The organism is Pedobacter panaciterrae (genome assembly GCF_013204795.1).
GTDB lineage: Bacteria > Bacteroidota > Bacteroidia > Sphingobacteriales > Sphingobacteriaceae > Pedobacter > Pedobacter panaciterrae.
In genome coordinates, this window is the sequence record NZ_JABMKW010000016.1 from 230,687 (window position 1) to 288,357 (window position 57,671).

46 protein-coding genes and 1 tRNA gene (2 of these 47 running past the window's edge) are annotated in these 57,671 nt (G+C 37.9%); 12 read left to right on the top strand and 35 right to left on the bottom strand.

Features of this window, described 5'->3' with window-relative positions:
* From HQN86_RS08920 to HQN86_RS08950, 7 genes are all read right to left on the bottom strand, one after another.
* On the bottom strand, positions 1–2,864 hold the 5' portion of the coding sequence (locus HQN86_RS08920; RefSeq protein WP_172660656.1) for an efflux RND transporter permease subunit. 172 nt of this gene lie to the left of the window's left edge; only the first 2,864 of its 3,036 coding nucleotides appear in the window; the start codon lies at positions 2,862–2,864; the stop codon falls past the left edge of the window.
* Positions 2,861–3,829: an efflux RND transporter periplasmic adaptor subunit gene (locus HQN86_RS08925; protein WP_172660657.1), complete on the bottom strand. Its 969-nt coding sequence runs from the start codon at positions 3,827–3,829 to the stop codon at positions 2,861–2,863. The genes HQN86_RS08920 and HQN86_RS08925 overlap by 4 nt, the downstream gene beginning before the upstream one ends.
* Positions 3,817–5,079 carry a TolC family protein gene (locus tag HQN86_RS08930; protein ID WP_172660658.1) on the bottom strand — a complete coding sequence of 421 codons (1,263 nt, stop codon included), beginning with the start codon at positions 5,077–5,079 and terminating at the stop codon, positions 3,817–3,819. Before HQN86_RS08930 ends, HQN86_RS08925 begins: the two co-directional genes overlap by 13 nt.
* Positions 5,080–5,168: 89 nt before the next feature.
* On the bottom strand, positions 5,169–6,929 hold the full coding sequence (locus HQN86_RS08935; RefSeq protein ID WP_172660659.1) for an ABC transporter ATP-binding protein: 1,761 nt from the start codon (positions 6,927–6,929) through the stop codon (positions 5,169–5,171).
* Positions 6,919–8,670, bottom strand: coding sequence for an ABC transporter ATP-binding protein (locus tag HQN86_RS08940; protein WP_172660660.1), 1,752 nt, complete (start codon positions 8,668–8,670; stop codon positions 6,919–6,921). Before HQN86_RS08940 ends, HQN86_RS08935 begins: the two co-directional genes overlap by 11 nt.
* 51 nt (positions 8,671–8,721) lie before the next feature.
* Entirely contained in the window at positions 8,722–9,432 is a 711-nt protein-coding gene (locus tag HQN86_RS08945; RefSeq protein ID WP_246269522.1) for a 3-keto-disaccharide hydrolase, read from the bottom strand.
* A 19-nt stretch (positions 9,433–9,451) separates the two neighbouring features.
* A complete protein-coding gene (locus tag HQN86_RS08950) occupies positions 9,452–10,759 on the bottom strand; it encodes a Gfo/Idh/MocA family protein (RefSeq protein ID WP_172660661.1) in 1,308 nt (435 codons plus the stop codon).
* A gap of 194 nt (positions 10,760–10,953) precedes the next feature.
* Between HQN86_RS08950 and HQN86_RS08955 the strand changes: the two genes are divergently transcribed.
* Together HQN86_RS08955 and HQN86_RS08960 are read left to right on the top strand one after the other, a co-directional pair.
* Complete coding sequence (locus tag HQN86_RS08955) at positions 10,954–11,295, top strand: YciI family protein (protein ID WP_172660662.1); 342 nt, start codon at positions 10,954–10,956, stop codon at positions 11,293–11,295.
* Between the two features lie 92 nt (positions 11,296–11,387).
* Entirely contained in the window at positions 11,388–12,626 is a 1,239-nt protein-coding gene (locus HQN86_RS08960) for an RNA polymerase sigma factor (RefSeq protein WP_172660663.1), read from the top strand.
* Between the two features lie 37 nt (positions 12,627–12,663).
* Here HQN86_RS08960 and HQN86_RS08965 read toward each other — a convergent pair whose 3' ends face one another.
* Complete coding sequence (locus HQN86_RS08965) at positions 12,664–13,881, bottom strand: FG-GAP repeat domain-containing protein (protein ID WP_172660664.1); 1,218 nt, start codon at positions 13,879–13,881, stop codon at positions 12,664–12,666.
* A 152-nt stretch (positions 13,882–14,033) separates the two neighbouring features.
* Between HQN86_RS08965 and HQN86_RS08970 the strand changes: the two genes are divergently transcribed.
* The 3 genes from HQN86_RS08970 to HQN86_RS08980 all read left to right on the top strand — a co-directional run bounded on the left by HQN86_RS08970 (position 14,034) and on the right by HQN86_RS08980 (position 18,151).
* The gene (locus tag HQN86_RS08970; RefSeq protein ID WP_172660665.1) at positions 14,034–16,427 is read left to right on the top strand and encodes a TonB-dependent receptor; all 2,394 of its coding nucleotides are present in this window, start codon (positions 14,034–14,036) and stop codon (positions 16,425–16,427) included.
* Between the two features lie 2 nt (positions 16,428–16,429).
* Entirely contained in the window at positions 16,430–17,572 is a 1,143-nt protein-coding gene (locus tag HQN86_RS08975; RefSeq protein WP_172660666.1) for a PepSY-associated TM helix domain-containing protein, read from the top strand.
* A gap of 69 nt (positions 17,573–17,641) precedes the next feature.
* Positions 17,642–18,151, top strand: a complete 510-nt coding sequence (locus HQN86_RS08980; protein WP_288880706.1) for a cupin domain-containing protein — start codon at positions 17,642–17,644, stop codon at positions 18,149–18,151.
* 52 nt (positions 18,152–18,203) lie between these two features.
* On the opposite strand, the gene HQN86_RS08985 is transcribed toward HQN86_RS08980, so the two are convergent.
* The 9 genes from HQN86_RS08985 to HQN86_RS09025 all read right to left on the bottom strand — a co-directional run bounded on the left by HQN86_RS08985 (position 18,204) and on the right by HQN86_RS09025 (position 27,854).
* A complete protein-coding gene (locus HQN86_RS08985; protein ID WP_172660667.1) occupies positions 18,204–20,834 on the bottom strand; it encodes a peptidase associated/transthyretin-like domain-containing protein in 2,631 nt (876 codons plus the stop codon).
* A 5-nt stretch (positions 20,835–20,839) separates the two neighbouring features.
* Positions 20,840–21,616: a GLPGLI family protein gene (locus tag HQN86_RS08990; RefSeq protein ID WP_172660668.1), complete on the bottom strand. Its 777-nt coding sequence runs from the start codon at positions 21,614–21,616 to the stop codon at positions 20,840–20,842.
* A 149-nt stretch (positions 21,617–21,765) separates the two neighbouring features.
* Positions 21,766–22,032 (bottom strand): hypothetical protein, encoded by a 267-nt coding sequence (locus HQN86_RS08995; RefSeq protein ID WP_172660669.1) that lies wholly within the window; start codon positions 22,030–22,032, stop codon positions 21,766–21,768.
* A gap of 499 nt (positions 22,033–22,531) precedes the next feature.
* Complete coding sequence (locus HQN86_RS09000) at positions 22,532–23,476, bottom strand: nitrilase family protein (protein ID WP_172660670.1); 945 nt, start codon at positions 23,474–23,476, stop codon at positions 22,532–22,534.
* 99 nt (positions 23,477–23,575) lie between these two features.
* A complete protein-coding gene (locus tag HQN86_RS09005) occupies positions 23,576–24,382 on the bottom strand; it encodes an AraC family transcriptional regulator (RefSeq protein WP_172660671.1) in 807 nt (268 codons plus the stop codon).
* A gap of 488 nt (positions 24,383–24,870) precedes the next feature.
* Positions 24,871–25,785: a helix-turn-helix domain-containing protein gene (locus HQN86_RS09010; RefSeq protein WP_172660672.1), complete on the bottom strand. Its 915-nt coding sequence runs from the start codon at positions 25,783–25,785 to the stop codon at positions 24,871–24,873.
* A 19-nt stretch (positions 25,786–25,804) separates the two neighbouring features.
* Complete coding sequence (locus tag HQN86_RS09015; protein ID WP_172660673.1) at positions 25,805–26,542, bottom strand: SDR family oxidoreductase; 738 nt, start codon at positions 26,540–26,542, stop codon at positions 25,805–25,807.
* Positions 26,543–26,554: 12 nt separating this feature from the next.
* Positions 26,555–27,532 (bottom strand): aldo/keto reductase, encoded by a 978-nt coding sequence (locus tag HQN86_RS09020; RefSeq protein WP_172660674.1) that lies wholly within the window; start codon positions 27,530–27,532, stop codon positions 26,555–26,557.
* Between the two features lie 118 nt (positions 27,533–27,650).
* Positions 27,651–27,854: an aldo/keto reductase gene (locus HQN86_RS09025; protein ID WP_172660675.1), complete on the bottom strand. Its 204-nt coding sequence runs from the start codon at positions 27,852–27,854 to the stop codon at positions 27,651–27,653.
* 138 nt (positions 27,855–27,992) lie between these two features.
* Between HQN86_RS09025 and HQN86_RS09030 the strand changes: the two genes are divergently transcribed.
* From HQN86_RS09030 to HQN86_RS09040, 3 genes are all read left to right on the top strand, one after another.
* A complete protein-coding gene (locus HQN86_RS09030; RefSeq protein ID WP_172660676.1) occupies positions 27,993–29,129 on the top strand; it encodes a hypothetical protein in 1,137 nt (378 codons plus the stop codon).
* Positions 29,130–29,931: 802 nt separating this feature from the next.
* On the top strand, positions 29,932–31,278 hold the full coding sequence (locus HQN86_RS09035; protein ID WP_172660677.1) for an MORN repeat-containing protein: 1,347 nt from the start codon (positions 29,932–29,934) through the stop codon (positions 31,276–31,278).
* 112 nt (positions 31,279–31,390) lie between these two features.
* Positions 31,391–31,834, top strand: a complete 444-nt coding sequence (locus HQN86_RS09040) for a hypothetical protein (protein ID WP_172660678.1) — start codon at positions 31,391–31,393, stop codon at positions 31,832–31,834.
* A gap of 969 nt (positions 31,835–32,803) precedes the next feature.
* Here the strand turns inward: HQN86_RS09040 and HQN86_RS09045 are convergent.
* From HQN86_RS09045 to HQN86_RS09085, 9 genes are all read right to left on the bottom strand, one after another.
* Positions 32,804–32,883: transfer RNA gene (locus HQN86_RS09045), tRNA-Leu, on the bottom strand.
* A 45-nt stretch (positions 32,884–32,928) separates the two neighbouring features.
* Positions 32,929–33,228 carry a DUF3817 domain-containing protein gene (locus HQN86_RS09050; RefSeq protein WP_048904329.1) on the bottom strand — a complete coding sequence of 100 codons (300 nt, stop codon included), beginning with the start codon at positions 33,226–33,228 and terminating at the stop codon, positions 32,929–32,931.
* Positions 33,229–33,313: 85 nt separating this feature from the next.
* Positions 33,314–33,847, bottom strand: a complete 534-nt coding sequence (locus HQN86_RS09055) for an iron-sulfur cluster co-chaperone HscB C-terminal domain-containing protein (protein WP_172660679.1) — start codon at positions 33,845–33,847, stop codon at positions 33,314–33,316.
* A 6-nt stretch (positions 33,848–33,853) separates the two neighbouring features.
* Positions 33,854–35,179 (bottom strand): RIP metalloprotease RseP, encoded by a 1,326-nt coding sequence (gene rseP / locus HQN86_RS09060; protein WP_172660680.1) that lies wholly within the window; start codon positions 35,177–35,179, stop codon positions 33,854–33,856.
* Between the two features lie 39 nt (positions 35,180–35,218).
* Positions 35,219–36,370 (bottom strand): 1-deoxy-D-xylulose-5-phosphate reductoisomerase, encoded by a 1,152-nt coding sequence (locus HQN86_RS09065; RefSeq protein ID WP_172660681.1) that lies wholly within the window; start codon positions 36,368–36,370, stop codon positions 35,219–35,221.
* Positions 36,367–37,866 carry a GH3 auxin-responsive promoter family protein gene (locus HQN86_RS09070; RefSeq protein WP_172660682.1) on the bottom strand — a complete coding sequence of 500 codons (1,500 nt, stop codon included), beginning with the start codon at positions 37,864–37,866 and terminating at the stop codon, positions 36,367–36,369. The genes HQN86_RS09065 and HQN86_RS09070 overlap by 4 nt, the downstream gene beginning before the upstream one ends.
* Before the next feature lie 9 nt (positions 37,867–37,875).
* Complete coding sequence (locus HQN86_RS09075; protein WP_172660683.1) at positions 37,876–38,664, bottom strand: hypothetical protein; 789 nt, start codon at positions 38,662–38,664, stop codon at positions 37,876–37,878.
* The gene (locus tag HQN86_RS09080) at positions 38,661–39,629 is read right to left on the bottom strand and encodes a glycosyltransferase (RefSeq protein WP_048904323.1); all 969 of its coding nucleotides are present in this window, start codon (positions 39,627–39,629) and stop codon (positions 38,661–38,663) included. Before HQN86_RS09080 ends, HQN86_RS09075 begins: the two co-directional genes overlap by 4 nt.
* 3 nt (positions 39,630–39,632) lie before the next feature.
* Positions 39,633–40,586, bottom strand: a complete 954-nt coding sequence (locus HQN86_RS09085; RefSeq protein ID WP_172660684.1) for a glycosyltransferase family 2 protein — start codon at positions 40,584–40,586, stop codon at positions 39,633–39,635.
* A 244-nt stretch (positions 40,587–40,830) separates the two neighbouring features.
* Here HQN86_RS09085 and HQN86_RS09090 point away from each other — a divergent pair, with 244 nt between their 5' ends.
* Entirely contained in the window at positions 40,831–41,601 is a 771-nt protein-coding gene (locus HQN86_RS09090) for a 3-keto-disaccharide hydrolase (protein ID WP_084498238.1), read from the top strand.
* A 78-nt stretch (positions 41,602–41,679) separates the two neighbouring features.
* On the opposite strand, the gene HQN86_RS09095 is transcribed toward HQN86_RS09090, so the two are convergent.
* From HQN86_RS09095 to HQN86_RS09135, 9 genes are all read right to left on the bottom strand, one after another.
* Entirely contained in the window at positions 41,680–42,252 is a 573-nt protein-coding gene (locus HQN86_RS09095; protein ID WP_172660685.1) for a DUF4199 domain-containing protein, read from the bottom strand.
* 29 nt (positions 42,253–42,281) lie between these two features.
* Positions 42,282–42,956: a hypothetical protein gene (locus tag HQN86_RS09100; RefSeq protein ID WP_172660686.1), complete on the bottom strand. Its 675-nt coding sequence runs from the start codon at positions 42,954–42,956 to the stop codon at positions 42,282–42,284.
* On the bottom strand, positions 42,949–44,211 hold the full coding sequence (locus HQN86_RS09105) for a dihydroorotase (RefSeq protein ID WP_172660687.1): 1,263 nt from the start codon (positions 44,209–44,211) through the stop codon (positions 42,949–42,951). The genes HQN86_RS09100 and HQN86_RS09105 overlap by 8 nt, the downstream gene beginning before the upstream one ends.
* Complete coding sequence (locus tag HQN86_RS09110) at positions 44,208–46,253, bottom strand: BatA domain-containing protein (RefSeq protein WP_172660688.1); 2,046 nt, start codon at positions 46,251–46,253, stop codon at positions 44,208–44,210. Before HQN86_RS09110 ends, HQN86_RS09105 begins: the two co-directional genes overlap by 4 nt.
* Before the next feature lie 21 nt (positions 46,254–46,274).
* The gene (locus HQN86_RS09115; protein ID WP_246269524.1) at positions 46,275–47,852 is read right to left on the bottom strand and encodes a L,D-transpeptidase family protein; all 1,578 of its coding nucleotides are present in this window, start codon (positions 47,850–47,852) and stop codon (positions 46,275–46,277) included.
* An 82-nt stretch (positions 47,853–47,934) separates the two neighbouring features.
* On the bottom strand, positions 47,935–50,559 hold the full coding sequence (locus tag HQN86_RS09120) for an outer membrane beta-barrel protein (protein WP_172660689.1): 2,625 nt from the start codon (positions 50,557–50,559) through the stop codon (positions 47,935–47,937).
* A 106-nt stretch (positions 50,560–50,665) separates the two neighbouring features.
* A complete protein-coding gene (locus HQN86_RS09125; RefSeq protein WP_172660690.1) occupies positions 50,666–52,153 on the bottom strand; it encodes a carboxypeptidase-like regulatory domain-containing protein in 1,488 nt (495 codons plus the stop codon).
* Positions 52,154–53,302, bottom strand: coding sequence for a FecR family protein (locus HQN86_RS09130; RefSeq protein WP_172660691.1), 1,149 nt, complete (start codon positions 53,300–53,302; stop codon positions 52,154–52,156).
* Between the two features lie 107 nt (positions 53,303–53,409).
* A complete protein-coding gene (locus HQN86_RS09135) occupies positions 53,410–53,988 on the bottom strand; it encodes an RNA polymerase sigma factor (RefSeq protein ID WP_172660692.1) in 579 nt (192 codons plus the stop codon).
* Positions 53,989–54,434: 446 nt separating this feature from the next.
* Here HQN86_RS09135 and hisG point away from each other — a divergent pair, with 446 nt between their 5' ends.
* The 3 genes from hisG to hisC form a co-directional block, all read left to right on the top strand.
* Positions 54,435–55,286, top strand: coding sequence for an ATP phosphoribosyltransferase (hisG, locus tag HQN86_RS09140; protein ID WP_172660693.1), 852 nt, complete (start codon positions 54,435–54,437; stop codon positions 55,284–55,286).
* Between the two features lie 68 nt (positions 55,287–55,354).
* On the top strand, positions 55,355–56,647 hold the full coding sequence (gene hisD, locus HQN86_RS09145; protein ID WP_172660694.1) for a histidinol dehydrogenase: 1,293 nt from the start codon (positions 55,355–55,357) through the stop codon (positions 56,645–56,647).
* Positions 56,648–56,673: 26 nt separating this feature from the next.
* Positions 56,674–57,671 carry the 5' portion of a histidinol-phosphate transaminase gene (hisC, locus tag HQN86_RS09150; RefSeq protein WP_172660695.1) on the top strand. 43 nt of this gene lie beyond the right edge of the window, so only the first 998 of its 1,041 coding nucleotides appear in the window; it begins with the start codon at positions 56,674–56,676; its stop codon lies off the right edge, out of view.

Genomic DNA, 57,671 nt, shown 5'->3' on the forward strand with positions numbered 1-57,671 from the left:
CCGAGAGCCGTCATTAATTTTGGACGTAATCGCGTTGAAATGGCATAAACAATGGCATCCTGAACTTTATTTTCCCTACAGGACTCTTTAAACTGCAGGAAGGTAAAAATTGCATTTTCGCCTATTATACCTATGATCATAATCAGGCCTGTATAGCTCCCCACGTTTAGGGCCGTATGAGTTAAAAACAATGCCAAATAACTACCTGAAATACCCAAGACAGCTATAAATAATATAACAGTAGCAATTTTAAAATCTTTAAACAGAAATAAAATAACGGCAAATACAAGCAAGCTTGAGGAAACCAGGATCACAAGGAGTTCTTTAAAAGATTGCTGTTGCTCTGCATAAGCGCCACCATATTCGATATGATAACCGGCAGGCAAATGAATACTGTTTGAAACCTGCTGCCGGATATCCTGAATTGTGGTTCCAAGATCCCTGTTTTCAAGACGGGCCGTTACTACACCCATTGCCTGCAGATTCTCCCGTTCAACCTCTGCTTCTCCGGCATTTATATCGATAATTGCCAGATTAGTGATTGGTACCAACTTACCATCGGGCAAGAATATCTGCATTGATTTAATTCCTTCTACATTATATTTTCTGCTGTTTGGATAAATAAGCCTGATGGTTGAGAGTTGTTCTTTTTCGAGAACAGCGCCAGCAGGATTTCCTTCTAAAGCCATTTGCAATTGATACTGAAAATCGGCTACACTGATACCGTATTGCGCAAGCTGGCTATAAATGGGCCTCACATCAATAGAGGGCCCGGCTATGATAACGCCATCAAATACATCCGCAGCACCCTTAACCTCAGAGACAATAGCAGCAACAGCTTTAGAAAGGGTCGTAAGCTTTGAGTGATTGTCTCCAAAGATTTTAATTTCTACGGGCTGGGTTGAACTCATAAGATCGCCAAGCATGTCGCCAATTACCTGTCCGAAATCTATTTCGAGAGAGGGTTGGCTAGCAGTTATCTTATTACGGATTTCGCTTATCACCTCTTGAGTTGTTCTGCTGCGTTCTTTTTTAAGCTGAATAAGGTAGTCTCCATTATTAGGCTCCGTTATAAAGAAGCCCATTTGAGTACCTGTTCTTCTGGAATAAGTTTCTACATCAGGAATTTTTATAATGATCTGCTCTACTTCTTTCAACATCCTGTCGGTTTCCTGAAGAGAGGTTCCCGGCGGAGATTTGTAATCGAGTACAATACTACCTTCATCCATCTCAGGTAGAAATCCTGTTTGGAGTTTTGGCAGTATGAATATAATAACTAGAATAAGTACCACTATTGCCGCAAAACTGAACATCGGTTTTTTGATAAACCACATTACCCATGCCTGATTTTTCACAGTATGGACTTGGGTTTGTTTTCTTCCCGAAGGTTTTACCTGTTTACCTAAAAGCAGGTATACTACAGGCAAACAGATCCAGGTAACAAAAAAAGAACAAATCAAAGCAATGATCATGGTGTTGGTCATCACTTTGAAATAGGCACCAGCTACTCCTGTCATCAGTAAGAAAGGAATAAAAATAACTATAGTACTAAGTGATGAGCCCAGCATCGCCTGAAAAAGATATCGGATTGCTTTATGAACCAGATCATCGCTTTCCAGCTCCGGATATTCCTCATGAGTTCGATGAATTTGCTCCACTACTACAATTGCATCATCTATAATTAAACCTATTGCGGCAGCAATAGCCCCAAGAGTCATTATATTTAGGGTATAACCAATGCTATATAATACAATTACCGTTAGACAAAGCGTTAGCGGAATGGTAATAAGAATAGTACTGCTGGCTCTTAATGACCTCAAAAAGATGATTGCAACAATAATTGCAAGGCCTAAGCCTATCCAAAGGCTATCGGCTACACTTTTCACAGAATCGTTAACAAAATCGGCCTGTATGTAATAAGGCTTGATGCCTACTCCAGGAGGTAAAATGCTTTGTAAAAGCTTAATTTTTTTCTCCATCTCCTGAGTAAGGGTAATCAGATTGGCCTCGGGCTGTTTAATAACCGCAATCAATACAGCATCATGACCATTTGCATTGATTTTGGTATACTCTACCCCTTCTTGTATGCTTACCCTGGCGATATCTTTAATTTGGATAGCTCTATGTCCGTTATTGCTAACAACAACATCTTCCAAATCCGACATGGTTGTTACAGCTGCATCTGTAATGGTTAAGTACAATAGTTTATAATCTGAAAGATATCCGTTTGAGCGGATGAAATTGGTTTGACTTAAAGCAGTATTTACCTGCTGAGGAGTGAGGTTGAGCGAACTCATTTTATTTTTATCCAGTTCAACCCAGTACTCCTTAGCCTTTCCGCCGCTCACACGCACTTCCGCCACTCCCTCAACCTGAGAAAGGAAAGGTTTGATGGTATAAATGGCTATTTGACGAAGTTCAATTGGATACTTACTATGACTTTCGAGTGTATAACCCATTACCGGTAATATGGAAGGGTTCATTTTTTCAACCGATATGTTGATATCAGGAGGCAGTGCGTTCCTGATCTGATTGATTCTGGATTCTATGCGTTGCTGGCTCAAGTCAATATCCGTATTCCAGTTCATAAACGCAGATATTTCGCAGCTCCCTCTACTTGTAGTACTTCTTACCAACTTTAGTCCGGGTACTTGCTTAACTGCGTTTTCAAGCGGTCTGGTAACTGTTACCATCATTCTGTCAACAGGCTGAAGGCCCGCATCAGCAATTATCTTTATTTTAGGAAATGTGATCTCCGGAAAAAGTGAAGTCTTTAGGTTCTCATAAGCAATAACACCACCAAACATAATTATGGTCAGAATTATTATAATTGGGTTTTTATGAGTCAGAAAGAAATTCTTCATTTGTGGTTGATCATAATTTTAGCCGTATCGGGTAAACCGTAATTACCAGTAAGAATGAACCTGTCATTAGGTTTAAATAAGGGGGATTTTATTTCAACATAACTTCCTGTTTCCAGCCCCTTCTGAATATTTACTTTTACCGCCGTAGTGTCATTCATTAGCTTCATTACCCAAAATTCATCCTGGGTTTCGTTAGTAAGAATGGATTCTTTGGGCAAAGCAATTGGATTTAGCGATTCTGATCGGACTAATTTCACCTTAGCTATAAGCCCTTCTGGAATTACCTGTTGCGTTTTTACCTGAATGATGACCCTTTGGGTTTGCGATGCAGAATCGACCAAAGGCAGGGAACGGCCCATTTTGCCAGCTAACTTTTGTCCGTCAGGTAATGTTACTTGTAATGCTTTTTGATTTTTAATGATTCCCGTTAGTTCATAAGGCAAATCCATAAGAAAAACAAAACTATTTAGGTTAGTGATTACTGCCAACTGCTCCCCTTCCTGTACATAATCGCCTTTTTGGTGACTTACCTCTCCTACAAAACCAGCTGTATTTGCCGTAATTCGGGTTAGGCCGGTAAACTTAAAACTAGGATCAAGGCTATTAATGGCATTCCCTATGCTTCTGGCCTCTTTGGTAATCACCGTAAATAATGGTTGCCCTCCTTTTACATAGTCACCTTTTTTTACATTTACAGTTTGCAAATAGCCATTTGAGCTCGCCTTTATAATCCCTTTCTGTTGAAAGGTTGCCGTTGCATTTAATTCAATATAATCGCTTAATGGTGCATGGCTTATCTGGGTAACACTTACCGGAGTTTTTGGATCGGGTGTTTTATCCAACTCACGATTATCCAATGTAGCGCTTGAGTTGCATGCACTCAGAATTAAGCAAATTGAAGCTAAACCCAATGTCACTGTATAATATGGCTTACTACTCATCTTTTTGTTTACTAATTGTTCCAATAGTTTAGTTGATTAATTAGCTGAAGCCTGGATATATTAACCTGCCGAAGCATATATTGGGTATTGAGGTAATTATTTATGGCTATTACATAATCTGCGATAGTGATGTCGCCTGTTTGCAGCAATTTGCTGTCTACATTTATCAAGCCCTCAGTGAATTTAATTTGCCTGGTAATTTTAGCCTGCAGCTCCTGGGTGCCTTGTAGTTGTTGAACAAGCTGATTAACCTGCTGCTGATACTGCCGGGTAAAAAATTGCAGATAATCTTGCCTCGTGTTTTCCTGTATTTGAAGCTGTGTATGCTTCATTTTACGCTGACCACCATCATAAACCGGCACAGAAACACTAAAACCTACACTTGTTCCAAAATTTTTATATGGCTGTAGGATGAAGGATGAATTGTAGCCCCCATTTATATAAACACTTGCCTGCGGTTTGTAATTCAGATCAATCTGCTTTTTATCATTCAATAATTTTAAGCTATCTATTTTATAGCCTTTGATAAAAATACTATTACTTAATCCGGTAAGCTGTGTGGCTGTTAGTACGGGTTCTTGCAATACGGTAACACTAGTATCTATAATGCCACTCAAATAATTTAAACGCGCAAAATCATTCTTTAACTGTATGCTGGTTTGGCTCAGCTGCAATTCCTGCTGCTGCAAGGTAACCAGAAACGCAAGGTAATCTGCTTGTTTGTATACACTCTTTTGGGCAAGTACTTTTAACACCTTTTCTTCTTTTTGCAGGAGCTGATAAACTTCAAGATAAAAATCTCTTTGTTGCTGATCCGTATAGGTTGTTATGTATTGTTCGGTGATAGATTTTTTAATGTCTTGCCGGGAGATTTCTGAAGCCGCATTTATTGAATCAGAATGTAATATAATTCCTTCTAACTGAATATCTCGTCTACTTTTACCGATAATATTCTGGTTTGCAGTGATCAGCGCATCGAATGTTTTGCCATTACTAAGCGCATTATCATAACCATAACCGTTAATAACAGGCGCATAACTTCCTGTAGAACTGGCAGTAACCTGAGGCCTGTATCCGGCTCTTAGTATGGCACTGTCCATTTTATCAGAAAGCAGCTGATTCTTAAAATCTCTGAGCAAAGGACTAATGGTCAATGCTTTTTGAATGTAATCATCTACCTTTTTATGCTGTGCCTGACATAAAAATATCCCTCCGCTGTAACTTAAGAGTGTTAATAGCAAGATCGAAGATATTTCCCTTACGCCTTTTATCATTTACAACCAGATTTTTCACTGTATGAATATGATATAAAAGTAAAATCAGACTTTGAAGAAAATCTGTAGAGCTACCAGCAATATCCAGACTAGCTTTTTCTTTTGTGATGGATAAGCTTATCCATAGCCTCCTGAAATGACCCTGCCCTGGTAACCTCCCCACTATTTACAAAAAAGATTTCGTCGGCATTCTCGATGGTATTTAAACGGTGGGCAATAATTACCAGAGTAGTCTCTTGTGGCAATTTGTCTAATATCTCGCCAAGTAGTTTTTCTGTTATGGTATCAATATTTGCTGTCGCCTCATCAAGAATTAGCAGATCCGGCTTTCTTAGCACAGCGCGCATAAAAGCGATCAATTGTTTTTGTCCCAGACTTAAGCTATCACCCGAAGAGAGAATCTTTGTTTCTGCTCCATCATCAAAAACTGAAAGTAATCCTTCCAATCCAGTGGCCTTAATTATTGCTAAGAAACTTTCCTGATCATATTCATGATACTGTTCATTGCCGTATAAGATATTTTCTCTAACCGTTCCTGTAAATAAGAACGGTTCCTGAAGTATAAATCCAATTTTCTTACTCCGTTCTTCAGGAGTATAAGATTTGATGTCTTTGCCGTCTAAAAGAATCATTCCACTAACCGGATCGTACAAACGTGCCATAATGGATGCAGTTGTGGTTTTACCTCCACCTGTAGGACCTACCAGCGCATATGTCTTTCCTTTTTCGAGCTTAAAATTCACATTGTGAAGTATCTCATTACTTGTGGTATATCCAAAATGAACGTTTCTGAATTCAAGTAACGAATCTGAGGCTGTTCCAATACTACCCTTAACCATATCCAGATTACTTTCCAGAGATAACATACGGGAGATCCTATCCCAACCCGCAAGTGCGACCTGGAAACTTGTCCACAAAGCAGCCAATTGCCTTAATGGGTTATAAAAGTTAGTAGAATAAGCCAAATAACTTACGAGCAAGCCTATACTAAACTCCGATTCAGAGATCAGATAAATCCCATAGCTCAGCACAATTAATTGCGCTAAAGCGGAAAACAACCCGAATACAGGTAAGAACATGTTGTTTGCCATTCCTGTGCCCATAGCAGTTTTATAATTATGCTGGTTGGCTACATCAAACTTTTTTCTAAAATAATCTCTTCTGTTAAAAGCAATTATCACCTTAAAGTTGTTCAGGCTTTCCTGTATTTCGGCGCTTAGCCCACCAGAGCTTTTTAAACTTAACGCATTCCTTTTTCTTACCCAGGGAGAAACACTTCTTGTAAAAATCAGGATAACTAAGGCTGGTACCAGGGTAGCTAGCCCAAGTTTTATATTGATAGATAATAAGAATACCCCGGAACCGATCATAGTAATGATACTACTAATGAACTGCATTAGGGCCTGAGAAAAGAATTGGCTCAATTTATCCGTATCATTATTAACCCTTGATATCAGATCACCTGCTTTGTTCTCATTAAAGAAGGCTACCGGTAATTGCTGGATTTTATTAAAGATTACGTTTCTTAATTTGAAGATGGCGCGCTGGGCTACACCTCCCATCCATTGCGTTTGCAAATAACTGCTTACAAAAGCGATAGAATACATGCCTAGTAAAATCCCTGCAAATACCAAAACACCATGATATTTTCCGGTTTGCACGTAATGATCTATTGTATACCCTATTAAAAACGGGCCAAGAAGGTTAAGTGATGCACTAACAAGAATTGCCGATAAGGAAAGAAAAATACGCTTTCTCTCTTCCGCAACCAGATTCAACAGGTTTTTAAGTCCTGTCCAGGATGAACTTTTCTTCTCCTGCTCTGCTATACTGTTCAGATTATAATTCATAGTTGCTTGTGCTTTTTTGTGAATTAAATATCTGTACGTATTCAGGGCTCGTATTCATAAGCTCTTTGTGGGTTCCTGCGGCCAGTATTTCGCCCTGCATAAGCAAAATGATCTGTTCATAATGCTCAACCGCAGCTATTTTCTGAGTTACCGATATAAGCGTTAAATTAGGGTAATTGCGCTGAATATTTTCAAGTATGCGGGTTTCAGTCTGATTATCTACCCTTGCTGTAAAGTCATCAAGCAACAATACATTTGGATTTATTGCCAATGCACGTGCCAGCATAATCCGTTGCTTTTGTCCTCCTGAAAGACTTAATCCCCTTTCGGAAACGCTGGTATTTAACCCTTCCGGCAATGATTCCATAAAATCTTTTAGTTCTGCGGTTTCAATTGCCCTTTGTAAAGATTCGTCTGTTACCGTTTCACTAAAAGTTATATTTTCGCGGATGCTCATATTGAACAGGATACTATCCTGAAAAACAAAGCCTAACTTTTGGTAAAAAGATTCACTTTTATATTCATCTATTTGATGTCCGTTGAATGTTAATACACCGCTATCTGGCTTAATTAAACCACTAAGCAAATAGAGCAGTTGTGTTTTACCTGCTGCTGTCGGTCCAATTACCGCAGTCCTTGATCCTGGTCGTACAGAGAAATCGATATGCTTTAATACAGGCTTTTCACCGTAATTAACATTTACATCCTTCATTTCTATAGCTCCGGTTAAATTAGCTGCCAGCTGACCTGTTTCAATAGTATCTGGTCTTTCCAGCATTTCGCTGATCCTGCCGTATGAAGCAGTAGCCTGAGCAATTACATTACTCATAAAACCTATGATAAGAATCGGGAAAATTAGCAGTGCCAGATAACTGTTAAAAGCAGCAAAATCACCCAAGCTCATTCTGCCGTTAATTACATAATGTCCACCCAGAACCAGAATCATTAAACCCGCCATATTTGCTGTAAATACAATTATGGGGATTAGCCAGGCAAATAACCTCAGAATTGAAAGTCCAATATCTTTGGCCTTATTACTCGCCTCAAAAAACTTATCATATTCCAGTTGCTGCGAATTAATTACGCGAATTAACATAGCCCCAAGGATACTTTCATTAATTACTTTATTTAACCAGTCTATTACTTCCCTGCTTTTTTTGAATAGCACCCGTACTTTACCCAATACAATAAAAAACGTACCTCCAATAATTGGAATGATGGCCATGACAATTAAGCCGAGTTTCCAGTTGATGCTAAGCAGTAAGATACTTGCACCAATAATGATGAACAAGGAGGATACGATAGAAACAATGGCCTGCGATACAAACAATTTTATAGAATCTACATCGGAAGTAAGATTAGTAAGTAAACGGGATGGGTTCGTGGTTTGTATGTAGGCAAAGCTTTGTCTGGATATTTTATCGGCTAACCGGGTTCTTAAGTCTCTTGCTACCTTTTCTGAGGCATAGGTTTGCATTAAACTTTGCAGGAAACTGAATAGAAAGATAATGAGCACTACAACTATAAACTCAGTAGCAATGGTTTTATATGAAAATTTGCCTGCACTGTATGCATCTATACCGCTACCAATAAGTTTTGGTATCCAAAGGTTGAGACCATTGCTGAGCAATGCAAACAAGATGAGCAGCATAATCAGGCCTGAATACGGTTTAAGCAAACTAAAAATGCTTTGACCCTGCTTCGTTTTCTGTTTTGGACCCTGAGTATCTGAATTTTTCATTTTCAACTTACGAAATTGGGATTTTTTTTCAATACTATAACCCAATATCAATTATAATTCAGTTATTTTTAAGTTACGAAAATGGATCTCAGCACCCTCAGATTCTAAACACAGATATCCCTTCTTTACGGTTGATTTACTTATCCCGTTTACAAACTTGCCATTTACCGATAATTTGATGGTTCCATCCACACAAACAACTGTATAACTATTCCATTCGCCTTTTCCTTTGCAACGATTCTCTACAGATTTACTGCGTTCACCCCTTGGATTATCCGGAACTGTTTGTACACCCCCAACCCCAAAAAGTTCGCCATGAACATATGCAATAGGTGGCTTTTCGCCATTGGTAATATTCTGGTTTACCCAGTCAAGCTCAAGCATCTGCACTTCTACGCCACCAGGCAGGCGATTTTCCACTCCCGGTTTTGCATCACTCCATACAAATACTCCCGAATTTCCGCCAGCTTCCATGTGCTTCCATTCTACCTGAAGTATAAAATTCTCATATAGCTTTTCTGAGCGCATAACGCCAATGGGCTTGCCTTTGCAAATGAGCAGATCTTTATCTATCCTCCAGGTATCAGGATCCGTATTTACATTTATCCAGTTAATCGACTGCCCCTTAGCTTTATCACCACTGGTTGTTTGCTCAAATTTAAACTCAGTCCCAAATTTAATAGATTTTGGTTGTGCGTATAATGATGGTTTGCAAAGTAAAAGAAACAGAAAGGCCATACCTATCCCAGCTAATATTTTCATATCTATCGTTTTAGGTTGGTTAAATTACTTTGGTGATACCAGGTAAAGCTACCGGATGGTCTTCCCATTTAAGATCCCAATGATAATCCTCTATTTTTGGGCCTAGCGTTTCGGTTGATTTCATGACCTGTTCTAATGTCAGCGTTTGGCCGCTATATGCAACCATACGTCCCCAAATCGCCAACAGAGTGCTGTTTGCCATTTCTTCTCCCTGGTTTATTGGGTTTCCACTTCTTATACCAGCAAAAAGTTCATTATGTTGGGTTTGGTACATATTGTTTTTCTCCCCGTTATAAATCCATTTGTTTTTCCCGGTTATTTCGTATTTGCTGCCAACATTAATAACTGCATTTCCATCTGAGCCTAAAACGTCTACGCTGTTGCGATGCGATGTTCCCTCCTGCTGTCTGCAAAAATGGTAACCCTTAACTCCGCTAGCATACTCATACTCGATTGCAAAATGGTCATATATATTACCAAAGATTTCATCCACACGAACTTGTCTGCCACCTGTCCCTGTCGCACTAACCGGCATTTTTCCACCCATTGCCCACGACATCAGGTCAAGGCTATGAACAGCTTGTTCTGTTATAAAATCGCCCGAAAGCCAGCTGTGGTAATGCCAGTTCCGCATTTTATAGGTGAGATCAGTCCAATCCGGCTGACGAGGGTTTGACCAATTTCCTGCCCCATTCCTGAATGTAGAAACAGTTCTGATGTCGCCAACATCTCCATTTAAAATCCTTCCGAAAGTAGCCCTGCTTGGCAGGTCGTAACGGAAACAAAAACCAGACACCAGTGAAAGGTTTTTCTCTCGGGCTTTTTTTGCCGCATCTAAAACCTTACGTATCCCGGGCACATCAACCGCAACGGGCTTTTCACAAAAAACATGTTTATCTGCGTTTATTGCAGCGGTTAAATGGTCAGGTCTAAATGCTGGAGGTGTTGTAAGTAAAACTACATCTACTCCAGAATCTATTAGCTTTTGATAAGCATCAAACCCAATAAATTTATTCTTTTTGTTTACTTTAACCCTATCACCTCCAATTTCTACAAGGGCCGCATACGCGCCTTCCAATCTATCCTCAAAAACATCAGCCAATGCTGTAATTATAACATCCGGATCTGCCTGCAATGCTTGCGCTGCAGCACCTGTACCGCGACCACCGCAGCCTATTAGACCTACTTTAAGCTTAGACTTTGCTGAAGAAAACAATGGAGAAGCAAAGCCTGATTGATAAGCTAGGGCACTTCCTACAAGTACCAGACCCGATTTCTTTAGAAATGATCTTCGATCTGTTAAATTTGGAATTGTAATTTTAGTCATAATATTAGGTTCATTTGTTTGGTTGTGTTCTTCCTGGCAGGAGTAGTTTCATTTTGTACTAAATTTATGTTAAGTTATCTAAAGATGGAATTATTCACAAAAAGATTACCTAAAAAATAAAGAAATTGCATGATGATGTCCAATTTCAGAAATTACAATCGTCATCTGTTTTTAACCATTAAAACTTAAGCAAAATGAAAGAGTTCTTATTTGTATTTAGAAATGATTATCAGGCTGTACCTAAAGGTTCTCCTGAAGAAATGCAGGCCGAGACTAAAAAATGGATGGATTGGATAGGCGGTATTGCTGCACAAAACAAACTGGTTGACCGAGGTAACCGCCTGGGATCCGAAGGTAATACTGTAAAACCAGGAAATGTAATTACCGACGGCCCATTTATGGAGATTAAAGAAGCAATTGGAGGCTATACTCTTGTCAGAGCAGAATCACTGGAAGAAGCTACAGAAATGGCAAAAGGCTGCCCTATCTTTAAAAATGGCGGAAGTGTAGAGGTTAGAGCAATTAACCCTATGTAAGCTATAATCCTACGATTAGTTTAAAAAAATGAAAAGCCTTTGTAATTTGCAAAGGCTTTTCATTTTCGCGCATCTAACCTATCAGTTTTATTATGGAACAAACAGAAGAATTAATACCGCATTTATTTAGAACAGAATACAGGAAATTAACTGCTGTACTAACTAAAATATTTGGTCTGGAACATATAGAAATTGCAGAGGATATTTCAAGCGATACTTTTTTGATGGCTTCTGAAACCTGGGGGATTAAAGGTTTGCCAGAAAACCCCGTTGCCTGGCTCTATACTGTAGCAAAAAACAAGGCTAAAGATTATTTGAAAAGGAATACGCTGTTTGATCAGAAGATTACGCCGCACCTCCAAAACAATAGCTCCGAAATTCAGGAATTTGAAATTGATCTGTCGGAACAAAACATTACAGATTGCCAGTTACAAATGATGTTTGCCGTTTGCCACCCTACTATTTCTTCTGAAGCACAGATAAGTTTATCCCTCCGCGTGCTCTGTGGTTTTGGAATTGATGAAATAGCAAATGCCTTTTTAACCAACAAAGAGGTTATTAACAAGCGACTGTTTCGGGCTAAAGAAAAACTTAGGATGGAACAGGTTAAAATCGAATTTCCTAGTCAGGGCTCAATTGAAGGCAGATTAGAAATGGTTCTAAGAACTTTATATCTTCTTTTTAATGAAGGTTATTATTCGGCCGGAAAAGATGTAACCTTAAGAAAAGAGGTTTGCCTGGAAGCCATGCGTTTAACTAATTTGCTACTTGAAAACAAAACAACAAACAAACCGGCAGTAAATGCACTAATTTCTCTAATGTGCTTTCATGCATCCCGCTTTGAAGCAAGAGTAAATGTAAATGGGGAAACTATCCTTTATCAGAATCAAAATGAGAACCTTTGGAATGAAGAACTCATCACCCAGGGGGAATGCTTTTTAAATCAAGCCTCCGTAGGGGATAAACTTTCAAAGTACCATCTTGAAGCAGGTATCGCCTATTGGCATACCCATAAACAAGACACGGCAGAAAAGTGGGAAAGCATTTTGCAACTTTACAATAAGCTGCTTCAATTAGAATACTCGCCAATTGCAGCACTGAACAGAACCTACGCCTTATCCAAAGCCAATGGTAAGAACGAAGCAATTATAGAGGCTGAGAAACTAAACCTGAACGATAATCATTTATATCATGCTCTTCTGGGTAATTTATATACGGGAATTGACAACTCTAAGGCACGGTTCCATTTTCAAAATGCTTTAAAACTAGCCAAATCAAAAGCTGATAAAACGATAATATCAAAAAACATAAGTGATCTTGGTTCTGATTAGAATCAACTAGTTCTATTTTCAGACCGATCCTCTGCCCTTATTTCCCCAAGAGCAATCTGGCTTGCGTTCCCCATTGACCAATAAAAAGGTCCGGTTTACCATCTTTGTTTACATCACCAATAGCTATACCCCAGCTTCTGCCTACAGTAGATTCCGGAATAACCTCGTTGGTCACTAACTTAAAATTCCCTTTACCATCATTTTGCAATGCCTGAACCTGCATCGGCTGAAAAGGAGGAATCTTGAGTGCGCTTAAGATAATGTCTGGGTGACCATCATGGTTGAAGTCAAAAATTGCCCCTGCATAAGTAGAGTATTCCTGCTTTGGAATCCTTTTTGCCGTTTCATCTTTAAAATTTCCTTTACCATCATTAATCAGCAAACGGGCAGTAGGATCTTTCTCAAATGCACCCCCATTGCTTGTTAGGTTAAGAAATAGAATATCGGGGTGTTTATCTCCATTTGCATCAAATACTAAAACTTCTCTTGTATGCAAAGGAACCAGAAGCTCCAGCTTTTCTGCTTGTTGGGTGAAACGTCCTTTTCCATCATTAAATAATAAACGATTAGGAGGAACCTCATTCCCTGCAATTAAATCCAGATGCCCATCGCCGTTTAAATCAGTCAGCTTAACAGATTGTGTTTCCCATCTGAGTGCAGGCAATCCTTCTTTTGTATAATCAATAAAGTGCCCAGGCTTATCCGGATTATTTAGCCACAAGAAATTCTGAGGTGTAGGTCCGGTGTTTCCAACAACAACATCCAATAAACCATCGCCGTTTACGTCTCCAATATCCAGTCCATTCGCTTCACTTTTTGCAGGCAGTCTCTCACTCACATTTCTAAAAGTTCCATCTCCATTTCCTAAATAGAACTCATGATTTTGATCATCTTCGGCAACGAAGATGACATCCAGATTCCCATCTTTATCAAAATCTCCTGCACGTACGTGTTCTGTATCGTGCGATTTTTCTGCAAAAACACCTTTATTCCAGGTAAATTTTCCTGTACCATCGTTTATATACAATCGGTTAGGCAAATTTTCCAACGCTAGTATAGCATCCAAATGACCATCTTTATTCACATCAGCCAAAACCACATCCAAAGCATGTGCTTCTGCATCTATGGGCAATTGAGTTAAGGTAACATCTTTGAAATACTTGGTTTCCACACTTTGTGAACAAGCATTATTAACAACGACAAGGCTTAGTAAAGCCGAAATCGTATAGAATTTTCTGAATGGAGAAAGCTGCATAACTAAAGTTACTCATATTTTCATTATTCCATTCCCCGGAGCAGACCAAAAAAAGAAAATCAAAACAAAATGATTTTTCGTTAAAAGCTGTTTGTATTAAATCTAAATAAGAATACCTTTGCGGCAGTTTTAATCTTTACACGAATAATTATATGCCAGATTCCCAAATCAAAACGCATGCAGAAAACTTATCTTCTTTATTAACATATAAATTATTACTGATTTTATCAGTCTTGCTTCTTATTGCAACCCCTTTTATCTCATTTGCGCAAAACGGCAATTCAAAGGCTTCGCTATCAGGCATAGTCAATGACACTGAGGGCCAACCGCTGAAATATGCAACTGTTACCGTGAGTGGCGGCAAAAGCATTCCGACAGATAAACTCGGCAGATTCCTGATCAAGGATCTATCTGCCGGTGCTCACCGCATTAGTGTCAGCCTGGTCGGCTATCAGACTTTAGTCAAAGAGGTAACGCTTATTGCTGATACCACCACCGAAGTTTCTTTTGTGCTTGAAACAGGAAATGCCCTTTCTGAAGTGGTTGTTACTGCTGGTAGAAAACCAGAAAGCCTGAAAGATGTTCCCTCCTCAGTTACCATTCTTACCGCAAGGGATGTAAAGGAACAGTTGAACGTTAATCCTTCAGTTACCGCCATCCTGGGAAATACCGTACCGGGATTGGGAACTTCCAGTAATAAGGCCACCAATTCAGGACAGACCCTACGTGGCCGTCAGGTATTGGTACTGATTGACGGTATTCCCCAATCTACGCCACTTATGAACGGAAGTCGTGATATCCGTACACTTGACCCGGCAGCTATTGAACGTGTTGAGGTCATTAAGGGTGCAACTTCTATTTATGGTAATGGATCTGCAGGTGGTATTATTAACTTTATCACAAAAAAACCCACTGCTGATAAAACGTTTAGCGGTACCAGCAGTGTGGGATTAAATGGTAACCTGGCACATCCGTCAAACACAACGGGATACCGATTTTCGCAAACTTTTTCAGGAACGATAAATAAGTTTTCCTATGTGGTTAATGGCACATATAATTATACCGGGGTGTTAAAGGATGCTAAAGGGAACGTGAATGCCCAGCCTGATGGACTTGGTGAGAATTCACTTTATAATACCTTTGTTAAACTTGCGTACAAACCAAATGAGCATAGTGAAATTATTGCTTCATATAACCTGTTTAGAAGTGTACAAAGCAGCGATTACATCAACGTAACGGGCAAATACGGCGAAAACCCTTCGGTAGGTAAAAAAGGAGATGATCCCGGAGAAGCCGCAGGTACACCGTACAACCACAATGCCTTGGTTTCCTATCATAATGATGCGCTGCCTTTAGCCAGTTCTCTTGATGTTTCGGCTTATTACAATAGCTTTATATCTATGAACAGATATGTGGAGAAAGCAACGGCCTGGTACGGCCCGGGACAAACCAAAATACAGTCGTTCAAAAAAGGTGTTCGCCTAACATTGAACACCCCATGGAAAATGGGCGCTTTTGGCGATGGAGAACTGACTTACGGACTCGATCTGTTAAGCGACAGAACCAATCAGGTTCTTACCGATGGCAGGGTATACATTCCGGACATGAACATGCTTAATCTTGCACCATATGCCCAGATGAAGATGGACATAATGACCAATTTTGTTTTGAAAGCCGGAGTTCGTTATGAAAATGCCCGTGTTAAAGTACAGGATTTCAGCACTATTGCCAGAGGGCCTAACGGCGAAGGCAGTATTGCTGTTACCGGGGGTAAGATTCCTTATCATAGCACTACTTTCAATGCTGGTTTAAGATACAACAAATATGATATCTTTAATCCTTTTGTAAGTTTCTCTCAAGGCTTTGCAATCAACGAGCTGGGTCGTATCTTAAGAAGTGCAACCAGCAATACGCTGGAAAGCATTGCCACAGATCCTATTATTACCAATAATTACGAGGCGGGTTTCAGCAGCAGGCTAGGCATTGTTAATTTAACCGCATCTTATTATATAAGTACTTCTAAATTGGGGGCTAACCTTGTTGATGTTGGAGGATACCTTGTACCTCAGCGCGAACCGGAAAGAATCCATGGCTACGAAATTTCGGCTGATGTATACTTTAGTCAGAAATGGACAGCGGGAGGCAGCTACTCTTATGTAGAAGGAAAAGCAGAACAAACAGGCGGCACAAAAGTATATATGAATGGTTTACGCATTGCGCCACCTAAAGCAACTGCTTACCTGGGCTACCGTCCGTTGAGTTCGCTTGATGTGAAACTATATTGGGTATATACCGAGGGTCGTGATCGTTTTGATGTACGCGCTAATGGTTTGTATGCCAACAGTGAAGGTCCGGTTAAACCGGTAAGTCTTTTCAACCTGTCGGCCGGCTACAGATTTAACAGTAAGTGGTCAGCCGGACTAGGTGTAGAAAATTTGCTGAATAGTTCATATTACCCGGTAGTAAGCCAGTACCGCGCCATTGATGCAGAATATGTACGTGGCAACGGCGCAACCATGAGTCTGAATCTTTCTTATAACTTTTAATAATGCTGCGGAAACTCTTTTTCTGGCTGCATAAATGGCTTGGTCTGATTACAGGCCTGGTTGTTTTGATTGTTAGTATAACTGGTTGTATAAATGTCTTTTCGGATGAACTAAAAGAATACTTTTATCATAAGCGATATTATGTAGAAGCTGAGGGGAATCGCAACTTTTTAAATTTCAGTGAGCTGCGCAATCAGGCGCAAAAAGCGCTTGGGCCGGATGTTAAGATTACCCGCAGTGAGATCTATCCTGCTAAAGGCCACACCTGGATATTTCGTGCATCGCTAACGGATAAGAAAGCCATCGGACACTGGAACTACTACAAATATTATTACAGGGTTTATGTGAACCCCTACAATGGAAAAGTAGTATACGTGGAAGACACGCGAAATGAATTCTTTCAACTGGTGTTGAACCTGCACATGAACCTACTATTGGGTGACTCAGTTGGCGGCATGGTAACAGGAATTTCGGCGCTATGCTTTTTTGTTTTATTGTTGAGCGGTCTGATTCTGTGGTTTCCTCGGAAATGGAAGACAAAAGCCTTCAAAAAAGGGTTTGTAATTAAGCGTAATGTAGGAATAAAGCGACGGATTTATGATTTACACAATGTATCGGGCTTTTATATCCTGATTCCAGCGATTCTGATCTGTGTAACAGGTTTGGTCTTCGCTTTTCCCTGGGCTGATCAGTCTGTTCAGTTCCTGGCCAATGGCGGAAAAGCTGCTGAAAAGCGCATTATTCCATTATCTACGCCCAACGAGACCTACCATCCTCAGTCAACAGATAGCGCTATTACTCATCTTTTCCAATTGCATCCTCAAGCAGATATACTATCGATCCGCTTCCGCGAAAAGAATACAGATCCAATGGATGTTCAGGTACGGCTTGCCAAAAATCGTACACACCTGTTCGAATGGTATTATTTTGACCGTAACAACGGCAAACTGTTAATGAAGTACGGCGATCAGGACGTAAAGGGTGGTGAGAAATTCAGAAGTATGAATTACGACATTCATACCGGAGCCTATGCGGGCATCCCAACCAAGCTACTTGCTTTCTTTGTTTCATTAATCTGTGCCGGCATGCCCATCACAGGCTTTTTAATGTGGTATAACAAAGGGAACAAAAAGCGGTCGAGATAAGTATCCTCAATTTAGTTGATTGCCACCTGGTAGTGCGTAAAACATTTTTTAACTTTAATCAAATGTTTAGTGGAAATCGAAGATAATATGGATTCTAATGTAAAGATTATCAGTAGCGATGAAGGAGAAACATTAGCGATAGCTGGTGGCAATTACAGAATTGTAATCTCCGGAGATCAGACCAATGGCAACTATGCTGTTATTGAAATGACTGTTCCTCCAGGTGGAGGCCCACCACCCCACTCCCATCCCGAAACTCAGGAAATGTTCCACGTTCTGGAAGGAGAAGTGGAATTTAAAACAGAAGCAGGTAAGCAAACTGTTGGTAAAGATGGCTTTGTAAATATACCCTTTGGTGGGGCGGTACACTGTTTTAAAAACATCTCTGAAAACCATGCACGCTTACTCTGCACGGTGGTACCGGCAGGACTGGAAAATCTATTTAAGGAAATAGGCGTACCTGTATTGCCGGGTCAGATTCTGCCAGTTCCTGAATTAAACGACAAGCGAAGAGAATTTTTAAAAGAAATAGACCTAAAATATAATCAGAAAACCTATCCTCCAGACTTTCTAGGCTAGTAGCTAGGGATAGAAGTCTGCAATACCGAAATCATAGAACATTACTGCTACACTATTGGCCAATGGCCAATGAAAGATTAAACATTACGTACCTGCCCAACAACGAGGCACTACTAGTAGATTTTACAACATTGCTGACATAATTATTAACTAGTGTTTTTACATCAAAAAGGTTTTTACCTATAATGCTGTATTTTAAGCGTGTGTTTTTAGGCTGATATATGAGCTCCGAATTTAATATATGATAATTCGTTTTGTTAAGCTGATATAGGTCAAAAGAAACCAATTGTGTTAAACCACCGCCAAATTTAATCCTTGAAGCAGCAGAATATTTACGGACAATGTTATTGTTTATCCTATTATCGGCTAAATAAGTGGCATCTTTGATATATTGAAATTGTCCTGAAAAGTTCAATGGAAATTTAAAGCCCGTAGATAGCTTAAAATCAAATGCGTTATTGAAATTAGTATAATTATTTATTTGATTGCTAATTGATGCGTAATAATTGGTTTTGGATCGACCAAAATTTAAGGTGAAATCTGTAGAAATAACCGGGATAAATTTTTGAAAAACAGCATTTCCTCCTAATTTTTTTATCCCCTTATAAAAATCCAGTTGCGTGTAAAACAAGGTATTATCAAAATAATTAGCGGTAAGAAAACCTGATGCGCTATAGCTTGCATTGCCCGATAACTGAAATGAAAAATATTTATCAGAAAAAGATCTGTTGTTATAGTATGCCCGTATGATATGGCTGTTAAAGTAATATATACGATCTAAACCTGTATTGATATTCCTAACATCTGTTACCAAACTGTTTTTGTAATAATCAAAATCATCCGTGGAGGTATTCTGAATTTTGTAATTTAAGGACAGCTGCTGATAATCACTTAATTTAGCAGTGATGTTGAGTTCTGGCTGTAAGTAAAAGTAGGTGCTATCCTGCTCATACACACTAATATGTTTTATGTTTCCCCTTAATAAACCCTGCACTTTGATAATTTTGTTATCGAAAGTATATTTCGCCGCTAGATAAAGTAACCGACTATCCGTAACAACATCATTTTGAAAATCTTCTCCAAGAAGGGTTTGATTAAAATTATCTACCCTATAAAGATTAGTAAAGGTTTGTGTTTGTTTAATGTTACCTCCCCCATTTAAGTAGAAATAGTTGTATCCCGATTTTTTTAGTAGTTGAGCATCAACCGTAACTGTATTTAGCGTATTCGAAGCATTTTGAAGCAGATTTTTGGCACCGTTAAATAAAGGAATTTGACTGTATAGATCAGAAATTGATCCGTAGCTTTGCTCAATTTTCTGGTTAAGGGTAGTCATTGTGGCCACAAATGCAGTAGATGCATTGGCTTTTTGAACATAACTTATTTCTCCCTTAAAGGATTTAACCTTATCCTCCTGACTTTGATTGACCAGATTTTCAGTTTCAGCATTAAAAAAGGAAGTATCCAGAGAGGCGTAAGTTGAGGGTTTAAAAGTATAGGATATGGCAGAGGATAAGCGAGAAGCCCTGCCAATTCTTTGTTGTACACCCAACTCTATTTGATAATTCTTGTCGTTAGAAGACCTTGTTTCCCGGTCTTCGGTAGTTATAGGTTCTGGGCCAAGGAAAATTTGCGTGTTAGATCGTTCATCAGAAAGCTTATTGCGGATTGCATAAGCACCGAATGTAAGTTTAAGGTTTTTATTAGCATGGCTCACAGCAGAAAGACTTCCTGAAAGCGTGTTATTAAGACGAAAGTTATTGTTGTCGAATGGGTTAGTATCTCCTATAGCATGATTAATTAACTTGCCGTTTGAGTTGTTGTATGCTGTTTTACTATTAAGGCTTAACAAATCTTCCTGGTATTTGCCCGTATTGTTATTGCTTATGTAAGAGAAGGCCTTAATTCTTTTGTATAGAGAAACCACATTGGCAGACACATCGTTTCTTTTATTGATGCCAACCGCCAGATCTGCACTCCCTAAAATACTTTTATTGTTTTTTAATTTAAGATTTAAGACAACCTCATCAGAGCTTATTATTCCATTCAATAGGTCATCTTCGATATAATTCTCTATTGCTTGTACCTGTTCTACAAGCTGGGGTTTCAAATTTTGGGTTATGGTTTTATAATTCTCACCCGTCATATCGTCCCCCTCTAATAAAACCTTGGTGATTTTTTGTTGGTTATAAGTGATCGTGCCATCTTTACTTACAGACATGCCTGGCATTTTTCTGATCACACTTTCAATGTTCTTATCCTCCGCGGTTGTTAATTTAGCTACGTTAAAACTGGTCGTATCATTATGAATTGCTACAGTCGGTTTTTCAGCCTTAATGTTTATTTGCTCTAATTGTTTTGGGTCATCAAGTAATTCGAAGTTATGACTAATTACATTGCCGTTAAAGGTACTCGATTCTAATTTTAGTGTATCGGTTTTTAGACCGATGTAACTGGCTATTAAGTATATAAATTTCGCACCGCCTAAATTCGCTTCTAAAACGAAGAGCCCATTGGTATTGCTGTTTGTATAAGAAAGGATAGTACTGTCTGCTGTTTTTAACTGCAAAGTTGCATATGCAAGCGGCTGCCCGCCAGTAGTAACCTTACCATTTAAAGTTAATTTTTGCCCGAAACCGGCAAAAGATATTAAAATAAATAAGAGTGAAAATACAAATTTCAAAACAACTAAAGTTTTTCCATTTTGGGCGGTAAAGTTACTGTGAAAGACGAGCTTCCCCCACTGCTATTCTGCTGCTCACTTGCCCTCGATAGCGCTGCATTTTGGGCAACACGTTTTTTATAAGCTGCAATAAAATAGGCATGGCTTACAGCCTTCTCTTTTGAATAAGAAAAGGGAATACTGATTATTTTGGGGTCGAATACTGCTTTTAGATTAATGCCGGTAAGTTCATAATTATATTTCCCTTCTAAATCTTTTGCAACAATGATTAAACCGGGCAGTCCGCAGAACTTCCATGGTCCATTTGGTACAGAAATGGCGTCGGTAAACCAAACTTCAAATTGACGCCCTCTAAAGTTGGTAGTTGCCCGTGTACAGCTATAGTTTAATATTTTTTTCTTTTCCTTAGTTATTGTCCACTTAAAATTAGCCAGTGTATCCTTAATCAAATAAATATTACGCTCTATAAAGTCTGAAAGTTGAAGTTCATTTTTGCTGAAATCTTTGTAAACAAATATGGGCTTGCTATTTTTCAGAACTTTCGTTTCCACGAAACTATTATCTCCGTCTGCTACTATGGTGTTAGATAAATTTTTAGGTAGGTTTATCTCAATAGACTTGTTTCCGGAAAAATAAACTATACTGTTTATCTCTGTAGCGCTACTGACACCATCGTTTTTTGTTAACTTATAATTTATCGTTCCTTTAACTTGTGCGCTTATATTAAACGTTAAAAAGCACAATATAAAAGCAAAGCTTAGAGTCGATTTGTTTTGATACATAAATTGTAAGGATATGAGAGGTGGGTATAATTTAAAAAAGATGAGTTCTCCTTTTACAAAGCAGCACTCATCTTTTTGTTTTCAAACAGTAGAATAAAGCCTAAATACGTTTTATAATAAGGGTAATTAAACCGTTAAGGTTTCTTGGCTTAATAAACGTGAATAGGGCTTGATGGGTCGTCATTTACCGCTGCCTCTACGGCATTTTGACGTGCTCTTGCAGCATCCATTGCGGCTCCGCAGGTTGCACCACTACCATAGTAAGTATAAGAGCCGTAAACAGAACCATCTGGATACACATAAGTTACCGTAAGTGCTGCGTTACACTGCTTAGCAGCAGCAGTAGAAATTAAAGGAGAAGCGAATGTAGCAATGCCGATTAAGCACAACGCTACGAAAGAAGAGGTTTTTTTCATAGAAATAGATTGAGGATTAATTTTTCGATAATAATTTACACTTATCATGCCAAACGAGCAGCTTTAAAAGATAATGGCATTTTTAACCCTCAAAAAAAGAAATAAAGTTGGCAAGTACTGATTAGATAATACTGATAGCGCTCAGGTATTTGTATGTTAAATTATACATCCCTGTCAAATAAATGTATTAAATTTTTAAGTAAACACGCTTACTCGTATCCTTATTAGAAGCTGATGCAACTACGATGTAGCAATGCAGCTCTTCGCCAATATAGACTCGAAGAATTTAATCCCGGTATCTGGTTAGACACCACATTATGGTTCGGCAGTGCTTGCTTCAGTATCAACTTCGATACTTCTCCGATATATCTTCTTAGCAACTTTGATGCACGTCCGTTCCGAGATGAAGATACACCGAAGTTGCTAAGACGTTGATACGAATTTGATACTGAAACAGTCCAGAAGCAAGTCAGAAGCATCCCAGAAGCAAAGCAAGGATTCACTTCAGCCATGAAACTTTATGCTCACTTTTATGTTTTTTACCTATGATGTCCGCATATAGCGCCGGTCTTCTGGCCATAATATATCTTGAGCCACCCGCATCGGTAAGTTTTTCAGGATCTAATTCCGCCACTGAAATTTCATTATCTAAAGATCTGCATTCCGCTATGATCTCACCAAACGGATCCAAAATCATGGAACAACCATTTTTCAACTGATCGTCGTCCATTCCAATAGGATTTGAAAATACTGCGTAAACAGCATTATCATAGGCTCTTGCAGGCAACCACTTCATCAACCATTTCCTGCCTTTATCACCATCAAATTCTTTCCTCAGTAACTGGGCGTTCGCATTTTTGTCCCTCCACAGGCTAGCGTCAACAAATCCCGCCCCTGGTCTGCTTGATGGTGTACACATCGTTACATGTGGCATAAAAATCACCTGAGCTCCTAAAAGTCTTGTTGCTCTTACATTCTCAATAATGTTATTATCGTAGCAAATTAAAATCCCACATTTCCAGCCTTGCAATTCAAATACAGTATAGGCAGACCCCGGCTTGATATAGGGATTAATGAACGGGTGTAACTTGCGGTGACTAGAGATTAAGCCGTTTCCATCTATACATACATATGCTTTATAGAGTTCATTATTTTCATCTTTCTCAAATAGACCTGCGAGAATAACAATTCCATATTTCTTTGCAAATCCAATGAGAGCAGCTACGCTCGGTCCATTTGGTATGCTTTCACTAAGCACTAACATTTGCTCATAGCTAAGGTTCCTTGCAAACGTATAACCTGTAATCGAACATTCATGAAAACTAATAACATCAGCCCCATCCTTTGCTGCCTGTTCGGAAAGCTGTTCAATCATTTTAAGATTATACTCCTTGTCGCCACTTTTGTTTTCAAATTGCGCAGTAGCTATTTTTATTTTTTTCATGACACAAAATTATCCCTCGGCCTTCAACAATGATTGGAAAATTCCGACAACCATATACATATCACTAAAAACTATATTGATGGAAATGAAGATTCAGCCCTAAAACCGCATAAAATTAATTGCAAGCTTATTGACATTTAACCTGTATTCCATCGGTGTAATACCGGTCATTGTCTTGAAATAATTGTTCAGGTGAGATTGATCATAATAACCAGCTTTATAAACCGCAGTAGTCAGTTTGCTTTCAGCAGAAAGATCTCTGAAGATCTTTAAAAAGTGCTGGAACCGAATTACATTCATGAACTTTTTTGGTGAAACACCAATCTGCCTGCGATAGAGTCTTTCCAGCTGTCGCTCACTCACTTGTAGTTCCTTCAGCAAGTTTTCCATTCTAATAAGCCCCTCATGTTTATTGATAATTTCAAGGCTAAAAAGCAGATCATGATTCAAACCGCTGCTCTTTTGGAAACGCTCAAGGAGAAAGCTTTCTATGGTGTCAATTACCTCATGAAGACTTTTACTTTTCGCCGCCTTTCGTTCAAACGGAATCGCCTCAGCTCCGATAAGATCAGTGGGAAGAAATATCCCATCATTTAGCTCATCAGCAGACATCCCAAATAATAAATTAAGTGCAAATGGGCGTAATACAACAACCAACAAAGCCATTTGACCCTGAATTTTAAGATCTCTATAGGCAGACATTTGGCCATAAATAAACATCGATGGCAATTGATCTCCAAATGGATAATCACTCGTGCTGATCAGCATATTTTTAGTCAGCGGAACGACTATGCCTGGTTGTCCGTCAGAAAACAAACGATATGTCATCTCCTCCAACTCATTGGTATGCAATAATAAATAATGCCTGATAAATGGCACTAGCTTTTTACTCGGTTCAAACTGCATTTTACTTAATCTATAAAAATAAGTTTATTCCATCTCTTTTGTAAAGATAACATGATTGAACCATACTTCACCACCCGAGATCGAACTGTAAAATCTTCTTTTCTGTGCAATGGAGGCACATTACAAAATATAAAACCAAAAACCCCTCTCTAAGTACTTTAGAGAGGGGTTTGTACCGTGGAGTAGGAATACCTTGAACATATGGAACGCTTTTTATCGCTCATTGAGCCAATAATTGATTGATTTAGAAAAAAAGAGATGATTATGATACAGGCTCTTTTCATCAATAACTAGCTTCAACAATTAGACTTATTTATTTGATCCATATGTGAGCCTTTTACTATGAGATTAGTCTACTGCAACCACCACATTTTCATTCGTTTCCACTTTATCATCAACTTCAGTTTATTAGCTGGCAGTTATCGGGCCACCCTCTAAATTAGCAATACTAATGCTCAATTCCCCAAAATCAAATGGTTTTACCGTCTTTAATTAAATGAATGTCTGAACTCCAAAGGCGAAACATTTGTCTTTGTCTTGAAAAGTTTACTAAACGATTGTGAATGTTCAAAGCCCAATTCATAAGCAATTTCCGAAACGGAAAGATTTGTAGTTGATAATTTTTCTTTAGCTTTTTCTATGATTGCGTTCTGAATGTATTGTTGTGTGTTAAGCCCTGTCAATGAACTCAACATGTCACTCAAATAGCGTTGCGATAGCTTTAATTCTGTACTGATGTATTTCACTGATGGCAAGCCATTTTTCAGACTGTTTTCTTCTCCAAAATAGCTGTTTAAAAGTTCGTCCAAAGAAGTTATGATGTCGTGATTGATTGCTTTCCTCGTGATAAATTGCCTGTTGTAAAAACGATTGCTATAATTCAATAACAATTCTATTTGCGACACCAAAACATCCTGGCTGAAACTGTCAATATTGTTGTCTAATTCATTGGCTATTGTAGCAAATAAATTGGCTATAATTTCTTTTTCTTTTGCTGATAGAAATAAGGCTTCTGAAACATCGTAAGAGAAAAAGCCGTATTGATTTATTGTTTTTCCTAATGGATAATTTCGGATAAAGTCCGGATGAAAATACAAAGCGATACCTTCATAGCTTTCTATGTCTTCCGGTGAAAAAACAATTTGTTTTGGTTTCAAAAATGCTAATCCGCCTTCTTCAAAGTCGTAATATCCCTGTCCGTATTTTATGTGTCCTGTAAATGTAGGCTTAAAGGAAATCTTGTAGAAATCAAGACTTACTTTTTGCCCTTTTGGAAACATTTCAATCGAAACATTATTATAGTCAACCAATGCAATCAGCGGGTGCAATGGTGCAGGAAATCCCAATATCCGCACCAATTGCGATATACTTTTAATGTGATTGATATTAGATTGTTGTTGCATTTTTGGTTTACGAATTTAATCAATTTTGTTTTGACGGACGAATAACAATATCGCCAATTTCAACATCGTTAGGTTGGCTTATTGCATAAATTACAGCATTGGCAATAGCTATGGGATCTATGGCAATCTGTTCCATTCCCTTTTGGACAGCTGTTTTCATTTCTTCATTTTTTATGTTGTTTGCAAAATCTGTTTTCACAATTCCGGGCGAAATGCCTGTAATGCGTATGTTTCCATCTGACTCTTGACGAAACGCCTCTGCAATCGTGCGAATGGCATTTTTAGTTCCTGCATAAACGCCCTGCATTGGGACAATCTTTATTCCTGAAGTAGAAATGATATTAACGATATGTCCCGATCGTTGTTGTTTGAAAATAGGAATTGCAGCGGCCATCCCATACAAAACGCCTTTCAGGTTAATGTCGATCATTTCTTCCCAACCGTCAATATCCAATTCGTCAATACGGCTTAATTGACTGACACCTGCATTATTTACAACGGCATCTAATTTTCCATATTGCTCAACTGCCGTATTTACCAACCTAACTAGATCGGCTTTATCCTTTACATCAATTTGAGCAAAGGTGGCTTCACCACCTTTATTTTTAACTTCTTCAACAAGTTGTTGTAATTGTTCTGTTCGTCTTGCACCCAAAACAACCTTGGCACCATTTTTTGCTAATTCTATTGCAATGGCTTTGCCCATTCCGCTGCTTGCACCTGTAATGGCTACAACTTTCCCTTTAATATTTTCCATTGCTGTTCGTTTTTATTTGTCTATTTGTTTTTCTAAAAATTCCGGATAGCGGTCGCCCACAAGTGTAATTCCATTTACTGTTGTGTCAATTTTTGCAAGTTCATCGGTTGTTAATACAATATTTGTACTGCCAATGTTTTCCTCTAAACGATGCAATTTTGTAGTCCCGGGGATTGGTGCTATCCAAGGCTTTTGAGCTAAAAGCCAGGCCAATGCTAATTGTCCGGTCGTAACATTCTTTTGTTTAGCAATCTCAGAGAGTGCGTCCACTAAAGCCAGATTTGCCTTTATATTTTCTTCGCTGAAACGAGGAATAATGTTTCTACGGTCGATATCCTCTAATTTTTTGTTTATTACACCTGTAAGGAAGCCTTTACCCAAAGGACTGAAGGGAACGAAACCAATTCCTAACTCTTCCAAGGTTGGTATGATTTCATTTTCTGGCTCACGCCAAAACAAAGAGTATTCGCTTTGTAATGCTGTTACAGGTAGAATTGAATGTGCTCTTCGAATAGTTGTAACACTTGCTTCCGATAAACCGAAATATTTTACTTTGCCTTCCTGTATCAGGTCTTTCACTGTTCCTGCAACATCTTCTATCGGAACATTAGGGTCAACTCTGTGCTGATACAACAAATCGATGTAATCTGTCTTTAATCTTTTCAGAGATGCTTCGGTTACGGCTCTGATAGTTGCGGGTCTGCTGTCTAAACCTACCGCTGGTCTGGCATCCTTACAACCAAATTTTGTGGCGATTACTACGTCTTTTCTATAAGGCTGTAATGCCTCGCCAACAATTTCTTCATTGGTGTAAGGTCCGTAGGCTTCTGCGGTATCAAAAAATGTAATACCTCTTTCAACTGCGTTGCATAGTAGTGTGATGGCATCTTTTTTATCAAGACCCTTGCCATCCAAGAAGTTTAAACCCATACAGCCAAAGCCTAATGTGGAAACTTCTAATCCACTATTTCCTAATTTTCTCTTTTGCATAATCCTTTATTTAATTATTTCTAAAACTGACTTAAATTTCAAGTACAAAATTCTTGATTGTCGCGCTGTAAAAAGTAGTTGGATTGGTAATTGTTGTAGTCAGATTTTCAAACGTTTTTTAAACACTATAAATTAATCCGATGCCTTTATCTAACGATTTGATGGCTGTCAGATCATCGGCAGACAACTCTAAGTCAAGTACATTGAAATTTTCATTAATCCTTTTCATATTTGCTGATTTCGGAATAACAACGACTTCTTTTTGGATTAAACATCTCAGAACCACTTGGGCGATATTCGTGTTATATTTGCTTGAGAGCATAACAACAAGTTAATGGAAATCTGCCAGCACATGCAGTTTACTCCTTAGGTTTTCGTCGCGGAAAGGAATATCTGGAGGTATATTATTGAATCATCAGGGTGATAAATTCAATTTATTGTATCTTCCTAAAAAAAACAAATGAAGAAAACCAAACTACTAATTCTAACTCTGTTTATTGCCAATTTCAGTTACGCACAAACCGCTCTAATGGATAGTTTAATTCAAAAAAACTACTCCACCTTTAAAAAAAACAATAACAACACTTTCGAAGGAAAAGGATGGATTACCCTACAGGATGAAATCAGCAAAAACAATTCTGTGTTATTGGGCGAGCTGCATTTCACCGATGAAGTCCCTTACTTCACAAATGCGATTATTAATAATATTAAGTTCGACAACTATATTCTAGAAATTGATCCATATACAATCAACACAATATCAACAAAAATTAAATCCTTATCCTCAGCTGAACTGGACAAATTCCGTAATGAATCAGGTTCAGCTTTATCTTTTTTACAAGGTGAAGCTGAGTTTGATTTATTCAAAAACATACTTCAGCAGAATATCAAACTATATGGAGCTGATCAAATTAGTTTATTTTCAGACCGATTACTGCTTTCGGAATTGAGGAAACAAACCAAAAATGCTAAAGCAAAAGAAATTTATAAGCAGATGATCGCTAATTCCGCTGCTTATGACACAAAAAATAACACCACATTCTATTTGTTCTCTGACGATTGTTTGGCAAAAATGAATGCATTGAGTACCCTGAATTTATCAGCCAACGAGAAAGAGCAGCTTGAAGCACTAAAATTAAGCAGGGAACTATATTTAAGTCGAATTCACCCTTTAAGAGTTCAATACATGAAGCACCTGATTCTTGAAAAACTACCTGAATGGAAAGACAAGAAGAATCTTTTCAAATTTGGTGCTAATCACCTGCCTAAAGGAGAGAGTTTAATGGAAGTATTCGATATTGGAAACCTGGTTTCCAATATCGAAGAGGCAAATTACCGGAAGTCATTACACATTATGCTCATCGGAAAAGAAGAAGGTGAAACATTGGCTGATTTAGATCAATATAAATCTTTCTTAACCGTCGTAAAAGATGACAATTGGTATACCTATGATTTAAGCCCCTTGAAACAAGCAATCTCTAAAAAGAAGCTTAAAGTAGAGAATTTGGAGCTGGAAAGAATTATAAAAGGTTACGACTATTTGGTTTTCATTCCAAACATAACTAAAACCCCAAAAAGAGGCAGGAAAGACTATTAAATCTGATCAAGAGCCGGCTGTTTTATAGCGCAGACGGCTTACTTGGGTGAAGCCCGCTCATAACACCCAAAGAAAATGAGGTTCAGCAGAAATACTTTGAACACAGTTTGAAGAATATTTAGGCGTTAGAAAGATATAAAAAACCGGAATCGAAGTGTTCGATCCCGGTATGTACCGATCAGCGGGACTACTTTGAATATTTAAAAGCCTTTTTATTACTTATTGAGCCTATAGTGGAAGATTTGAAAGTTAAAGGTTTTATAAAATAGCTGCTCTGGATTCTTAGTTTTTTTTCTAGACATAATCTTGCTTTTATTTTGTCTTCAGCATTTTCGAGTTCCGAGAAAAATGCCCGACCTCAAGGGCGCAAGATTCTTTTGTGTATACAAAAGTACATCTTGCAAAACACCCGCGTGGTTAAAGTATTCCTGTAGGTCGCTCGAATTTGTGGATATTTACTTTTGTTGGTTCTCTGGAAAACCAGGATTTTTAATTGCACTTTTGGTATAGGAATAGAGGCAATTATCTACCGCGAGTTCATCCTTAATTCCCGGTAATAAACTGAGGAGCCAGGCTTGATTCTTGTTCTTGAGGCAAATGCTTTCTTCGGTCTGATCATAATCAAAGTTTTGATAAGCAAAAGTGATGGGTTAAGAAACAGGAAGATGGTACTCCCGAAGTTAAGAACCTTTAAAGTATCAAATAAAACTTATGAAAATTTATAACTGCTGCCAGCAGTATGTTTAAAATGGGAAATTCAATTTATGCAAAGGCCTAACACAAACAAAAATAACAGAAAAAAATGAGATTACTATTTTTTGGACTTTTAACATTACTTACCACAAATTCCTTTGCCCAAGGCAATGGACAGTTTGTAAAAGAACATCAATCAAATTGCAAAATATGGTTAGATGAACCGACAACCGCAGACAGCCTAATTTGGGATGGCAATTGCAAAAACAATTTTGCATCCGGAGCTGGCTTTTTGCAATGGTTTCAAAATAATAAATTGGCAGCTACCTACAAAGGTGAAATGAAGCAAGGAAAATTTGACGGGAAAGGAAAATTTGAAATTATTGGATATGCCAGTTTTGAAGGAACTTTTATCAACGGTTTCTTAAACGGAAAAGGTGCAGCCTATTTCAACAACGGCGGTAAAACCATTGGCAATTTTGTAAATGGTGATTTTTTAAACCTAGATGATCAATATCTACCTCTCCTTAAAAAACAAACTTTAGCCCTTAAAAACACGGCTGAGACTTATGGCAACATCAGCAAAGATGATAACCTTTTCTATTACGTACTCGCTCCTAAAAACCCAATACGGGCGGTTTTAGTTCTATTTCCATCAACAGGCGAAACGGCAGAAAATGTAATCAGCTGCAATAAATTTTTGATGCAACAAGCATACGATAAAAATATTCTGTCGGTAGTAGTGAGTGCAAACTACAACAACACATTAGATACGGATACAACATCAAAACGTTTTTTTGATACCGCTTTTGAAGATATTGTAACAAAGTATAAAGCTCCAAAAAATAAATTTATTTTAAGTGGACTTTCGTTAGGCGGGATGAACGCACTGCAATACACCGAAATGTCTCACAATGCAAAATACATCACTTACTTAACACCATTGGCAGTAATTGGTGTAGATCCACCAGTAGATCTAATAGATTTATACAACGGCGCAAAAAATGCAATTGTTAAGTACGAAAAAGAAGGGGATAAATTATCTCAAAGTAAAAAAATAGCATTGCAGGAAGACCATTTTCTGGTAAATGAATTTAAAAAACAGTATGGCGGGTCGCCAGACGAGTTTCCTGAAAAATATGTGGAAGGTTCGATGTTTACAAGAAGCAGAGACGATGGCGGCAATGCAAAATATTTGATCACTGTTCCTGTTAGATTATACTGTGACCCAGATATAGTTTGGCAACTTAAAAACAAAGGCAGGACCTATTATGATTTGAATGCTGCCAATCTTTCGGCAATGACAAATTTTTTAATGCAAAGCGGAAATAAAAAAGCAGAATTTATTCCCGCCATTGGGAAAGGTTTTAGGGTCGACGGAACAAGACATCCACATTCTTGGTCAATTGTAGAACCTACGGATTGTATCAAATGGATCTTGGATTTGGCTAAGTAAAAGTATACAATGTCGGTTTTATACAAGCTAGAAGCTGGTTTTAAATATATTTTCGAATGAATTTAAAGGTATAACCACGCTCATCAAATATTTTGCATTCGCCATACTCCTATTGGTTGTAGTCGGTATTTCAATAAAAAGAACCATCAATCAATCAACAGCACTACCAGAACGAGGTTGTTTTGTAAATTACATTCCAATTGATACTGCTCAAAAAGAGATTATTTTTCCACGATTAGCTGGCCATCTATTAAGTTATACAGGAGACGGTAAAGCATTGTTTACAACTATAACGAATAACTTTTCAAGGCCCATTTCAATGAAAGAGTGGCTGGCTTTGAAACAAAAGCCAAACAAACAAATCGCTGTTAAATCGACCTTAATAGAAGCTAGAGGAACGGTTAAAGCAAATGGTAATAAGTTGGTTTTTGAAAGTGATAAACCAGGCTTTCATAAAGTATTTTTGATAGACCTTTTTAAGGGAAATATCACTAAACTTAATGATGTAAAGACACACGATAAGTATGCTATTAGCACCTGTGATCCGAATCTGTAAACATATTAATTATGGTTTATAATTTACAAGCTTTTATTTGCCGACAAAGTGATGCCATACCACTTACAACGCATCATAAAAAAGCCATTTAAGTTAATCTCGAACAAGGATTATGTTTAATACCTATGACCGTTGACTTATCTGACCAAATCAATAAGGATCTGCAATTGGCAAACCTAGCTGTGTTCTCTTACCTCACTGAAAATCGAAAATAAGCCTTTATTCGACGATTTGAAAATCGCCTAAAAACAAAAAAGCCCTTTAAGATATCTTAAAGGGCTCACAGGTCCCGTGAGCGCACTGATTTCGAACTACATTTTAATGGATTGACCGAATTTAAGAGTTTGATTTTCGAAAGAAGAGCAATTGGAATCCACAATTAAGATTTAGCCGGAAGAAATCAAAAATTGACAAATATCGGGTAATTGGATTTTAAAGGGGTAAGATGTTGATTAGAAATAATGAAAGTTTGTTGATAAATAACAACTCGATGAGTGATGTGAAATCTCACGTTATTACGTTAAGGAGTTACATTATTTAACCCGTATATGTAATAACATTGTTAATGGAATTTCAAAAAAATGAAGCTAAAAAAATGCCACTTCGCAAGAGGCCTATCTTGATAGTGGATAATTTAAATAGAAGTTTCGGTACAGGACCGTATATAAAGGCAATGCTAGAATATTCTTTAAGTGGAAATCAACCGTCAAAATTCCGAAACGAGGATGAGCTTATTGACCGGACTTTACCGAATTTAACTAACCTCTATGAGATTTATCAAAAAGGCAACATTACACAGAAGCATACCCTGATGAGGGGGGTGTTCAAAGATAATCTGGTATGGGGTGATGGTATGTTTAGAACCGCTTTTATTGACCCAACGTTTAATGATAACATACTGAAAGTCAAGCAAAAAGGGTTGCTTTTTAATGAGCAACCCTTTAAGGTTTTGGGCTTGAGCCCGGTTAGTACCCAGCGCCGGAGTCGAACCGGCACGGTTTCCCACAGGTGTTTGAGACCAGCGCGTCTACCAATTCCGCCAGCTGGGCATTTGCTTATTCAGCGGGATGCAAATGTATCAATTGAATAACTAATTACCAAGACTTATTTAAATTATCTTCTTTAAGTTTTTTATCTACCCAAAAAGGGGCAAATGGCACTAATGATGCAAACCCTATGAGTACCACCTTTTTAAAGCTCCATTTATACTCTTGCCATGCCATAATTAAAAAAACAATGTACAGCACAAATAAAAGGCCATGAGCCCAACCTGTGTATTTCACAGCCAAAGGCATATCAGCCCAGTACTTTAGGGGCATAGCAATAAATACCAGCAAGATGTAAGAAATTCCCTCAGCAACGGCAACTTTTCTAAAAATGGATAATGTGTTCATATATATGGATTTGCGGCAAAGGTATCCAAACAATCATTGTAAAAAAGTAGCATTTTACTTTTTTACAATGATTTAACAGCCAGCCTTATATATTGGCAGCTTTAGCAATACTTTCTCTAAGTCTTAACAAATACTTAGTACGATAATACAAGTCCTTTATTGCAATAAGTGTTTTATCCTGCTCCGCTGAAGTCTGACCTTCAAAAGAAGTTGTAAGTGATAAAATTTCATCCGACAACCCCTTCTCTACTCCATTAACATCTTCCTTTAGACTTGCCAGCTTCACAGGGTCGGGATCAAATTGCAAATCCATTAATGCCTCATTAATATCCATCATCTCCATTAAAAAACTTTGGGGCAGAACATAGTTCTCACCTTCCTTTAATAAGCCTTTCAATTCCAGAACATAATGTAATCGCTTCTGCGGATCACTTAGAACCTGATATGCTTTATTATTTACCGTACTCAATTCCAATACCTCAGCCTGTTTCTCATCGCTTTCATTAATATAAAAATCAGGATGATACTTCTTACTAAACTCATAAAACTTTTGCTTTACGAGGGCCACATCAGGATTAAAGCTTAATGGTAAGCCATAAAATGCAAAATAGTCTGTCATAAGGGCTTAATGCATTACAGCCTTAAATATGTCGTTGCCGAGCACAAAAACCATCAACGATAACAGCAGGACAAAACCAACTATCTGGGCACGCTCCATAAACTTATCGCCAAGAGGCTTTCCTTTGATCATCTCTACAATCAGGAATACAACATGTCCCCCATCCAAAGCAGGTATTGGTAACAGGTTCATAAATGCCAAAGCAATAGAAATAAAGCCTGTAGAAGCCCAAAATCTCATCCAGATCCACTCTCCGCCATAAACTTTACGCGCGATTTCTACAGGGCCCGAAAATGCTTTGTTTGCCTGGATTTTACCTGTAACTACTTTCCAGATTCCTTTAGCATTATCACTAAAAGTTTTCCATGCCTGATTTGCTCCTATTGGAAGAGCAGCAAACAGACTATAATTAATTGTTTGTTGTTTTATCTCATCTATGTTAAATCCGATACCAATAGTTCCGGCACTGTCCACAGGAATAGTATAAGTTAACTTTTCAGTACCACGATTAATTATAAAAGACACTGGTTTTTTCTTGTGCTTCTGAAGCTCATCTCTAACATCTGCATTAAATCGAACAGGTGTATTATTTACAGCAACAATTCTATCACCTTTTTTTAATCCTGCTTTGAGTGCGTTGCCAAACACGCTATCTACTGTAGAAGTTAACAAGGGTGCCCTGCTAATAAACGCTTCAATTCCTAAATCAGAAACCTTATTTAAGATATTCTCAGGCACTTTGATATCCAGGGTTCTGTCTCCACGGATAACCGTTAAATTTGTGTTTCCGAGCAAAACCTTTGAACTGATCAATTCATCAAAGCGAATCACCTTGTTTCCATTAACAGCAATTACCTTATCTCCCTTTTGAAGCCCGATTTCTTTACCGATACTTCCGGGATTAATACCATTCTGTGCAGAACTGTTAGGAATAAATGTTTCGCCGTATTTAAATGTAAGCATCCAGAAAATCAGGATACCAACAACTATGTTGACAATAACACCGCCAAGCATCACTATTAAACGTTGCCAGGCTGGTTTAGACCTAAATTCCCAAGGCTGCGCCGGCTGATTCATTTGTTCGGTATCCATAGATTCATCTATCATACCTGCTATTTTAACATAGCCGCCTAATGGTAACCAACCGATGCCGTACTCACAATCCCCTTTCTTAAAACTAAACAACTTAACACCCCAGGCATCAAAAAACAGGTAAAACTTCTCTACCTTAATTCCAAAAGCCCGTGCCGCAAGAAAATGTCCTAATTCGTGTAAAATAACTAATATCGATAATCCCAGAAGTAACTGGGCCGCCATAATCAATCCGCTCATATATGATTTTAAATGTTTCTAAATTTGACTGTAAAAAACTTATTTTGTTACCAGCTCGCCCGCAAATATACGTGTATGCTGGTCGGTTTCTAAATAATTATTAAGAGTTGGTGTCGCTATAAAGCTGATATCAGACATACATTGTTCTATTATATCGCTCATTTCCAGGAAACCAATCTGATTTTGTAAAAAGGCATTTACTACCACTTCATTGGCAGCATTGATGATGCAAGGCATATTTCCTGCTCTGCGTAAAGCCTCAAATGCGAGGTCAAGATTTCTAAAAGTACCTCTGTCAGCCTTTGAGAACGTCAGCTCCGGATAATCCATAAAGTTGAAACGTTTAAAATTGCTGCTTATTCTTCCTGGATATGCAAAAGCATAATGAATTGGCAATTTCATATCAGGAAGACCCATCTGAGCCTTCATAGAGCCGTCATTAAACTGCACCAGCGAATGTACGATAGATTGAGGATGTACAATCACATCAATCTGATCTACATTCAAATCAAACAGCCATCTCGCTTCAATAACTTCTAGGCCTTTATTCATTAAAGATGCCGAATCAATGGTGATCTTAGCACCCATTACCCAGTTGGGGTGTTTAAGCGCCTCGGCTTTGGTAACATTAGCTAAAAAAGCACGTTCCTTCCCTCTAAATGGCCCACCCGATGCAGTTAAATAGATTTTTTCAATTGTATCAACTGCCTCACCTACCAGGCACTGGAAAATTGCAGAATGCTCAGAATCTACGGGTATAATTTTTACCCCATGTTGCTTTGCTAAACTAGTTATCAAATCACCGGCAACTACCAGCGTTTCTTTATTAGCCAGGCCAATATCTTTTTTAGCTTCAATAGCAGCAATAGTTGGTTTTAAACCAACAGAACCTACTATTGCAGTAAGTACTAAATCTGTCTCTGCTAAACTAGCTGCTTCACACAACGCTGCTTCACCTGCTAAAACCTTGATACCTGTAGCTGATAAAGCTGCTTTTACGGATTTATATTGACGCTCGTCGCCAATAACAACCATTAAAGGTTTAAACTTTAATGCCTGGGCAATCAATAGATCAGCGTTTGATTGTGCTGTAAGCGCTGTAACCTTATACAACTCCGGATTTGCCTCAATAACTTCTAAGGCCTGTGTTCCTATTGAACCGGTTGCGCCTAAAATGGATATGTTTTTCAATTTATAAAACTACTTAAATTATCAGCAATCTTTCTGTCGTTCGATAATCTTGGAACCTTATTCTGTCCGCCAAGCTTACCCTGGCTACGCATAAAGTTCACAAAGGCATCTTTCTGTAAAGAACGAATGATCAGTGGTTGCAGTATTTTCCCCTCAATGAGGTCAAAATAGTAAATATTCTTCTTTTGTAGTGCTTCATCTACTTTTTTACTGAAAGCCTCAAGATTCTTAGGAGGATTAAAAAACTCCACAAACCACTCGTGGTAAGGCAATTCGCCGTGTTTCGTTTCCACCTGAGGAGCTACAGTAAATTCTGTGATACCCACACCTTCCAGGTTAGCTACGGTAAGTAAAGCATGTTCTACCTCTTCGCCAATTACATGTTCTCCAAAAGCTGAAATAAAATGCTTAATACGTCCTGTCACCAATATTTTATACGGGTTTTTAGATACAAACTTAATTGTATCTCCGATGCTATAACCCCATAACCCGGCATTTGTATTGAGTATCAAAGCATAATTCTTTTCCAGCTCCACATCTTCCAGACTAACTCTCAAAGGGTTATCATTATAATACTCGTCTGCAGGAATAAATTCATAAAATATACCTGCATTTGCCAGCAGTAACAGACTTTTATCCTGCTGACTATCCTGATAAGCAATAAATCCTTCGGAGGCAGGATAAGTTTCAATTGTATCGATTTTCTTGCCTATGCTTTCCTCAATTTTAGCCCTATAAGGTTCGTAATTAACCCCGCCGTATACAAACAGGCTAAAGTTTTTAAAAATATCTTTAATCTTTTTGCCTCCGGATTTCTGTGCAAGCCTGTCAAAATACATTTGTACCCATGGCGGTATGCCCGAAATCAGGGTCATATCTTCATTAATGGTTTCTTCTACTATTGCATCAACCTTTTGCTCCCAATCTTCAATACAATTTGTGGCATAAGAAGGCAGACGATTTCTCTGTAAATAACCTGGAACAAGATGGGCTACTATACCTGATAACCTACCTACGTTAATTCCATTTTTTTTACTCAGCACAGGGCTTCCCTGCAAAAAGATCATCTTACCATTAACAAAAGCGGTGTTACCGGTTTCGTGAATGTAGGTAAGCAAGGCATTCCGGGCAGCTTTAACATGCTCGGGCACCGATTCTTTAGAAAGTGGAATGTATTTAACGCCCGATGTGGTACCAGAGGTTTTTGCAAAATAAAGGGGTTTTCCTTTCCACATTACATCAGGTTCACCTGCCACTACCCTTTCAATATAAGGTCGTAACTCTTCGTAATCCCTAACAGGAACCGCCTTTTTAAAATCCTCATATGTTTTTACAGAGGCAAAACCATGATCCTTACCAAAAGCCGTACTTTTTGCAGAATCAATGAGTTGGCTTAAAGTTCCCTTCTGTGCTCCCACTGCATTTTTTTTCCATTTATTGATGCCTTTTACAATAAAGGCCGCAAACGGTTTGCTTAATGCCGCTTTTAATCCCATAAGTTCTGTTTAAACTATGTTATGTATAATATCAGGCTCAGCATCTCCCTTGTATTCACTCATCATTTTACGATAAGCAATAGTTAAAGCTACACTTGATAGCGGAACAATAATAAAGGAGCTCAAAATATTTATAAAGAATGAGAACACCGGCCAGTGTATGTAACTAAAAAACAAATAAAGCAGGTGAAAACTTAATAGCACTAACAAAAGCAGAAAAATCTTTGTAAAGTTGCCTTTTGTAGTGGCTAAGCTAAGCTTTATAGATAGAAATGGAGGTAAATCTTTATCGATTATAAAAAACGGGAAGAAAGAAATACGGATCCATGTAATGAATATTGCAATTACCCCAACAGAAATAGCCACATTGGTTATAACTTCCATTTTTATCCCTGTGTATATAAAAGGGAAAGCGATTAACACTACTATCGAATACACACCTACAATACAAAGCATAAAGTAAAGCGTTGCCACCAGGAATCTGATAATCTGTTTTCTGGTAGGAATTGTACTTACAATGCTTACATCATGGTCTTCATCATCTAGTAAATGAAAAATATACTTAAACAGCGATAGATTGATGGTAAAGTAGAACATCACAAAGATGAAAGCCATCAATATACTCAATCCCTTACTTACATCCTTTAAAAAGAATGCCATTAAGCCCGAAGCATTAGAAGTAATAAACATCAAAAAGCACAGTGTGGCAATAGAAAAGTAATTCCTTTTGGTCACTGTCCAGGCCTTGCTAATCACCTCATTTACAGCAAATGTACTCTCCTTTAAAAATTCTATCATTGTTGTTTAAATACTACTCTTTTAATAAAATCCTGCATAAAACCTAAACCGTAGGCTGTTAGCTGAATGAACGCTGCAATAATGCTCAAAAATGCAACTTTTAATGACTTATTAACCTGCCATGAGTGAAAAAATATCAACATAAAGTATATCAGCATTACAAAGTTACAAATGAATGCTAAAGGCCAATAAAATATATTAATAAGCACAGTAAATATTACGGCACATGTAAATGCTGCCGGAAAGAAATGCACCAATTTTAATTCGGAAGGGAAATGTTTATAAATATTTATCCTGGCCCTGCCAAAAAAGTGCAGCTGCTTATAGAACTGGCTAAAACTTGTGCGTCTTTTATGAAAAACTCTGGCTGCCGGGATTAAACCGATCTTAAAACCGTGCTCGTGAATACGAATACTATATTCAATATCCTCTCCTAATCTTGTTAATATAAAGCCGCCAACTTTTTCCCATACTTCTCTGGATACCCCCATGTTAAAACTACGGGGATGGAATTGTCCGATATGCTTTTTATTGCCTCTTATCCCTCCGGTTGTAAATGGGGAAGTCATGGCATAACTGATGGCCTTTTGTACCGGCGTAAAACTTTGGTGTGCAGCATCGGGCCCACCATAAGCATCCAGTTTATGTTCAAAAAGATAATCCTTTACTATTTCAAGGTAATCCTCAGGGATGAGGCAATCGGAATCAAAAATCACAAAGAAATCGCCTTTGGCCCTTTCAAACCCATAATTACGCGAAAACCCTTGTCCCTCGTTAGGTTTAAAGAAATATTTTACATCAAGTGAATTGGCATATTTATCAACAATAGCCTTAGCATCATTTACAGAACCATCCTCAATTACCAATACTTCGAATTGGGTATAGGTTTGCCTGGTAAGCGTAGTGAGCAATTCATCAATCTCCTGAGGGCGATTGTAAAGGGGAATTATAATCGAAAAAAACATTTGTTATAAAATCTCCTTTTCTATTAAATATTGGTTACGCTCTGGTGCATTTCTGGTAACCAGTTCTGCAACAAAACCAGTTAAAAACAACTGAGAACCAAGTATTATGGCTACCAAAGCAATATAGAACAATGGTTGATCCGTTACATCCCTTTTATACGGAATGGCCATAGATATATGATATAGCTTAACGCCAATAAGCCATAAGGCCATAAATGTTCCTATCACAAAACTCAGCACTCCTAACGAACCAAAAAAGTGCATTGGACGTTTGCCAAATTTACCTACAAAAAAGATGGACAAGAGGTCTAGAAATCCATTAACAAAACGGCTCATTCCAAACTTGGTAACTCCATATTTACGCGCCCTATGCTCTACTACCTGTTCTCCGATATTCTTAAATCCTGCCCATTTTGCGATTACAGGAATATAACGGTGCATCTCGCCGTAAACTTCAATTGTTTTAACCACATCACTACGGTAAGCTTTTAAACCGCAATTAAAATCATTTAATTGAATGCCCGACATTTTTCGGGTGGCAGCGTTAAAAAGCTTGGTGGGTATGGTTTTGGTAATCGGATCGTAACGTTTCTTTTTCCAGCCGGATATAATATCAAACTTTTCCTCTTTTATCCGACGGAAAAGTTCAGGTATCTCATCCGGACTATCCTGTAGATCAGCATCCATAGTAATTATTACATCACCTTGTGCAGCCTCAAAAGCAACATTTAATGCGGCAGATTTACCATAGTTTCTTCTGAATTTAATTCCTTTTACTGAACTATATTGTTGCTTTAAATCTTCAATAATGCTCCAGGAGCTATCAGTACTTCCATCGTCAACAAAAAGAACCTCATAACTAAAGTTATGCTCCTGCATTACCTTAGCAATCCATGAAGTTAATTCAGGTAACGATTCTTCTTCATTATATAGGGGGATTACAACAGAAATATCCATGTGTGATTACAACGCTTAAAACTGTGCAAACTTACTTAAAACTTAACAAATATGCATATTCACAAAATTGTTAGGTTTTGCCACCACCTGAGCCCCATTATATGCATCATATTATTAACGACCTGTTAGAATGAAACTGTAACAATATTAGCCGTTCCCAATAAATACTTGGAGAATTACTATAATTAATCCCATTTAATTATAAATTTGAATAGTTATTAAATTAAATCACACAATGATAAACATGCGTAAATCAGTTATCCTTGCTACATTAATGATGGCAGGAATTAACATTGTTCAGGCTCAAGATGCAAAACCTGAAGACACCGAAGTATATACTCCAGTTCCTAAAGTGGTATCAACACCGGAGCTTACAATAGCCCCCCCTTCTGATGCTATTATACTTTTTGATGGCAAAAACCTTGACCAATGGGTAATGACTGAAGACAGATCGAAACCTGCTGCGTGGACGGTTGCCAATAAAGTATTTACCGTAAATAAAAAATCGGGAAACATAGAAACCAAAGAATCATTTGGTAACTACCAATTACACCTGGAGTGGCGTGTGCCTGCAAATATCACTGGCAAAGGACAAGGCAGAGGCAATAGCGGACTTTTCCTTGCTTCTATTGGCAAAGGTGATGCTGGTTACGAATTGCAAATTCTTGACTCTTATAAAAACGACACTTATACAAATGGACAGGCTGCAAGTATTTACAAACAATTTGTCCCTCTTGCCAACCCAACCCGCAAACCAGGAGAATGGAACAGTTACGATGTGATCTGGACTGCACCTACATTTAACGAAGACAAAACTGTAAAAACACCTGCCAGAGTTACCGTGTTATTTAACGGAGTATTGGTTCAGGATAATACTACATTATTGGGGCCAACACAATACATCGGAGCACCTGCATACAGACAAGCTCATGGCCCTGCGCCAATTAAGTTGCAATCTCATGGAGATCCTAGCGAACCATTGAGTTTCCGTAACATTTGGATCAGAAATCTGTAATATCCATTAGGATGTTAAAACAAAAAGGCCCTGTATCATGCATGATACAGGGCCTTTTTTATAATACAATCAGATAGGTTATTGTTCTGTTGACTGAAACGGCGTCTTTGTCCTTTTAAATATAGCGGCAAATATTAGCGCACCAATAAAATACATTACCAATTGAATTCCAAGACCTACTATCACTTGGGAAAAATTAGGGTTAAATTGCTTTTCCATATCCTCCTCTTGCTTAGCCATAGCTTCTGCAAGTTTATCGTCTGTTACACCTAAACTTTTAAGCATAGATTCTGTTTTCGCACCTATCATTTCTTTCATTCTAACGGGATAAGTAGTGTCAATAAATTTACCGAAAGCAAGAGTAAATAAATAAACAATTACAGCCGAAATAATGAACATAACAAAGATATGAAGCAAAGCTTCGCCAAAAGTCCAATAACCTCCAGCCTTTTTACGCATATCTAAACAAAGTACAACACTTAATCCAAGGCCAATTGCCAATTGTAGCCCCAGCATTAAAAATGACCCCATTTGCTCTGGCAATACATAATTCATAAATAAAAAAAGAACAATACTTACTCCCGCCATAATAAGTCCATTCTTAAAAGACTCTTTCTTTAAGTTTGCCAAAGGCTCAGTTGTCAATTCCATAATAGTTTTTTAAGATGTTAATTTAAAAATTAGTTACTCGCATTAAAATTAGCGATTAAGGTATACACCGCAATATCAAACTCCTTGTTTGCACTAAAATCCTCTAGCTCTTTAATTATCTTATCATTGGCTTTAGGCTGATGGAAGAAAACCATAAAAGGAACAAAAAGATCTTCCATTTCTTCACCCAGATCAATCATCCCGGCATGACTGCAGATATCCTCAACACTTCCTTCAATCAATTGCTGGTTGCTGATCAGGTCTTCATAAATATGGAATTCGTCCTGAAACTCGTCTTCCTCAACCAATAAGAATTCTTTAAGGAAATCACCTAATTCAGGTTTTATACGCTCGTCATGGCATTCATTGATATACAACAAAAGGTTCAGTAATTCTGTTCCCCTATCTATTGTTTCTTCTTCAATCCTTAGCCACTCTTCGGAGTCAAGGTAATCTTCTTCAAGTTTTTTAATATCAATAGAAAAGAAATTAATCATTAGCAAATCAAAGAATACTTCTCTAAGCTCCTCAAATGATGGATGCTCATCAAAAACTTCATCAAACTCTTCAACCTTCTCTATAAAGCCAAGGTCTTTGTTAAACACTTCTACAAGGCTTTCCTCTAACTTAACCGAGTCATTACCAGATACCGCAGCAAATTTATCTAACGATGCAATTAGTGCGTCTTTTACATGATTATCCATATGATTGTAATTGTTTGTTATTAAATACCAGTTGAACTTTACCGGTCAGTTTTTTATTTAATAGTGGAGAATTGGCAGATTTAGAATAGTTACTGGCAACATTATACTCCCATTGTAAAGTAGGATTATAAACTGTAAAGTTGGCTTCAGCACCTTCTTCAATCACAGGAACTGCGAGTCTTAGTAATTTACGGGGATTTATAGAAAGCTTCTCCGCTATCTGCGTTGCATCAAGTCCGGCTTTTATAAGCAAAGGCAAAACAGTTTGCAGGGCAATGATGCCGTATGATGCAATTTCAAATTCAACATCTTTAAATTCTATTTCGTGCGGGCGATGCTGTGATCCTATTGCATCAATGGTTCCGTCTTTTAAACCTGTAAGCAATGCCTTCACATCAGATTTACCACGCAAAGGTGGCTTAACCTTGTAATTACTGTCGAAATCATTCAGCAACTCTTCTGTAAACACCAAATGATGTGCAGCTACATCACAAGTGATTTTCACACCATCTTTTTTAGCTTTCTTTATAAGCGCTACAGAACCTGCTGTTGAAATATTACTAATATGTACAGGAGCATTATGGTAAGTGGCTAAAAAGATATCGCGGCTAATGTGCATTTCCTCTGCTAACGATGGCAATCCTTTCATTCCCAATAACACGCTGGTTTTGCTTTCGTTAATCTGCGATTTTCCTGCAATGGATTTATTCTCAGGATATACCATTAAAAGTCCGTTAAAACCCTGGGTGTATTGTATTGCGCGACTCATAAAGCCATCGTCAACAATTGCCTTTCCTCCATCAGAAAATGCTACTGCACCCGCCTGCTTCATGTCGTACAATTCTGCAAGCTCTTTACCTTCCAGTCCCTGACTAACCGCTCCTATTGGCAGCACATCTACCAGATTGTTTTTTGCCCTGTTAATAATGTATTCCACTTCGGCCTTAGATTGCACCACTGGCTTAGTATTTGGCAAAACCGCGATCCCTGTAAACCCGCCTGCTTTTGCAGCTTCAGTTGCCGTATTAATATCTTCTTTGGTTTCGAAACCTGGATCTCCGATTGAACAGTTTAAATCAAAGAAACCTGGAGAGAGAACAGCACCCTGGCCATCAAAAACCTGTTCGTTTTTAGATGCGGTCAGGTTGTTACCTATAGCCGTTATCTTTCCTTGTTCTACACGAACATCACATTTCTTTTGATTGAACTGGCTGTTTGGATCGGCAATAACTATACCCGTGATAAGAAGGTTCATGATATTTTTATGTTTTTTATGTTATTAAAGAATCTAATAAGTAGTATTTCACCGGCTAAAAAAACAATAGTTAAAATTAGGCAAAGTTTCCATAATTCACTGCTGCTATTTTTCCCTTCGATATTTAATGATTGTGCATCCTTTTTAGAATTAAATACTGCTACCTTTTGTTTGCCAAACAAGTTATTAAGCTGTGTTTCTGTAGCATAATGCATGTCGGATTCTGTACGGTTATCATTAAACGCTATAATGGCCAAAACAGAATCTGCTTTTTTTAATTCATAAAAGCCCGATTTCTTTACCTGATCTGCAACATATAGTAAAGTTTTTCCGGCAGTTTGTCGCACTTCAGGAATAACTTCAAAGTCATTCGACACCAATTTTAACGACTGATTAGCTAGAAGACTAATTTTTTCACTTTCTAATAAATTATTGAGGCCTATTGTATAATATAATGGTTGCTCTTTTGCACTTGCAAAAGCAATCTTATACATTAATGGTACAAAAACCGGGTGCTTAGGCAGGTTGCTATCCTTAATATCCAATGAACTTGATGAAAGATAAATTTTACCGGCCCCTACCGTATACTTTGCAAACAGGAATCTATTTAAAGGCAATTGCAAAATGCTTTCTTTAGCACTTGTATTCTGCTCAGTATAACTAAAATACCTGTTTACCAAGGGCAGATCTATATTTTTAGGAATCTGATCGAACACATCTTTAAAAACAGAGTTCTTTAAATCCATACTGCTTGCCAAAGGTGGCCCAGAATTTAATTGCTGAACCGCAGGCAGCGACAAGCCGGTTAAGAACGGAGTGTAAACACTGCTATTGGCATCAAGATCAGGAAAGATAACTACAGATCCCCCATTTTGTACATATCCTTTTAATTGCTGAGCGAGGCCTGAAGATGGTTCTTTTAGCCCGTTAAGTACTATTAAACTGTAATCGGAAAAGCTGGAGTATTTAATGTTCGACTCAGGCATTTCGGTAAGTTTAAAATAATTGTCGGATGCAAAGAGCGCCTTTATAAATTTATCAGAAGAATTGCCCGTGATGTTTAGCACCTTTAGCTCATTACTTACCTTAAAGCTAAAATTCAGATCATCATCAAATGTTAAAGGAAAGTCCTTAATACTAATTACACCTTTTTGCCACCCGCTTTTTAATCCACTAAAAGATAAAGTGTCTTTAACTGACTTACCAGCCTCAACATTTATATTACTGATAGCTTTTTGCTGTTTGTTTATTGTTAGCTTTAAGGCTATGCCCGAAGCAAGCTCTTCACCATAATTCCTCAATTGGACCACAACCCTCTCTGCCTGCCCTGATTGGTGTACCGGTGAAAGGCTCCAAACACTATCAACCGAAATATTCGGAAGGCTGTTGGCATTTAGCTTAATAAAAGTATAACTGATCTCTTTATTGGCCGCTAAAGGTTTATCACCTGCAAAACTATTCTGAAAGTCGGAAAGCAGATAGCAGATCTCGTTTCTATTTGCAGAAAAACTTGCCTGTTGTCTGTTTAGAATCTGTTGCAAAGTCTTATTTGCTGGTGATATCTTAATTTCATCCAGTAATTGAATAAACTCTTCTTTATTAACAAGCCTTTGGTGCTTGCCCTCAAAATCGTTTGTAATTAATTGAAACTGATCATTAATATCATATGACCTTACAATTTCCTTTGCCTTTCTTTTAGCTTCATCAAGTAAACTGCCCTCTTTGTTTACTGTCTCCATACTATAAGAGTTATCAATATAGATACTGATAACATTTCTCTGTCCCGGATTATGTTTGTTGCCCGAGGGGATAAAAGGCCTGGCAAATGCCAGCACAAGAAATACGATGGCCAATACCCTGCACAAAAGTACAAGCAAATTTTTAAGCTTTTCTCTTGAAGAATTTTGCTCCTTTGCCTCCTTTAAGAATTGTACGTTGCTAAAATATACTTTCTTAAATTTCCTGAAATTGAATAAGTGAATTACAATAGGTATGGCTATTGCCAGCAGCGCGAAAAGAAAACCTGGGTATAGGAAATTCATTAAAAACCAAAGGTAGAACTTTTACATGAATTTTTTCATAGCATCCCATAAAGTTTCATCTAAACCATAAACATCTGGTCGGAACTGCAGACTACCGTTTTGCGACCATGCGGTTATGTAATTGATGATCAAGGGAACAGGTTTTTTAACGCCAAACCACTTAGGCTTTAATCTATAAACATTTACTGTATCAGCTTTTTTAGCCATTTTTTTTCGGTAAACCGCCATTCTGTTGGTATCTATTGGCGGCAGGTTTACTTCCATTCTTAGCTGATCGTATTCGTACTTATCTTTTACCAGCGTTTCAGCAAATTGTAACGGTTTTTCTACACGAACACAACCATGGCTTATTGCGCGGTTAGCTCTGGAAAATGCACTTTTATTGTTCGTATCGTGCAGGTAGATGCTCGATCCATTGTCGAATATAAATTTAAACTTACCTAAAGCATTCCCCTCTCCTGAGCCTTGCTTGAATTGAAAAGGCAACTTCTCTCTGGAATACTTACTCCATTGAATAGTATCGGGCTCTCCTATTTGTTTACCCTTATAATATACCTTAATGTTACTATTCGAAAGATAATATGGATCTCTAACTGCCTGCCAGTAAATTTCACTTTGTGCAATGCTGACCGGAATATTCCATATCGGATTTACCTGTATAGAGTTCAGTTTACTGTATAGTAAGGGTGTTTCATGATTTTTCGGCTTATCATCCAGATTTCCCGATTTCAGGTACTGCTTAATTTTATCGGCATAACCTTCCTCGCGTTTCCCTCCAACACAAACTTTCATCTGGGTAAGTGTGTCCTGGTTTTTAAACCAGGTAAGTGAAAAATCAGGGATATTTACCTGCACATACTCATCGCCAAGCTCTGGCAATTTCCAGCGCAACCGCTCCATATTTACCATAATGGTTTTTACCATATAGCTTTTACTGCCAGAGTCGGCCTTGTATTTTGAAAGTTTATGCTGGAATACCTGATAATCGGGAGAAGAAGGTTGGATGCTTGTTAATAGTTTTTGAATGTCCTTTGTCTCCAGAACAGCAGTTACACTTAGGCTATCAGGTCTTTTTACCGGCACATAGTACCGGCTAAATAATTTCCTTGGATTGATGCTACCGTAATAAACAAAATTATTGTATTTGATAAGCCCCTCTGCAGCATTAAGCTCCAGATCAGCAATTACAGGATAAACTTCATCTATTGATTTGAATTTATTGGCGTGTAATGTAGCCAACAGCGATTCTATTTGCTTATATCTAAAGAGATTTGGGTTAAAGCCATGTTCCTCACTCCTGCCTATGTAGTTTTCTAAACTATCTAACCCACCATTTACAAAGAATTTGGTAACCAATTCAGGTTTATATTCATTTGCATAGTAATAGTTTGTTAACGTATTGGGATTCGAAAATTTAGGTTTTAAAGAATCAAGGTGTTTTTTAAAAACAACATTATATACAGCAGTATCAAATTTTTTGTACAGTTTATTTTTGAAATGATCTGACAGTACTACCCCTACTTCAGGCACATCTTTAAACCAATTACACGATGATAGCATCGTTATTAACACAACAACAGGCAGTACAGTTTTTTTCAAAGCAAGTGAGTTAGCGACAAATTTAGCCGTTTTTTTATACTTAATGCTTTACCCAAACAAATTAAGTGCCACTTACTATTTCTTAAGCTCCAAACTTCCTTACTTTAAATATAAACGAAAGCATGAAATATCGACCTAATCTGTTTACTTGTCTATCTACAATTACGTTATCGAACACATCTCTTGAGATGCCTGAATTTTCATTAAATAAATCAAACCCATCCAGACGTAAGGTGCCCATGTCTTTTTTAAGAAACTTGTACTCCATAAACAACCGTAATATAGTAGGGTTATTCACAAAAGAATTATCATACCCTGAATTGATCTGTTTAGTAAAGTCGTAACCAAGAGTTAGATCTTTAAAAAAGTAATTACGCCCCTCTATTCCGTATTCAAAACGATTGGTCTGCCGGTCTTCGAAATTCTCTTGCGAATAGGTAGTCCTATTTTGCATGTAAGATGTCTCTATTTCGAAATTAACAATATTTTCCAGGTCTACCCTAAATTCCAATTCCTGTCTCCATACTGCATTTTTTGCAACGTTCTTATTTTGATCAACAAAAGCAACATTGTTATTTAAGGAACCCCATCCGGAAAACTCTATTGTAAACTTACGCTCAAAGAACGGCTTGGAATAGTTATAGTCTCCACTTAAATTATAAAAACCATCAGTATTGGTATAACTGGTTATTTGATTTACTGTATTTGGGATCAGTACTTTAGTAGTTACGATCTTATTTTGTGTTTGGTTATATGAAATATTGGCCGATAACATATGCCCACGGTTCCAGTCTGATTGTTTGTAGCGGGCATTTACACTGTGAATAAATTCAGGCTTTAAGTCTGGATTACCAATCACTACGTTTTGAAGGTTAGAATTGTCAGCAATGGGCTGTAGTTGTAAAAACCCGGGTTGGTTGTTGCGCCCCCAATAATTGAACTCAAACGATTCCTGATTTGAAAATCTATACACCATTCTGGCCGAAGGGATCAGATTAAATGTCCTTTGTTCTGTACTGATGTCTTTACTGATATTTTGCCCTTTAAGTACTGCTGGCTGACCATTTACACCTAAAGTATAATTAAACTTTTCACTAATAAAACGATAGTTTACCCCTACTTTATTGGTAATAAACTGATAATCGTAATTATTACTTAAATCCGGGTTAAACACTTCTCCACCGTTAAGTACGTCCCGGGTATCTCTGGTACTGGAAGTGGCAGATCGGCTATAATTGTAATTGAATTCGATAAATGTTTTACGCCACAAAGGTTCCATGTAAGAAAATCCCGAGTAGGTACCCAGGGTGTGGCTATTCTGATCGGTAAGTTGATTTTGGAATCTTGTAGAATCAACCCCGCCCTCAGTAATCAGGTAATCATTAGACACGTCCTTAAAGTTATCACCATTAGAATAGTTAAAACCACCCCAATAACTAAAGTTCCTGCCTTTCTTAGAAAATTTATGATTGTAAAACAAGTTAGTTTTCATGAATAAGGAACTGGCATTATTCAGGTTTTTACTATTGCGGTTCGTGATCAGATCCTCTTGAGTGATAGTAGAAAGGCCACCACTACTACCGCTATTTGTATTATATGTAAACTGTGGAGACACTTTAAGATAATTCATGGTATCTCTCTTATATTCTACATTACCATTAAACTCATGATTATACCTGTTGTTTAAATTATCGTTCCTCGAATCCTCTAAACGGGTATAACTATCAAGAAAGTTCTGGGTATGCGAAGTACTAATGGTATTGTTTTTAGTGTTATCGAAATTATAGCTTGCATCAGCAGAAAGTTTGGGGCTCCACTCATTTCGATAATTCAAGCCACCTGCATTTCTGGTAGTTATTCCATCACCTCCGCCCCCTCTCATGTTCGCATTATTTACTGTACCATCAAAAGAAACCTGGCGCTCTCCTTTCATGCTATTGCCCCTAAAGCTGGTATTGTACCTGTCAGAATTACCTACCCCTCCCTGTGCCCGGGCAAAGTATCCCTTTTTCTTATCCTCCTGAATGGTTAGGTTCAGTATTTTTTCAGGCTCACCTGTTTTTATGCCTGTTAATTTAGCCTGATCGCCATAGTCGTCTATAAACTGAAGGTTTTTAATGATGTCGGCAGGCAAATTCTTAATGGCAGTAGCCACATCCGTACCAAAGAAATCCTTTCCATTTACTTTTATCTTGGTTACCGGTGTACCTTGGTTGGTTACATTTCCATCTTTATCAACCTTTATACCGGGTAACTTTTTCAATATTTCATCTACAGCATCCCCTTCCCTAACAGGAAAAGAAGCCGCATTAAAGCTTACAGTATCTTCAGTAACTTTTACAGGAGGAACTCCCGAAATAATTACTGCATCAAGAGTATTGGAAGTTGGTTTGAGTTTAACATTGGGAATTACCAGGGTATTGCCTTGTGTAATGGTGTACTGTTTGGTAAAAGTATCAAATCCAATAAATGCTGCTGTTAAGGTAAATTGTTTAGACTTAACCTTGGTAAAACTGAAGCTTCCGTCTGTATTGGCCGAAATACCCAGGCTATCTTTAACCCAGTTAATTCTAACGATGGCACCGGGCAGTGGCAGCCCAGCCGTATCTAATATGTTTCCTTTAACCGTGTAACTTTGTGCTTTACTGGTTAAAAAAGCACCAGTAAGCGCTACAAGTAAAAGAATTGATTTAATAAAATGGTTCATTTGGTTGTGTGTGTGCCATAAAGGTACAATAAGCTTTGCTAAAGCGTTTTAAGCGTAATTAACATGTTACAACAACACTACCATAAAATTCAGAATACCAAGTTAATCAGTCTTTTGTTTTTGGTAAGATATAATCCATCGGCACCATATCTGCAACCTTTTCATAACCCCAGAAACCTTCATAGAGCAAAGATCCGGGATCATAAATGCCCCCGTTCTCATAAAAATTGATGGACGATTTTAATTGATAAACCAATGAGATCTGAAACCTCGAATATTCTGGTGGTCTTTCAATCTTGTAACCAGAATGATCCGCATAGTTTCTTGTTTCCCTCTCCTTTTTAAAAACGATGTACAGTGCATCTTTGTAATTGAGGGTTTTCAGGCTGCTTAATTTTTGTTTAACCAAAGTATCTGTTAACACCTTCCCCCTGGTTAGCACTTCTAAAGTATCCGGCTTATTCTTCATCATGGTCCAGTAACTCAAAGAATCTTTTCTGGTCTTTAAGCTAATTTGTTTCCCTCTGATATCAGAAAAGAAGTTAATCTTCGCTTCAGTTAGTGTATCCGGGCGTTTACTCTTATTTGGGGCCTTTACCAGTTTATTAATAATAAAGCCATCTTCCTCAATTGAGTTACTGTATAACGATCTGAAAAAATGTTGAGGAGAACCTAAGTAGGCCACTTTTCTTTTTTCCTGATAAGCTCTTATTTTTGATCTTGTGCCCTTGATTTCTTCAAAATAAGGATAGCCATAAAATAAGACAATCTTTGTTTCTTCATCTTCTTCAAAGTATTTAAGCAGGTATTTAATTCGGTACCCCAATGCTTTATTTTCTACAACAATAAATTCATCGGCTATTGCTTTCAATATGTGCTTTTCATCATCATAATCAAATTGTATTACCTCCGGATTAGTAATTTCGCACTTTTTAGAATTTGGGGATGTGCCAATGAAACTTTCCTTAAAGGCCTTAAGGCGCTCTTCACGATGCGGATCTAATGTAATTACGACCTCTTTTAACTGCTTAATATTTTCCTGAAGCTTAATTTCTATATCGGCAGATTTACTAATAATGGTTACGTTTTGGTTTGCTGGAAGATACCCGATCATTTGAACAAGCACATTGTAATTTCCTTCCTTTAAATTTCGAATCACAAACCTTCCTTCATTATCTGCCACAGTTCCTGTCTGGTATCCGCTAAGTAAAATGCCGGCACCCGGCAATGTCTCTCCATTCTTATCTTTAACTACCCCGGAAATAGCATATAAACTCTGTGGTGGCAAAACTTCATTCTTATTCTTAGCAATAATCATTACAATTTTATTTTCGATAATGTAGGTTACAGGTAGATCTTCAAAAACGGTACTCAAAACCAAATCAATACCTGCATTTTTAACAGTTATACTAACTGTTTTTAAGCCCTGTAGTAAAGAGTTATCGTACAGAAAATCATAGTTGCATTGTTTTCTGATCTCCTTAAAAACTGTCGACAATTCGGTATCCTTTAGCGACAGAGTGATACCTTGCGCGTTCGCGTTAACTGTGGTATGCAGAAATACGATCAAAAAAAACGCGAATATCAATCTCATCTACTCTGTAACTATAACTCTGTTTCCGTCTATTTTAAATTTAACCTTACCCGTTACTTCTAATGCTTTTAAAACAACCGAAATATTTTTTGAACGAGATACTGTACCGCTTAAATGGAGGTTTTTATGATTTCCATTGTCAACAATTTCAACATTATACCATCGGGCAACCTGACGCAGAATGCTACCAAAATCTTCGTTATTAAATATAAAATCTCCATTTTTCCAGGCTACAGCCCCCTCTGTGTCTGCCTTACGAACACTTAGGTTATTTTTGGCTAACAACGATTCCTGACCAGGCTGTAAAATCTTATGTTCATTATGGTTCGACACTTTAACAGATCCTTCTAATAATGTAGTTCTGGTTGCATCCTCATCGCTATAAGAATTTACGTTGAAATGGGTACCCAACACCTCAACCTCTTGTTTATCTGTTTTCACAATAAAAGGATGCATTTTATCTTTCGCAACTTCAAAATAAGCCTCACCCACAAGTTCGACTTTACGCTGTTTAAGTGAGGTAAAAGTTGCAGGAAATGTAAATGTAGAAGCGGCATTTAACCAGATCTTTGAACCGTCGGGTAAAGCCACCTGATATTGTTGCCCTCTTGCGGTAGTTATACTATTTAATTCAGAATTCTCTATGGCTGTTTTCTGTTCATCCTCCTTTAAAGGTTTGGCTTTATAGGCCAATTTCCCGTCTGCAGTTTTGAAAATAGAGACATTTGTTTGTTCAGCGATCAGACCTGTTGGCGCATCAGATAAAATTATCTTTTTCCCGTTTGCAAGGGTTAAAGTAGCCGTATTTTGAGCGGGTGCCACATCATTAACGGTGTTTGCTACTATAGAGGCCTTAGGCTCTGGACTGATTTGCTGATTGTAATAAAACAAACCACCACCAATTACAACTAGCAAGCATGCAGCGGCAACAGCCGCATACCATAAGCGTTTTACTTTTGCAGGTGCCTTCTGTTCCATCAGCGATTTGTAAATCGCTTCAGTCTCCTGATTCAGCTCATCCTCAGAAAGTACTGGAATATTATCTTTAGAAAAATAATGCAGCCAGTATTTAGCAGTTTGTTCTTCCGCAGGAGTAGCTGTACCAGCACTCACTTTATCCAAAACTTTTTTAATATCTTTCTTTTCCATTGGCTCTTTAGAATTTCCGCTGATTTGAATTTGGGATTCTGCTCATTGTTGACATAGACAACTCAGGAACACCAAATGGGGACAGCGTCTGAAATTATTTTTACAAATCAGGAGTTAATGATAAAAATCAAGTAAATACCAAGTCCTAATTTTAGCTTCAAGTGCTTCATTGCCCTTTTCAGCTGGGTATTTACTGTTGATTCCGCAACACCTAAATGTTCAGATATATCTTTTGCAGACATATATTGTTTGCTTCGTAATTCATAAACCTTTCGCATTCCTGGTGGCATTGCCGCTATTTCTTTTTCTATCATTGCAGTGATATCCTTTTCTCTTATCAGAAAATCGGTTTCTTCACTATCAACATCTATATAATGGTTTCCTTCGTCTGCATATCGGCGTAAAACATCTTTATGTCTAAAAACATTGAAAATCTTATTAAGAACAGATTTATAGAGATAACCAGAAAGGGTGGTTTTTAAATCGAGCGTTTCACGATTGTTTAACATCCATGCAAAAACATCCTGCACTATATCTCTGGATTCTTCTTTATTACCAAGTTTGTGATAGGCATAGAGATAAAGGGGCTTATCGTACCTCATGTAGATTTCCCTAAACGCCGCATCATCTCCAGACTTAAATAGCCGGATCAATTCACGTTCGTTATATTTGGTATAGTCTAACATATAAACAACTTCTCTAAAGTTAACTATTATCTGAATACTCAAATCAGATAATATCCCCGTATTGAGAAAATTACAATCGGTTAATAAGAAAGGGCTCTAGCTGCTGATGGTTTTAGGGGTTTAATAGGCCCTGTCAAAGCTTCGCCACACTTAACTCACTATCAAGTCTGAGGCAGTTTCGGCTCCATTTTTATTTTGTACAGCAGTTACATATTAATTTTAAACCAAATTTTATTTGGAATTGCGATTTCAATCTATATATTTGCATCTCCTCAGGATGCTAGCCATTGTTGATAAGGAACTTAAATAATATTATGAACACAATTTTGAATCATCATTTACATTTGCACCATCGCCAATTGGCGATGTATATGTAATGTTTTGTACTTCAAAACTTGTTTCCGACCTTATTTTCTTGTTCAATTCAATAATAATCAAAAGCACATTTGAAAACACTTAAAATCGCTATCCAGAAATCGGGTAGATTAAACGAAAAATCAGTAGAAATCCTTAAAAATTGTGGTCTATCTTTCGAAAACTACAAAAGCTCATTAATTTCAACTGTTACAAATTTCCCATTGGAAATCCTCTTCTTAAGAGATGACGATATTCCGGAATATGTACAGGACGGAATTGCCGATCTGGGCATAGTTGGCGAAAACGTAATTGTAGAGTCTGGCTCTGAAGTTACTTATCTTCAAAAATTAGGCTTCGGTAAATGCACACTTAAAATCGCAATCCCTAACGAAAGTCACATTACAGAAATTGCACAATTAGAAGGAAAAGCCATTGCAACTTCTTACCCTGTAATCCTTGAAAAATACCTTAAAGATAATCATGTAAATGCTGAGGTTCGTACCATATCCGGATCTGTAGAAATTGGTCCGGGTTTAGGATTAAGCGACGCGATTTGCGATATCGTTTCAACTGGTGGAACATTAAAAAGTAATGGCTTGAAGCCATTCTCAGAAGTGATGAAATCTGAGGCTATATTGATTGGAAAAGAAGGCTCAGAATTATTACCGGAAGTTCAGGAATTGTTGCAAAGGATCCGTTCGGTACTGCGTGCAAAAGAGACCAAATATGTTGTGCTGAATGTGGCTAAGTCTAACCTTAAAAAAGTTGTAGATCTTTTGCCTGGTGTAAAAAGCCCGACTGTAGTTCCATTGTTTGATGAGGACTGGGTTGCTGTACATTCGGTAATTGCAGAGCATGATTTCTGGGAAAAGATCAATAGTCTTAAAGCAGCCGGCGCACAAGGAATTGTTGTTATGCCTATTGAAAAAATCATTGCTTAATCATAAGATCACAATAGAAAAACGCTTATTTTATCATTAACTAATAGTTAAACTTAAAATATAACAACTTGAAAATCTACAGTTATAAGGATTTATCTAAACAAGAGATTGAATCGATCTGTTTAAGGCAGCTGGAGGACGACGCTACAATACAAGACCGTGTAAAAGGCATAGTGGATGCTGTTAAAACCGACGGAGACAAGGCTTTGTTTAGCTTTGCAAAACAGTTTGACCAGGTTGAATTAGCACAGCTGTTCATCGGAAAAAAAGAGATTGAAGAGATAGCCGCATCTATTCCTGCAGCTGCAAAAGCAGCTATTGATACAGCCTACCAAAACATCCGAACCTTTCATGCGGCTCAGGCCAATAAAGAAGAAAAGATAGAGACAATGCCAGGTGTAACCTGCTGGCGCGAAGCGAGGGCTATCGACCGTGTAGGCCTTTATATCCCTGGTGGATCTGCTGTTTTACCAAGTACTTTTTTGATGCTTGGAATACCGGCTATACTTGCGGGATGCAAAGAGATTGTGGTATGTTCCCCTCCTCAAAAAGACGGAAAAACAAATTGTTATCTGGCCTATTGCGCTTTGAAATTGGGAATTGAAAAGATCTATCTGGTGGGAGGTGCACAGGCGGTTGCCGCAATGGCTTACGGAACAGAAAGCGTACCTAAGGTATACAAGATTTTTGGCCCAGGTAACCGTTATGTAACACAGGCAAAACAGCTGATACAGTCGACAACCATGACTGCAATTGATATGCCTGCTGGTCCTTCGGAGGTCCTGGTGCTTACAGATGAGACTGCCAATCCGTCATACGTTGCTTCCGACTTACTTGCACAAGCAGAGCATGGAGCTGATAGTCAGACCATACTGGTCTCCACCTCAAACGAAATCATAACTAAAACACTTGAACAAGTTGAAATTCAACTAAAAGAACTTCCAAGAAAAGACGTAACTGCCCTTGCAATAGCAAATTCGTATGCTGTACTGGTAAAAGATCTGGAACAAGGTATGGAATTTAGCAACACCTATGCCCCAGAGCATCTGATCCTTTCCACAGACCATTTCGAACCACTTATACCGCTGATAGCTAACGCAGGATCTGTATTTTTGGGTAATTTAACTCCGGAAAGCGCAGGAGATTATGCTTCGGGCACTAACCACACTTTGCCTACAAGCGGCTTTGCAAAAGCTTATTCAGGTGTTTCACTTGATTCGTTTGTAAAGAAGATTACCTTCCAGCACATCAGCCCTAAGGGTTTAGAAAATATTGGTAACACTGTTGAGGTACTCGCAGAAGCGGAAGGCTTAAGGGCGCACAGAAATGCGGTAAGTATTAGATTGAAAGACATAGTTTAACAAGCCCAAAAATTAATCCCGTTAACATGGATATTAATAAATTACAAAGAGAAAACATTAAAAACCTTCGCCCCTATTCTACGGCGAGGGATGAATATAAAGGGCAGGCCAGCATATTTTTGGATGCCAATGAGAACAGCTATGGCTCTCCATTAGATCAGAATTACAACCGCTACCCTGATCCTTTACAGCTTGATCTTAAAGATGCAATCAGCAAAATCAAAGGAGTTCCAATTGAAAACACCTTTCTTGGAAATGGAAGCGACGAGGCAATAGATCTTCTTTTCAGAGCTTTTTGTGAGCCGGGGATAGATAACATCATCATCCTTCCTCCTACTTATGGCATGTATGAAGTTTCAGCAAACATCAACAATGTTGAAATACGTAAAGTCGATTTACTACCTAGCTTTCAGCTGGATCTTGAGGGCATCGCAGAGGCTATTGATGAGCACACTAAACTGATCTTTATCTGCTCTCCAAATAACCCTACCGGAAACTCAATTATCCGCACAGATATTGAAACCGTACTGGCTAATTTCAATGGTTTGGTTGTGATAGATGAGGCATACATTAACTACGCAAAACAGCGCACATTTATTAAAGAATTAACGGAGTATCCGAACCTTGTGGTATTGCAAACTTTCTCTAAAGCCTGGGGTTTGGCAGCCCTGCGTTTGGGTATGGCTTTTGCCGCCCGTCCGGTTATAGATGTACTGAATAAAGTTAAACCTCCGTATAATATAAACCAGGCCACACAGGATATTGCTTTGAAAGCTTTGGAGAATATAGAACAGGTAAATGACTGGATTAAAATTACTGTCGAAGAAAGAGATAAATTAAGTACAGATCTGGCTGAATTGGCCATGGTAAGAAAGGTATATCCATCTGATGCTAATTTTATACTAATACAGGTTGATGATGCGTTAAATACATACAACGCCCTGGTAGACCAAGGTATCATCATCAGAGACCGATCTAAAGTATCATTGTGCGAAGGATGCCTGCGCATCACTATTGGAACCAC

Excerpts from the sequence above, each read along its gene's own strand:
- HQN86_RS08930 (WP_172660658.1), bottom strand. The coding sequence starts at position 5,079 with ATGATAAAAGGCGTAAGGGAAATATCTTCGATCTTGCTATTAACACTC.
- HQN86_RS08935 (WP_172660659.1), bottom strand. The coding sequence starts at position 6,929 with ATGAATTATAATCTGAACAGTATAGCAGAGCAGGAGAAGAAAAGTTCA.
- HQN86_RS08940 (WP_172660660.1), bottom strand. The coding sequence starts at position 8,670 with ATGAAAAATTCAGATACTCAGGGTCCAAAACAGAAAACGAAGCAGGGT.
- HQN86_RS08945 (WP_246269522.1), bottom strand. The coding sequence starts at position 9,432 with ATGAAAATATTAGCTGGGATAGGTATGGCCTTTCTGTTTCTTTTACTT.
- HQN86_RS08950 (WP_172660661.1), bottom strand. The coding sequence starts at position 10,759 with ATGACTAAAATTACAATTCCAAATTTAACAGATCGAAGATCATTTCTA.
- HQN86_RS08955 (WP_172660662.1), top strand. The coding sequence starts at position 10,954 with ATGAAAGAGTTCTTATTTGTATTTAGAAATGATTATCAGGCTGTACCT.
- HQN86_RS08960 (WP_172660663.1), top strand. The coding sequence starts at position 11,388 with ATGGAACAAACAGAAGAATTAATACCGCATTTATTTAGAACAGAATAC.
- HQN86_RS08965 (WP_172660664.1), bottom strand. The coding sequence starts at position 13,881 with ATGCAGCTTTCTCCATTCAGAAAATTCTATACGATTTCGGCTTTACTA.
- HQN86_RS08970 (WP_172660665.1), top strand. The coding sequence starts at position 14,034 with ATGCCAGATTCCCAAATCAAAACGCATGCAGAAAACTTATCTTCTTTA.
- HQN86_RS08975 (WP_172660666.1), top strand. The coding sequence starts at position 16,430 with ATGCTGCGGAAACTCTTTTTCTGGCTGCATAAATGGCTTGGTCTGATT.
- HQN86_RS08990 (WP_172660668.1), bottom strand. The coding sequence starts at position 21,616 with ATGTATCAAAACAAATCGACTCTAAGCTTTGCTTTTATATTGTGCTTT.
- HQN86_RS08995 (WP_172660669.1), bottom strand. The coding sequence starts at position 22,032 with ATGAAAAAAACCTCTTCTTTCGTAGCGTTGTGCTTAATCGGCATTGCT.
- HQN86_RS09000 (WP_172660670.1), bottom strand. The coding sequence starts at position 23,476 with ATGAAAAAAATAAAAATAGCTACTGCGCAATTTGAAAACAAAAGTGGC.
- HQN86_RS09005 (WP_172660671.1), bottom strand. The coding sequence starts at position 24,382 with ATGCAGTTTGAACCGAGTAAAAAGCTAGTGCCATTTATCAGGCATTAT.
- HQN86_RS09010 (WP_172660672.1), bottom strand. The coding sequence starts at position 25,785 with ATGCAACAACAATCTAATATCAATCACATTAAAAGTATATCGCAATTG.
- HQN86_RS09015 (WP_172660673.1), bottom strand. The coding sequence starts at position 26,542 with ATGGAAAATATTAAAGGGAAAGTTGTAGCCATTACAGGTGCAAGCAGC.
- HQN86_RS09020 (WP_172660674.1), bottom strand. The coding sequence starts at position 27,532 with ATGCAAAAGAGAAAATTAGGAAATAGTGGATTAGAAGTTTCCACATTA.
- HQN86_RS09025 (WP_172660675.1), bottom strand. The coding sequence starts at position 27,854 with ATGCTCTCAAGCAAATATAACACGAATATCGCCCAAGTGGTTCTGAGA.
- HQN86_RS09030 (WP_172660676.1), top strand. The coding sequence starts at position 27,993 with ATGAAGAAAACCAAACTACTAATTCTAACTCTGTTTATTGCCAATTTC.
- HQN86_RS09035 (WP_172660677.1), top strand. The coding sequence starts at position 29,932 with ATGAGATTACTATTTTTTGGACTTTTAACATTACTTACCACAAATTCC.
- HQN86_RS09050 (WP_048904329.1), bottom strand. The coding sequence starts at position 33,228 with ATGAACACATTATCCATTTTTAGAAAAGTTGCCGTTGCTGAGGGAATT.
- HQN86_RS09055 (WP_172660679.1), bottom strand. The coding sequence starts at position 33,847 with ATGACAGACTATTTTGCATTTTATGGCTTACCATTAAGCTTTAATCCT.
- rseP (WP_172660680.1), bottom strand. The coding sequence starts at position 35,179 with ATGAGCGGATTGATTATGGCGGCCCAGTTACTTCTGGGATTATCGATA.
- HQN86_RS09070 (WP_172660682.1), bottom strand. The coding sequence starts at position 37,866 with ATGGGATTAAAAGCGGCATTAAGCAAACCGTTTGCGGCCTTTATTGTA.
- HQN86_RS09075 (WP_172660683.1), bottom strand. The coding sequence starts at position 38,664 with ATGATAGAATTTTTAAAGGAGAGTACATTTGCTGTAAATGAGGTGATT.
- HQN86_RS09080 (WP_048904323.1), bottom strand. The coding sequence starts at position 39,629 with ATGTTTTTTTCGATTATAATTCCCCTTTACAATCGCCCTCAGGAGATT.
- HQN86_RS09085 (WP_172660684.1), bottom strand. The coding sequence starts at position 40,586 with ATGGATATTTCTGTTGTAATCCCCCTATATAATGAAGAAGAATCGTTA.
- HQN86_RS09090 (WP_084498238.1), top strand. The coding sequence starts at position 40,831 with ATGCGTAAATCAGTTATCCTTGCTACATTAATGATGGCAGGAATTAAC.
- HQN86_RS09095 (WP_172660685.1), bottom strand. The coding sequence starts at position 42,252 with ATGGAATTGACAACTGAGCCTTTGGCAAACTTAAAGAAAGAGTCTTTT.
- HQN86_RS09100 (WP_172660686.1), bottom strand. The coding sequence starts at position 42,956 with ATGGATAATCATGTAAAAGACGCACTAATTGCATCGTTAGATAAATTT.
- HQN86_RS09105 (WP_172660687.1), bottom strand. The coding sequence starts at position 44,211 with ATGAACCTTCTTATCACGGGTATAGTTATTGCCGATCCAAACAGCCAG.
- HQN86_RS09110 (WP_172660688.1), bottom strand. The coding sequence starts at position 46,253 with ATGAATTTCCTATACCCAGGTTTTCTTTTCGCGCTGCTGGCAATAGCC.
- HQN86_RS09120 (WP_172660689.1), bottom strand. The coding sequence starts at position 50,559 with ATGAACCATTTTATTAAATCAATTCTTTTACTTGTAGCGCTTACTGGT.
- HQN86_RS09125 (WP_172660690.1), bottom strand. The coding sequence starts at position 52,153 with ATGAGATTGATATTCGCGTTTTTTTTGATCGTATTTCTGCATACCACA.
- HQN86_RS09130 (WP_172660691.1), bottom strand. The coding sequence starts at position 53,302 with ATGGAAAAGAAAGATATTAAAAAAGTTTTGGATAAAGTGAGTGCTGGT.
- HQN86_RS09135 (WP_172660692.1), bottom strand. The coding sequence starts at position 53,988 with ATGTTAGACTATACCAAATATAACGAACGTGAATTGATCCGGCTATTT.